Raw genomic sequence first — 57,671 nt, 5'->3', positions numbered from 1 at the left:
ACTTTCAGGGTTATAACGCTCCCCACTGTCAACAACGGGGATAACGCGAAACGCCTTACCTTCTTTATTAAAGTAGTTAACAAAATTATTGGACATCAAGACACTGAGTTGCTCATTAACTGACGCCAAATTCAGCCCTAAATCGGCCACTAATTCACGGTCTATTTTTAGTTCGGCTTGTGGAAGGTCGAGCTTCAAATCTGTGTTAACAAAGAGAAAGCTGCCACTGGCGTTCGCTTTTGCGATGATCTCATCGGCATACTTTTTCATCGTAATGGCATCGTCATTGGCACGCACCACCATTTCAACATCAAATTGGCCTGCAGTTGGCAACGATGCAGGTAAAATTGGGAATAAACTCAGGCCTGTCACGCTGCCTAGGCGGCCATATAAATCGAATAATAAATCATGAACAGAGTGTTCTCTCTCCTCAAAAGGAGCAAGTTCTACGCCACCAAATCCAGCTGCCGCAGTGATTATTTGCCAAGTGAACTTTCCACCTTCGGTGTTATTCATAACTTCAGCTGTGTCATTCATTTTGCTCGCAGTGTAGGCTTGAGATGATTCAGGCGGCGCCTCAACGACCACTTGAATCGAACTTTGATCTTCAATTGGCGCAAGTTCTTTTTGAGACAATAGATAAAAAGGCACAGCTAATAACGAGAGTATCACGGCAATAAAAATAAGTTGTGGACGCATACTGAGCAATGTGTCAAAAAGCTTGAAGTACGCATTTTGTAAGCGGTCAAAATAGCTATTTACTAATTGTGTTAATCGACCTTCCTTACCTCCTTCAGGGCTGACATAGGCACTCATTATTGGAGATAAAGTGACAGCAACAACACCAGAAATTAACACGGCAATTGCCAAAGTAAATGCAAACTCCCTGAATAAGAAACCAGTTAACCCTGTCAGGAAGCCAATAGGTGCATAGACGGCGGCAAGTGTTAAAGTCATTGCGATCACAGGAACTAGCAATTGGCGTGAGCTAATTAAAGCAGCTTGCAACCGAGGTTTACCTTCACGCATGTGACGAGCAACATTTTCAACCACCACAATAGCATCATCAACCACAAGGCCAACAGACAATACGATTGCTAATATAGTGAGAAGATTCAAAGAAAAACCAATCAACGAGATAACAGCAACAGCGCCAAAAATAGAGATAGGAATAGTGATTAGTGGCACGAGCGCAGTTCTAAATGATCCCATCATAGCCACTACGACAATCCCAACCAGCAGCACAGTTTCAGCTAATGTGGTGAATATTTCTTTAATCGAATCACGCATGTATAATGTGCCATCATACCCAATGGTAATTTGCATGCCATGCGGCAATTGCTGATTCAGTTCATCTAGCTTGGTGTAAAGCACATCACCAATGTCAATTTCATTGGCTCCAGGTAGCGGCCAAATAGCGAGGAATACGGTGTCATCATAGTCAAGTCGAGCCGTTACCATCCCTTGTGCTTCACCGATCTCTACATTTGCAACTGTACCTAGTCGTAATTGGCTGCCATTTACTTCTTTAATTATAAGGTTATTAAAGTCAGCGACACTTTTTAAGCTGGTATTGGCCAGCAAATCGATACGTTGACGCTTGTTTTCGCTATAGCCTAAGGTTGCGATGGTGTTGTTAGCTTGTAATGCGGCAAAAATATCATTGGCACTTAGGTCATAAATAGCGAGTTTGTCATTGTCTAACCAAATACGCATCGCAGGATTACGTCCCCCTTCGAGCGTGACTTTTTGGACGCCTTTGATATCGGTCAGTCCCGGTACCACATTTCTGGTTAAGTAGTCACTTACTTCGCCACGAGGTAAAGATTGAGACTCTACATTGAGATAAAAAACAGCATAAGGGCTGTCAGCTCGAACAATCTCAATCGCAGGGTCTTCGGCGCCAGTAGGCAGCTCAAACTTAATTTGTCCAAGGCGAGTACTCATTTCAGCCAAGGCATCGGTGGTATTATGGTTGAGTTGAAGCCATGCTGTGACTTTACTTAAGCCCGATGTAGTTACTGAGTCGACGTAATCAACGCCTGGTACCGAGGAGACAACCCGCTCAATAGGTTCAGTGACATAACCTTTGACGACATCAGCCGAAGCACCGGTATAAACGGTATTAATGACCAGAGAGGCACTTTCTATTTTTGGATATTGTTGTATTGATATTTTGTTGGCGGCATTGAGCCCAGCCATAATGATGAGTAACGATAGAACTATCGAAAGAACGGGACGGTTAACAAAAATATCCATAAATGAGGGTTTGTTTTCATGTAGTGCACTCATTACTCCCCCTTAAGCGATGTGTCAGCTGGAACTTGGGTATAAACAAGCAACTGGTCTTTGAGTTTAAATGCCCCTTCGGTTGCTATAAATTCGTGACCTGCTAAGCCGTTGGTGATGATTTGTAAATCCCCTTGGCGTTCACCGAGTTCAACTTGAATCGATTTAGCGCGCCAATTTTTGGTGTCATCTTGGCTTAATGTAAAGACGAAAGCACCGAGGTGGTTCCGTGCGATAGCATTGGATGGCACAGCAAGAACTTGGTTACTTGGTGTAGAAACGACCACTGATACCATTTGATTATGATGCAGTTTTTGTTGACTATTTTTAAGTTCAGCTCGATAAGCAAGTTGCCTTGCTGATACATCAATCGTGGCGCTCTTAGCGATAACTTTTGCCGTGAGTAATTCAGACTCACTAATGTTTGTCGATACGATACGGATATTAACCTCATCCCCTACGATTAATTGAGGGAGTGTTTGTGGTAATTTAAAGTCGACCCATATCGTGTTATCAAGTGCTACGAGCGATGTGAGCAGTGTATTTACATCTAGAAGTTGCCCAGGTTGATATTGCGTCAATCCGATTTGTCCATTAAACGGTGCTCGGATGGTTTTCTTATCGATAACCGCGGTTAAATTCGCTATTTCAGCTTTGGCTATCGTGACATCAGCGTCAGCTTGGTCAACTTGGTCTGGGCTAACGCGTTTTTGTGCTAATAGTTTAGCAAGGCGTGTTTGCGTCGATTTTGCTAATGTTAATCTCGCATTGGCGGCTGCAAGATTCGCGCGCTCAATACTGGTATCTAGCTCAAACAAGATTTGATCCTGCGTCACAAAATCACCCGGTTGATAGTTTATTTTTACAATTAAGCCGGCATACTCATTGCGAATATCTAAGGTGCGTTTTGCTTGTAGTTGGCCAATGACTTTACTTTTTTTACTGTATTCGATGCGTTCCACGTAACTTGATTTTACCGATGCTGACGGCTCAGGGAATGACTCGCCAAAGGCTATCGCAGCTTGTATCTGAGTAAATTTCATAAAGCCTAATGAGGCGATAATAACACCCAAAATGAGTACCGATATTAGCCAACGTTTAATGTTCATAATGCCCCCTTAGGGTCGCGTAAGTGAATGTTTTCCAAACTGGTTTGTATGGTTTTTATGGATTCTTGGGTCAGTGGCTGTTGCCAAGGGTAACTGTTGAGAAATCGCATGGAACTGCGAATATTAGGGTCATTCTCAGACAGCGGTTCAAGTAGGGAATCTGTGCCTTCACCGATTTGCCTAAATTGCTTAACGCGTTGAACTTGTTGATAGCCAACAGACAGAGACCATGAGCCTATCATTATTTCTTCAATGGTCTGCGACAAATTAAGCTCAGTGGTGAGCTCTCCGGAGTTAATACCATCTGTTAAAGCTAACTTAAATAATTGCTCACAGGCGGTATTGGCCATGATCATTTTTTCTGTCCATGTTGTGGAAGCGCGGCTGATCACGGCTTCATTGGTCGCATAAGAAAGCAGATCGTTATCGAACCCAAAGCGCTGCATTTTTTTGGGATCAATAAACTCGATTGCAAGGATTTTCTCTGGTGTGGAAATGGGTAAAGACAAGACTTGATTGAAAATACCGCTGACATGTAAGAATGCTCGGTGAGCGAGCGCAAGCACAATGTCTTCCTTACTTTGCACATGCTTATAAACAGACCCCATAGATAAACCAGCTGTGCTAGCGATTTTAGCCATAGTGAAATCGGTCACGGATGATTCGTTAATGCATTCTTCCGCGGCATTTAAAATCATTTCAAGTTGCTTTTCATGACTGTACTTGGGAGCTGGTGCCATATATACCTCGAAGTTAAATTGCTAAGTAACATCATTCGAATAATGTTCGAATGATGTTGTTGTAAATTTTACATCCTTAAAGTCAAGCTTTCTTAAATGCACAATTCGAACTAATGTAAGACTGTGTAATATTATTTCAGTTATAAATTTTGAATACTAAAAGAAATGAACACTGACTATTTAGCCTATAAGGAATTGAAGCCATGCAGAGTGAACAAGATAGAATACAAAAGCTTGTCGATACATTGAGTAACCATTTAGCGCGTTCTGGTACATCAGAAAATCCGGATCCTCAACAGCAACGAAACGCGATTCAAGGTGTATTTGCTACGACGGTAAATAATTTTAACTTGTTTTATCAGTCAGCCATTGAAGGTGGGTTTTCAGCAAAGCGTCTTTTAACTCAAAAGCTAAATGGGCTGAGTGATGTTGCGGGTTTAAACAATTATCAAACAGAAGCTATGGTGTTTAATACGCGTTTCCAAGCTCATCCATTTGCCATTGCATTGTGTGAGACCACACTTGAAGTGCAATTTATTTATAAACTCGCTATTGAATATAACTTACCGATTAGAGTGCGCTCAGGAGGTCATGATCATGAAGGGGAGTGTAGCGGCAGCAATACTATCTTGATCGATGTTAGTCGAGTTAAACAGTTTAGCTATGATCAGAAAACTGAAGTGGCGACGATTGGCGCAGGCTATCGCTTCTATCAATTAACGCCTTTGCTCGCTGCTGAAGGAAGAATGATAGCTCATGGTACATGTGCAACGGTTGGTTTAACCGGCTTTATCCAAGGAGGTGGTTGGGGCCCTTGGACTCGTAAATATGGTATGTGTTGTGAATATCTGGTTGGTGCCACTGTGGTCTTGGGCAATGGTGAAGTGGTTGAAGTCTCAGAGGCTTGTCATAGCGATATTTTGTGGGCATTACGTGGCGGCGGCGGTATGAGCTGGGGGATTATTACCGAGCTAAAAGTAAAAACATTTGTGTTGCCAGATGAAATCCATCGATTTGAAATTGTTTGGAATCAGTTCATGAAACCAGATCCGGCGATTGAAGTGTGTGTGCCGTTAGAAGATTGTCCAACGATTGATATACTCAAAGCGTGGGAAGCAACGATCCAGTCACAAAAAACGGCAAACTTGTTAGGTACTAATTTAAAAGTTAATGCGATTGCAAAACGACCCTATTCAGACATTGATGAGTTATATCATCCATGTACCATGTTTGGATATTGGGAGGGAACAAAAGAGGCATTGGATAGGTATATCAATGATACCTTTGTTAAACCAATGCAAGGTAGACCCCGTGTTAGTACATCCAAAGTGGGCGGCAAGCGATTGATTCTTAGTCAAAACAATAAGCAACAATACGATTATGATCATGCATTACTCAGCCATTGGGCACGCGAAAGTATTGCCGATTATAATACATTATTACATTCAATTTTAGGGCGGCATCAGCACGCGTTTACCCCTGATTATGATGCGCCTGCACCACATAAAATTACTTCAAAGTTGGTTAAACCCGAAGGTTTAACACAGCGTGGTTATGAACAATTGCTAAGCACGTTGACCTCAGAATTAGTGAAGAGTGAAAATAGTGGGTTAGGGTTGTTTAGCTATGTCACATTAGGGGCGATTGTTGGAGATTTTTATCAGCAATTAGATCAAAAGAAGTCACAACTTGGAGTGTCATTTCCGTATCAACATTGTTTATATACGATTCAATATCAAACATGGTGGAACGAAGAGTTAAAGAATAAAGTTGAGCAGCAAAATAATGCTGTTTATGTTGATACAAATAGAGCTATGGACTGGATCTCCGCCAGTAGAAGTGCAGATATTGAGGGAGCATATGGTGCGTTTATTAGTTTCAAAGATGCCTCAATACCGACATCTGAATATTTTCAGCAGAATTATGGAACACTTGTAGAAATTAAAAAATGTTATATTAATGATCAATACAATCACTTGCGCACTCGAAAAACCATTATTTAATTGTTAACAATGCTCACGCCAAGCACGGTTTTGGCGTGAGCACATTCGGTGCATGACCCCATCCTACGTGCGGTTTAATTTACTGCTCTCACCTCTTATGAATACGTATGTAATCCATTGCTTTGTTGTTTTGTTATTCGTTACTGTTGTCGCCTGTCTAAATATTAACCAGGAAGTTAAAATAATGACGTTTAATCTTATCAAAGCCCAGTCTCGGTTCTACATTCAGTGTCTACTGTTGTGTTGTAGTATTGTGACTTCTTACTCGGTGTCAGCTGCAATCAACCAACATCAGTTGGGGGTTACCCATCAAGAAAGCAATAACACGTTAACCTTTCGAATATACTCTTCCAGAGCCACTCGAATGGCCGTTTATCTTTATGCTAATGCAACTGGCAGCCATGAGATAGACCACTATGCCTTGACAAAAAACAGTGATGATATTTGGTCTGTCACGTTAGATAAAGCGCGTTTAGATGGTCGTTTACAGGGAACAGTTTATTATGGCTACAGAGCATGGGGACCTAATTGGCCGTATCACCCATCGTGGCAAAAAGGGAGTAATATCGGCTTTATTAAAGATGTCGATAGGTATGGCAATCGCTTTAATCCAAATAAATTACTGATTGACCCATATGCAAAGGAGTTGAGCCATGATCATTTAACGCCACAGTGGGATAGTGGCAATATCTATGCTTCGGGCAATCGTTTTCGAAATCTGGATAGTGCGTTAAAAGCGCCTAAAGGTATTGTCGTTGCATATTCACATCAGTCTACCGGAGTGAAACCGACTGGTGCGTTAAAAGATGACGTCATTTATGAGGTTCATGTTCGCGGGTTGACTAAAAATGATGAGAGTATTCCTGCTAATTTTCGAGGAACTTACCAAGGGGCGGCGTTAAAAGCTGGATATTTAGCTGATTTAGGCATTACCGCGGTTGAGTTTTTGCCTGTACAAGAAACACAAAATGATACCAATGACGTTGTAGCATCCACTGAAGGTGACAATTACTGGGGTTATATGACGTTGAATTATTTTGCACCAGATAGACGTTATGCGGCTGATAAGTCTCCTGGAGGTCCGACAAAAGAGTTCAAAAGTATGGTTAAAGCTTTCCATGACAAAGGGATCAAAGTATTCATTGATGTTGTTTACAACCATACTGGAGAGGGAGGTGCATGGAAGCAAGGTGACGCATCAACGTATAACCTATACTCTTGGCGCGGATTAGATAATCCAACGTATTATTCATTAACAGCAGACAGACAACATAATTGGGATAACACGGGTGTTGGAGGGAATTACAACACCTTAAATCCGATTGCTCAGAATTTGATAATAGACTCTTTAGATTATTGGCAATCAGAAATGGGCGTTGATGGTTTTCGCTTTGATTTAGCGTCTGTGTTGGGTAACAGTTGTGAGCATGGCTGTTTTCACTTTGATAAAACACTGAAAAATAATGCACTTAATCGCATCACTGATGAGTTTACGGAACGACCGGCATTGGGAGGGCAAGGCACTGATTTTATTGCTGAGTCATGGGCTATAGGTGGTAATTCATATCAAGTAGGCGGGTTCCCTAAAGGGTGGTCGGAATGGAATGGAAAATATAGAGACACCATTCGCAAAGACCAAAACCAAATGGGGCAAGAGTCAGTCAGTTTAGGACAGTTGGCGAACTTCTTTACAGGCTCTGCGAATTTGTACCAAGATGATGGTAGAGCCCCCTGGAATTCCGTTAATTTTATTGTGGCCCATGATGGTTTCACGCTAAAAGATTTATATTCTTGCAATGAAAAAAACAATCAGCACCTTTGGCCTTTAGGACCATCTGATGGCGGTGAAAATAGCAATCATAGCTGGGCACAAGGGTGGCATAATCAAGCGCAAGAACAGCGTAAAGCGGCGCGAAATGGTTTTGCACTATTAATGCTCAGTGCTGGTACACCGATGATGACGGGGGGAGATGAGTATTTAAGATCGTTAAAGTGTAATAATAACCCATATAACTTAGATTCATCTGCAAACTGGTTGAGTTATCGTTGGAATACGCAACAGCATCACTTTAATGCCTTTGCAAAAGGGATGATTGCATTTCGAAAAGGGCACTCTGCTTTACGTCCAGCTCACTTTTATTCAGATAAAGATAACAATGCGAATGTAATGGAGCAATTACGATGGTTTAAAAGTGATGGTTCAGTTGCAGATATTGGCTACTTTAATGATGCAAATAATCATGCAATAGCTTATCGAATTGATAGCAGCGAGTTTTCTGAGTCAACAGCGGCAATCTACATTGCATACAATGGGTGGTCAGATCAGGTTGAATTTACACTTCCTTGGCCTGGACAAGGCAAGAGTTGGTACCGAGTCACGGATACCGCGAACTGGAATGAAGGGGCTAATTCGGTTAACTCCCCAGGTAATGAAGAGTATATTGGCGGCGAGTATACTCAGTATGGGTTAGCAGGTCGTGCAGTATTAGTGTTGATAGCAAAGTAGTGAGGTGTAGGGCGGGCTTTTTATTTAGCCCGCTTAACAAAATGTTAATTAAACAAAGGCACTGCGCCTTTTTTGTGCTCAAAAATCACGGCGTTTTTAAGCAAACCAAACTCTTGTAAGTATTGAGCAATGCTCGTAAAGCTAGCTGTCTGTATTATTTTGTCGTGATCTTTAGTGGTAACTCCGTCGGCAAACCAATTTCCTAATGCTAATTTGATACGACTGACCTTCACTGGGGTTGCTTGAAAGTATGCTTTTGCATTCGCTTTTAAGCGCGCCATATTATCTGTTTGATATAGCGCTGCATTAATGACATTTAGCGTATGTTCAGTACAGTTTTGATATGCGTTATTAAATGGATTAGCAATCAAAGAGTAATGAGGGTTATGAAGCGACTTATTTACCCCAGATTGAATGGCTGCTATTAGTCGGGTTTGCAATTCAATGGTTGGGATAGCAATACCGGCTGTTAATGAATCAGCTCCCCAAAAAAAATCAACTGGGTAATCCGTAACTAATAAACTTTTGTTTGCATATGTTTGTTCTTGATAGAGGTTGTGTATTGCATAACCTTTAACGCTTTCTCCGCTGTCTAACTGTATTTGTGAATAAACTGCAATTGCGGTATGAGTAAATTGAAAGCCTGCTGGTAACTTATTTTTTGGCTGTCCACGCCGAGCTATAATGAATGAGCGAGCACCATTTTTTGCCGCGTATTTTTCAACATCTTTTGCAAACAAAGCGATGGTGCTGGCATCAAAGCGAGTGTGCTTGGTTTGCGTGCTGCCTGCATATGTTGAACCGTGATAGAGAAGTATTAAGAACGTTATAGCAAGTCGTGTAGTCATATTACCGCCTTTTATTTTAGTCGCTCGATTTAGTTTTGATTTTTAATCGCTTCATTCGGTGCTCTATCAACCGTAATGGTAATTTCAGTTATTTCTAAAGGTGTATCTTGAGGCGCGTGAGAATGGCGATGAGTGCCACTTGCAGCGTCAATGAGTTTAGTACCGACTGCATGTGACGCTGAAGCTGTGCTGCCAGCAATGAGCAATGGCACAGCAACGATGCCACTGGCAACCTGTCCTGCTGATACAGTGCTATGACCCAATGCTAATGCAGCATGTTTGCTTGCTGTACTGGCATGTTCAGAGGCAGACTCCGCAGCGCAAACAAATGAGGATAGGATACATAATGTGCTGAATAAAAGAGTTGATGTTTTCATAGTAGTTTCCCTGTGATTAAGTTGCACCTAACTTAAATGATAGTATTCATTAGGTAAACCATATTGCTTGATGTATTAGAATAAACGACTTAAAGTATTGTAATAATATTCTTTTATGATTTAGGGTGACTGATGAGTCAAATTTCGTTGGTGAGCGACACATTAAAAATGCTGTTGAAACAGCGTAAGATGACCTACAAAGATATTGCAGGTGAGTTAGATATGAGTGAAGCGAATATCAAACGCATTTTTGCAAACCAGAGCTTTACGTTGCAACGCTTAGAACAGATTTGTAATCTATTGCAGATCAACTTATCCGATTTATTTTCTATTACTCAGAAGCAACAAAGTCAGTTAACTGAGCTGACATTTGAACAAGAACAAGAATTAATCGATAACCCAAAATTGTTATTGGTTGCGGTATGTGTAAGAGATGCGTGGGATTTTCAAGAGATCATAGCGCATTATGAAATTGATAAATTTGAATTGATCCAACTTTTTGCGCGTTTAGATAAAATAAAGTTAATACAGCTACTCCCTAACAATCACTATAAGCTATTGATAGCCCAAGATTTCAGGTGGTTAAAAAACGGGCCGTTAGAGCGGTTCATGGAACAAGAAGTATTACATCGTTTTATGGCGAGTAAGTTTGATGAGCCGAATAGTTTTAGGTTTTATTTGCGTGGTCGATATTCACAATCCTCGATTGAAGTTATTCAACGCAAACTTAATCAATTAACTAAAGAGTCAGCTATTTTGAACCAAGAAGACGCCAGTTTACCATTATCAACAAGGGAACATATGGGATTATTATTTGCTATGCGTCCTTGGGAACCTTCATTGTTTGAACAATTCAGAAGAAAGAAGGATATATAATATGAAGAATACGCTATTTTTTGGGTTCGCTTTACTGTTGTTGAGTTCAGGCGAGTCGCACGCTCAAGCCCATATTGTGGATTGCGTGTCACTTAATACCAATATGAAGCATATTGAGTCTCTGGCTGATTCTGGGCAGTATCGGCAAACATTAGAGCCTGAAAAAATGCCGTTTTTTGATTTTTCTAAGCAAGGGCCGTTTTCAGATTATTTAGAGTATGAACGCAATAGAATTCTTGCTGAAAACCCTAAAGGTCGCTTGCCTTGCCCGATAGCAACATCGGTTAGCACGCATTTGTATGGCGACAAGTCGCTACAGGTGGTGGACTTAATTTCGCCTTTTCAGCTCAATGCACCGAAAAATAAGTCAGAGCCAACGCATAGGGGTGTCTTGTTGATACATGGTTTAACCGATTCACCTTATTTGTTTCATGATTTAGCTGAACAGTTTTTTCAGCAAGGGATCACTGTACGTACATTGTTACTGCCAGGACACGGTACCGCACCTTCAGCATTGGTGGATGTGTCACATCAGCAATGGCGTATTGCAACACGCTATGCCGTTGCAGCGATGTTAGAAGATTTTGACACTGTGTATTTGGGGGGATTCTCTACCGGCGGTGCATTACTCATCGATTATCTTAACCAGCACGACTTGACTGTGGCCGAAGAAGCGAAAATTAAGGGGGTGATGTTGTGGTCGCCTGCCAGTCGCGCAAAATCGAGTATGGCGTGGGCGGCGCAATATATGGCATGGTTTAAAGACTATATGGAAAGCAGCGGCGACATTGACTTTGCAAAGTATGAGTCTTTTCCATTTAACGCAGCTGCGCAAGTGCATAATTTAATGCAGCGCATTCAGCCCGAAAAGCTTACTTATGTGCCAGATATACCGCTATTTTTGGTTGCTGCGCAGGCTGATCAGACTATAGATACGCAAAGCACATTGTCATTGTTGACGCATTGGCACCTCAGTGGTGCACGTAAAAGCAAAGAGCAAGATACGATGATATACTATGGTGAAAACGCTCGACTTAAATCATTATCCAGAAGTATAACAGTGTATAACCCCACAGAATGTCGAGGTGACGATTATTGTGGTTCTATAAAAGGTATATCCCACACCGCAACGACTAACGCACCAACCAATCCACATTATGGCTGGGGTGGAGCATATCGTAACTGTGAGCATTTAATGGGGACTGATAACTACAGAGTCTGTAAACAAACAGACACCCCAATATTGGGTGAAACTACGGTGGAAACACTGCATGACACTCCCCAGTTACAGCGACTGACCTTTAACCCTTACTTTGAACAAATGACTGACGCGCTAACACAGTTTATTAAAATCACGCAATGAAGGTATTAAATTAATATACTTAAAGTCGAAAAATATTGACCTTTCTTTAAATAGGTTTACTTATATGCTGATGTTATCAATACTGACTCTATCGTTTTACAGGGCGTACAATTTAATAACGGAGTAAGTGATGACTATAAGTAAACCAACCAAAGCATTTAGATTGGCATCAATTTTTGCATTATTAGCGGGTGTATTCGGATTCTTAATTGGCCTGATGAATGCTCAAATGCAATTGAACGAAAAAGGCTATTATTTTGCAATTTTATTATTTGGGCTATTTTCATTTGTGTCCTTACAAAAAACGGTGCGAGATAAACTTGAGGGGCAGACTATTTCAAAGCCCTACCTTTTAATGTGTTGGGTAGCTGTGGGCGCAGCAATTGCTATGCTGGGCATCGGGCTATATCACGCAGAACTATTATTGAGTGAAAAAGGGTTCTATACCATGGCGTTTCTATTGAGTGGTTTTTCAGCAATTACTGTACAAAAAAATGTTCGAGATACGATGGTACTGGAAGAGTCCCAAGCACCTAGCGTGCTGGTGGAAGAGGTTAAGTAAGGTCATGATAGAACGATACTTACCCGCTAAGTATCGTTCTGAGTAAGTTGAAGCGTTGTTGTGTCAAACGTTTAATCGTGCGTTTGATTTTTATTAGTACGGCGCCATGCAGAAGGGGTTTGCTGATACTGCTTTTTGAACTGTCTTATAAAGTGTGTCACATCTCGCCAGCCAGCTTGATAGCCAATAAGTTCTACCATCTCATCGGTATTTAGCAACAACTCCACTGCCATTTTTAACCGATATTTTAAGATCCACTGACCTACCGAGTACCCCGTAGCTTGCTTCATTTTACTCGCAAGATGGGCCGAGTTGATATGCAGAGCATGCGCAACGTCTTTTAATGAGATCCCTTCACAGCTATGTGCTTGTATGTAGCGCATCGCTTTATCAATTTTTGTGTGGCCATTGATTTCAATTGCGGTTAATTCTGATGCTTTGTTGGCTTCATTGAGCACGAGATAAATTAAGCTCTCTAATACTTTATGCGATTTGCCTGTGGCGAGCTCAGTTTGGATTTCCAAAAATAGTGAAGTGACATAACTTACCCGCTCTTCAGCAAGTTTGCAAATAGGCAACGCGCCATTCCTTATAGCTGTAAATGATCGCATAAACTCATTTTTTTCATCTAATTGGAAAAAGCGGCCAGAGAAACTTAGCCAATGCACTTGCATGTTTTTTCCTTCGAGTAGCGCGTGCGGCATACCCGCAGGCACGAGCGTCAGCATACCAGGGGTAATGTTGACGCACTGCTTGCCCTTGAGTTTGACATAACCTGCGACCATGAGAGTGACGATATAATCTTCATGGGCATGATGTTCATCATGACTTAACTCTGATATATCAGAGAAGCCAGAATCTATGTGTATGTATGAGGTCAAAATCAAAAACCAAAAATAAGCCGATTTAAACCAAAGTTTAGCACTATATAGAAAAGGAGAACTAAGCGAAACTTCAGTTACACAAAATGAATTGAGGTTTATCAGATGAGTCACTGGAATAATGAACACGCGTTATCTTATGATGAAAAATGGGGAGAGCTTGCATTTCATACTGAAATACCGACCTTAGCTGGGGTGGCTGACAACTTTCACATTGCTGAAATTGGGTGTGGTGGTGAGTATCTAAGTATGTGTTTAGCACAAAGTGCAGAGGGGGTTCAGGTGCTGGCACTTGATCCAACCGATACGATGATTGAACGGGCAAAAAACAGACAAAAAAAATCTGATTTACGTTTTCCACAACTTCAATTTATCAAAGCAGGTGCTGAAGAGTTGCAGGTAAACACAGGCTCTTTAGATTTGGTTATTGCGGCATTTTCGATACATCATTGGCAAAATGCTGAGTTGGCGTTGTCATTAATTTTTCAAGGACTAAAACGAGGCGGTCGAATTTGGTTATGTGAGGATGTTAATGCGCCTAGTTCGGGGGATTTGATGGTTGACGTAAATTTGAAGACTTTTTCTGGGGTTAAAGAACGGCTGCAAAGTGTCGGCTTTGAGAGTATTGTGAAAAATGTCCATGTATCAAGTGAAGGGGAGTTTTTGATCATTGAAGCACTCAAACGTACAGACAAATAGGTGGCGCAATGTAAAGTCATAATAATGCTTTATCGAACCAAAATTTTGGGGAGACACCAATTTAGTGTTTTTTGTTAGGTTAATTCAGTATTTTGACAATATAGATAAGCTACTAAGGAAGTTATCTAATGAACAGCATGATGTAACCCTTGCTGCAGTTATGCGCTTTAGAGCTGCATTAAACCAGTCTACTGATCTGGAAACATTTCGCTTGATAGACTATTCGATTAATCAAGGTACTTGTCACTTCATGAGAGATAAAGCGACCCAGATATTAATGGGGTATGTTATTTGGGCGAATGTAGTAGAAGAAACTTGGCAACGATATGTGGAACAGGATATCACACCAATTTATCGACATGAGTGGCAAGAAGGTGAAATTGGTATGATATTGGGCGCTGCTATTAACCCTGTTTACAAATTGAACTTGCTTGAAAATTTGCCTGAACTTTTCTATGAAAAATGATTTATTTATAAAAAAAGACGAAGAACATATCAACTTGCCAAGGTCTTGAAAAAGTACGTAGACTATAAAGGCGTTCAGCGTGTGTGAAGCTGTTACTACAGTTCAGTGTGTTATTTCATTAACACATCGAGGGACTTTATAAAGAGTGTGTAGGCGATTAGATAAGGGTCTACAGTTTCTTACAAAATAAGCGGAATTAAAACATAAAGTTTACAAATTTAACGTGTTACTGTTAGCTATAAACTCAATTAATGTAAGGAATACTCAATGTTTAAACGACCTTTAATAGCACTGTGTGGGTTACTGATGTTATCGGGTTGCCAGTCAACAAGTTACAAAAGTGTCAATGATGGGAGTGGGGAGCCGACACGACTGATTGTTAATATTAGTAATGTACAAAATACGGATGGCCAATTAATAGTGATGATCCATGATAATAGTGGAGATTATCATGCAGACCTAAACATTAATGATCCTGAAGCTAAGTTTTACTTAAAAAAGATAGTTACCCCAACTATGCCAAATACCCTGATTACATTTGAGAATGTGCCTGCCGGACAGTACGCAATCAATGTGATCCATGATGAAGATGCTGATGGAGGACTAGATCGCATGCTTTTCCCATTTACAGGAATGCCAAGCGAACCGTATGCGTTATCGAATGATGTTTATGATAATTTTAGTAAAGGGGATTTTGAAGATGCATTGGTTGAGATTGGTGCTCCGACATCTCAAATTGACTTACGTTTAGCCACACATTTGAAAAAAGTAGTCGGCATGTAGTTAACCTCAGCTCTGGATAAGCGAATTTGCCCAATAAAGCTATTTTTCTCACTCTTGGCGTTGTTTTCATTTGTAATAGCCCGCTATTACTGCATAAAAGCGCCTTGATATTGAACAAAATATCATCATTGGATTGTACGTAAGTTTGTTTACAAAATATTTCCTATTCCAAAACCCTTATCCAAACCTGAGGTTAGTTATGTATTTGCAATAGACGCCTTACAGCAGAGCTTTTGTCATGATGGGTGTGAGTTGGTGGAGGTTTATTTGGCTAGATTATTAAGTGGATTTTCTTAGTGAGTTATTTAATTTGTATTTGCAGTTAATTATTTTAAATTACTTGGTTTTTTAATAGGCATGGGTATTTAATACCCATGCCTATTTTGTTACCTCCTTGGGGTATGCATATATTCGATTGAGATGGTGTTGTCACCGTCTTTCATAGAAACAAACCCACGCCTAACATTCAGTTCATACAATACATGCTCACCGACGTTGTAACCATTAAGTGGCTTTATTTGTACAAACGTTTCCGGTTCAATGTTAACGATATGCTGAATAGCTTGTGGAATGCTTTGTGACATATCGACCCCAAAAAATTCAAAAACATCAGTCACGATTCTACCGAACTCAGTTTGGAGTTTATTAAAAATTTCAGGAGTTAGGTCATCTAAGATTTTCAAAAAGAAAGGCAATTTCACTTTAGTGTAAACTTCGGGTTGGTAGCTTGAAATGCTTGGGGTCGCAATGAGCTGACCAGTATGCACGTTATACTTTCCCTTTACGACCAAGTTGTTGTATTTAATGTTAATATAAATATGGATTCTAAACCCGAGCTGATATTTTCTTAGCTTACCGACGCCGTGTATACCAAAGTTACTAAAAGTAACAGGGACATAACCTTGTGAGTCAACGACACCATCAATGCGCATTTTCATCAGGCCTGTCAGATTGGCTGATATATTTTTTACATTAGCATCTGCTTGCGCAGCAGCGTTATAGATAAATTGTGTGATAAGTTCTTTATAGTTACTTTCGACTCGTCTAAATTGCGGGAGCACTTGGTCCATAATCGCGTTGTATGTGCTCTGTATGGGACCGTTTCGTTCAACAACACACTCATCATCTGAATAGGCTAACATCATAGGGTCATTGCCTGGGCCGCCTTTATCCATTAATTTCCAGATGCCTTTACATGTGTATATATGGGGGGGAGAAGCGGTATTTTGATAGCTCTGCAGTACGAGAGGTGTTGGTTGGCTAATGTGTGTCTCAAGGCTCGATGCATGACTATGGATGGCTATAAACAGTAGTATCGATGAAAAAAGGGTTTTCATTTTATATTCCTTTAAAGTTATGGGTTATATGGTGGCTTGTTTTTTTTATTATTATTTTAAATAGGAGGGGTCATTTGATGAACCCTCCGTATTTATTAATGCCCTAAGCGGAAAAGTACGACTTGCATGACCGTCGTGTTATGTCCATCTGAGAGTGATGCATATCCACGATTTATATTGATCTCATAAAAAGCATGGTCGCCTACCTTATACTGATTTAACGGCTTAATTTCGACCACTGTGTCAGGGATTATATTGGCAACATGCTGAACCGCTTGAGGTATATCTTGTGACATATCGACACCTAAAAACTCAAAAATATCAGTGACGACACGACCAAACTCTGTTTGAAGTTTGTAGAATATTTCAGGTGTGATAGCGTCAAGAATTCTTAGGAAAAAAGGCAATCTTACTTTGGTGTACACTTCAGGTTGGTAGCTGGATATATCTGGATTCGCAATTAATTGACCTGTGTGTACATTGTATTTTCCTTTCATAGTCAAATTGTTATATTTTATGTTTATATAAATATCTATTTTCATACCAAGCTGATATTTGCGCAGCTTTCCTACACCGTGGATGCCAAAGTTACTGAACGTGACAGGCACATAGCCCTGAGGGTCCACTATGCCATCTATGCGCATTTTCATGATTCCAGTGAGGTCAGCTGAAATGTTTTTTACATTGGCATCAGCTTGAGCTGCGGCATTGTTGACAAATTGGGTTATCATTTCTTTGAAGTTATGCTCAACTAAATCAATTTGCGGGTTTATTTCCGCCATAACGGATGTATACATATCAATGATGGGGCTGCCACTACCGTGGAGACCTATGGCACACTCGTTATTTGAGTTGACTAAAATGACCGGAAAATAAGGCATGTCATCACCACCAATATTGGACGTGAGATCTCGACAAGATGCTGAATCCCACGAAACCCCGCTAGTGGTGGCGCGTGTAAGCGCTGCGACATCATCAAAATTTTTAGCGCTAATATTTAGCGATTCTAAGTGATTATCTGGGTGACTAATTGATTGGTAGTCTAGCGTTGCCAAGTCATTGGCTTGGCTACCAAATGCAGCAAACAAGAGCATAGCGGGTAGGGTGAATTTCATTGAATATTCCTTTCGTGTTTTAATATATAGTGGACTTTAAAGTTGCTATCTTCCTTGATTGGATAGCTGTGCTTGAAAGTGTGCGCTTTGATAACAAAGCGCACACTGTTATATGGAAGTACTTGGTAACGTTAGATTAGAAAAAAACAGGGACTAACTGCATCGTGGTGGTGTTTTGACCATCACTGAGTGCTGCAAACGTTCTATCAACGCTAATCGTATAGGAGACGCGTTCGCCGACTCTGCTGTCTTCTAACGCTTTAATTGGAATAATGGTACTCGGGATGATATCAGCAACATGTTGTACTGCTTTTGGTATATCTTGAGACATATCAACACCAAAAAATTCAAAAATATCAGTTACGACACGGTTAAACTCAATATTTAACTTTTCAAAAATAGCAGGTGTAATTGCATCAATAATTGCAAACAACCAAGGTAAATCAACATCGCTATATACCTCAGGTTGGAAGCTTGAGATATTGTGTTCAGGAATTAACTCATTAGTGAACACATTGTACTTTCCTTTAACGACCATGTTTTTGTATTTGATGTGAATGTATATATGGATCCGCAGGCCTAACTGATACTTACGTAACTTTCCAACACCATGAATATTAAAGTTACTAAAAGTGACAGGCACAAACCCATCAGCGTCGACCACGCCATTAATGCTCATTTTCATTGGGCCATCAAGCTCAGCTGAAATGTTTTTTACATTGGCATCAGCTTGTGCTGCGGCGTTATTGACAAATTGAGTGATCATCTCTTTGAAGTTATGCTCTAATTTATCAATTTGCGGATTTATTTGATTAGCAAACTGCTCGTATGCTTCTCTTGGTGCACCATTGGGAGAAATCAAACATTCACCATTGGAGTTCATTAACACCATAGGAATGATGTGATTGCTACCAGTGCCGATATTGGCGGTTGCACGCCGACAAGAAGGAGAATCCCATGTAATACTTGATGTACTCACAGACTGGGTTGATGTGGGTTTTACATCACCAGTTGAATACTTTAGGTTGCTTGCATGGAGTGTTTGAGCGAAAAGAGACCCAAAAAGTGCCAATGCGGGTATAACTAACTTCATCGTAATTTCCTGTTTTTTTGATTGTAAATGTTTTATGTTGAATGCTTAGAAACGGATACTGATCAATCCCAGTTTGATCCAATTGCGTTCATCGCGAATTTCAAAATTTTCATGATCCATGATCATGGTGTACTTCACTCGCTCACCAACACGACGGTTGTTTAGAGACTTTATAGGTACAATTGACTGCGGGATTGTTTGGGCCACATGTTGAATTGCTTGCGGTACTTTACGGCTCATATCGACCCCTAAAAACTCGAATGTATCGATGACGATTCGATTAAACTCACGGTTAATTTTTTCAATGATAGGTGGCGTTAACTTATCAAGAATACGTAAGAAAAAAGGTAATTTAACATCGGTATAAACACGGGGGCTAAAGTGCGATAAGTTGTTTTGAATGGTGATTGTATGGGTATTTACATTGTAGTGACCTTTTAATGAGACATTCTCATACTTAACGTGCAAATAGATTGAAATACCCATACCCAGCTGGTACTTTTTCATTTTTCCAATACCGTGGATATCGAAATTATTCAGTGTCACAGGTACGGTACCATTGCTGCTTATCACCCCATCAATCTTCATATGGATACTCCCTTCAACACGCGCGGTAATACTTTTGACACTTGCATCGGCTTGCGCTGAGGCATTGTAAACGTATTGGGTGATGGTCTCTTTGAAGTTATGCTCAATCAGGTTGATTTGTGGTTTAACCACATCACGCACGCTGTTATACAGCTCTGCAACTTCTGGTCCTGCAGTAAAGCCAGGCACGTAGCAGTTATTGTTTTGCATTACGATAACGACTTTTCTACCAGGACCGAGAATGGATCCTAATTGATCGCAGGTACTGGAGGCGCTGGCGTAGTCATTACTGCGCGCTTCTAGTACATCATCTGCGGTAACGGCTAAGGTGGTGCAGGATGTGCACGCGAGTAACGTCAGTATTTTTGATAACAATTTCATGTTAGTCCTTTATGTTGAGTTTAATGATTAATTATTCTGCTAGCGATTTTAAAAATGCGAGCTTCTGTTTTTCATGGGCGGATGGTTGATAATCCTGTCGGTCCAATCCGTCTATGTAAAAATCGTTTATGTCATACTGTTTAACTTTTGAATCTCCAAATTGTGCTTTTTCGCCGGGTAATGAACTCATTTTTTCAATTACAAACTGAGTCAAAATGAACTGTGTAGCAGTACTTGCAGAGCTTTGCTGAAAGAACACCGATTGATGGGCCGCCAATTTGATTGTTTGTAAGCCATCTTTTAAACGCGCTTTTGAGACTAAGTGAGAAATAGGGTTATTATCTTGGTCTAGTAAGTTTGCTCTTACTCGGTATATGCCTTTCTGGTGAACATCGAGTGTTAGGTCAAACACCATATCAGCTTGTTTGGTATAGGGAGGGTGGACCTTAACTAATGTTGCTGAGGGTGCTTGATATTGAAAGTTGGCAACTAAGTTAACTTGGTTTTCCGGCGTTTGTGCCTTTACGGTAAAAGACAAGGATGCTGGCCAGCTTGATTTACCTGCAATTTTACCACTGTAAACCCCGTTTACAGGTGTTACTTGAACCTGACTTAGAACAGTGCTGCTCGTTTGATCTGAAATGATAATTTGTGCCGTGGTAATATCACCAGTTAGTAAGTATTCAATCGTTTCAGGCGGGTGATATCTATATTTACTCAGCGCCAAAGAGATTTCACTGCCGGTATCGTTGGTGGGCATCTTTATCGGATAAAAGTGATTCGGGTTTAGTAACGTAAAGTCATTGTGTGACAATGGTTGTGAGTATGGCGGAAACGTTAATGTATGCGCATACATAGGCACGATATTTTGGGCTGCTTGTGCAAGAGGGAGTGCTTGCTTATTTATTATTTCAGCTGTTTTTAATGCAGGTTGTGCCACTTTAGGTGGCAACGTTATGTCTGAATTTGGCATGCCAACAGTTGATACGTTAGGTGTAGTGACACCGGTATTTTGGTCCAACCACACATAGCCAACAAGTGCCATTATGAATAGCAGAGAAAAAACTAATACGTATTTCTTCATAGTTTGGATACTTCGTAAAAAGTGGCAATCATTATGATTGCCACACGGTCCAAATAGATTAAAGCGAGTTCAAAATAAGTGTTGAATAGCTTTGTTGTTTAGATTCACTCACCAAACGGTAAGTTTTTTCCCAAAACCAGCTTCCCGTTGTTTTTTCATATGTGTTGTATGAAATGTTTTTGTAACCCGGTAAGTTGATCTGGACTGTTGCTGGTGCAACGGTGCCTTGATATGCTGAGTCGGTAATGTTGCCGTGACTATATTCATCACTCATTAGCAGTGGGTAGTGATATGGCATGAACCCAGATACTGCGTCACTTTGTGATTTAAGGTGGCCGTCTAAATCAATATTACTTGAGCAGCTACCAAAGCTATCGGCACGGCTTGCACCACATGATGAGTGTGTTGCAACCACCCCATCATCATTACCAGCGATGAAAGGAGAGGTGAGATTTAGGAAATCGCTGTCATCAGCGACGAAGCGTAAACGAGGTGCATTATCGCTTGGTAGTTGTGCTGTTTGACGTGCATTATTAACTTTCAAATCATGTAATACGCCTAAACCACTTTGTGGGATTTCCCCTAACCACAACTCAATGGCCTGTCTCACTAAACTGCCAACAGCGGACGGATCAGTTGCTGCGTTGACTGCGATATCGGCAAGTTCACTGCCACCGCCTGCGCCTGCTAAGTCAAATGTAGCCACGATATTAAGTGGCTGCATAGATGCATTTTCTAGCCAGTTTGCTTGATTATCTAAAATATAGCGTGCGACAAGGTCACCGGTTGAATGGGTAACAAAGACACACCCTGGGTTACAGACATTATCACGTGATAATTGCTGTAGTTTTGGCCAAATATAATCAGTGGCTATTTTGCCTTCAAGACGTTCATATGATGGCCAATCAATACGCTCATCAGCGTGATTTAACCAAAATGATGACCAGTATTGCTCTCCGTCTAACGCAACGTCAGTATTGCTTGCATTTGCTAATTGGTCTGCTTGAAAACCATGAATGAGAATGGTTTTGTATTGACCGGCATAAGCCGTTTGAGTAGCGCAGCTTAGCAAGGCGATTGAGCCAAATATCAGCGTTAAAGGTTTTTTCAGTAAACTCATTTTTAAATCTCCGTATAGTATTTTTAGTTTATTTTTCAATATCCTTTTGCTTTTAGAGCACAGCGAGTCGCCAATAGTGGTCACACTATCGGTATTCTCAGCAACTAAATGCAGTCGGGGGGAACTCACTAATTACATGTGTTATATATTTTCTGTAATTAGTTGTGTTAAATAGCAAGCGAGCAGAGCTTGCTATTTAAGTCTTACACCGCCGTTATGCTGAACTCGTTTCAGTTTTCCCTGAGGTTAATTCAACAAATAAATCAATGGTGCGCTCGCTACGACTTACGAATGGGTTACTCTTGTCCCATACATAACCTGCTAACACAGAAGTGATTTGGCGTTTGATTTTTTCTGGCTTATCGACGCTAAAAAATAACGATTTAAGCCTGCCGTCGTACCAACTGTCGATATAAGTACGCATTACATCGATGCCTGACAGCATGTGTTGCTGGTAGTCTTGCTCCCAGTCAACTTGCTCGCCATTAAGCTCTTTTGTGACTAAATCTGCTGCGACCGCACCAGATTCGATGGCAAACATAACACCTGCAGAAAACACGGGATCGATAAACTCACTGGCATTACCGGTTAACACGTAGTTTTTACCGTATAGCTGTTTGATGCCTTTTGAGTAGCCATGGATGGCTTTTGGCGCCATACATAGAGTAAGCCCTTCGATCATTTGTGAGGCATTTTCATTTTGCGACAGTAGTGTGAGGAAATGCGTTTCATCATCACCGTCTGGACTTTTTAATACCTCAGGGTTTCCAACAAAGCCGACTGATACACGGCCATCAGAGAATGGAATAAACCAAATCCACACATCTTCTGCATGCACTAAAATGGTCACTTTGCCATTTTCTTCACCTTCAACAACCCCATTTTCAGGCTTGAACTGGGCAAAGATAGTCCCTCTGACAGGCGATGATGACGGTTCATTGAGGTCTAAGTGATTCGCTAAGACTCGACCATAGCCACTCGAATCTACAACAAACTTACTTTGCACTTCTTTATGAGTACCAGCTTCATCAACCACTTGAACGATAGGGTGTTCTGGTTCGAAGTTAACATTGGTCACAGTGGTACCAAATTCGATATTAACTCCCATTTTTTGAACTTCTAGTGCGAGTACGTTATCAAAGTCATCACGTGGTACTTGCCAAGTCCATGTCCATCCCTCGGTATAGTTATTCGAAAAATCAAAAAACTCTTGAAATGGGCCCTGCTTAAAGTTGGCGCCTATCTTTTTTTGATAACCGCGTTCAAGTAACGCAGGCATAAAGCCGGCATCTTCAACGTGTGCCATACTTTGTGGTAATAAGCTTTCACCGATCACATAGCGGGGAAAGTGACTGCGTTCAACTATTTTGACTGTTAAGCCTGATTTGGCTAATTTAGCCGCTGTCATAGTTCCTGCTGGTCCAGCACCAATAATGAGTACGTCTACGAATTCCTTGATCATTAAGTATTCCTTAATCGCTTGAATATTATTAAAAATAAATACAACAAATTAAATACTGTGGTGTGGAATAGCTAACCTTCTTAAAACTTGAAATGTTAGCCATCCTGTTTGTTGTATTAATGTTCTGTTGCCCTGTTAAGAGGCGAGTGTGTTTAATAGTGTTGTAACTTGTATGATGTCCTCTGGATTTTTTATCCAATCATTATGATTGGATTTCAAAGTCAAAATACTCGGCTGTGAAGTGTCGACGACTTCATTCAAAAAGCTATCAGGGACTGTTAAGTAGTAATTAAGTAAATGCTCCACTAATAACTGCTTATCCCGATCTTCAGCGTCTTCGTTTGGTATCACTTTGCTGGTCGCCTTAAGCACAACCGTATGAGCGTTGGTTATTAACTTGTTAGCGGGGGTATATTCGTAGTTAATCTTGTCTGGTATCACATCGGCTAAATGAGGGTGAGTGTTGAATATCTCATTATTTACCATGTGGTAATTGAAACACGGGTCTGCAAACACCAAATGACTGACCTTATCACCTGCATATTCTAATTGTTTCGCGATTTCCACAGCGAGCGTTGCACCAAAGCTCCAACCAAATAATCGATATGGACCTTGTGGCTGGAGTTGCTTGATGTGCTGTACATATTGGCTTGCTAGCCTTGAAAAGTCATAAAATTGAACGGCAAACCCGCTATCTTGCTGAGTCTGAGCGGCGTAAATATTGTTAAAACAATGGCAAGGGCCTTGTAGTTTTGGTACAAGCGAGTTGATATAGCTTTCTGCACCACCCCCTCCAGGAGGCAGCAAGAACCAGGGAGTAGAGGGTTGATCTAGGTTATAGCTTAGCACTGAGTCAATATCTGATAAGGTGGTTAAGCCGCCTTGAGCAGCTGCGTCACATGCTTCCTTGATAACTTGCTCTAACGCGGTTTTAAACTGGTTTTTAAATGTGTCACTTTGCGCATCACTGAGTCGACTGGCAATACTAACTTGCAATTGACCAACTCGAACTTCTGCATTGATAATTAAGGCCATTAAATCGACATTACGCGGATCACTGGCCAAACCGGCGGACTCGGACAGCAGGGATAGCCCCTCACTTTTTGATGATTTCTTCGTATCTAATTGGCCTAAATAGTTAAAACTAATGTTTGGTAGCGCACTGGTATTTAAAAGCTGTTTAGAATTTAACACACCAAACCCAATGCCCTTATCTGGAATATTTCTCAGCATCTCTTTGGTATTAATAATGGTATCGGCGATTGTATGTTGTGACGAGAGCCGCACAGGGTACATGCTGGTAAACCAGCCAACGGTGCGAGAGATATCGATATTTTCTGCTAATTGCTCTCTACCGTGACCCTCCAAGGTAATATGACTTGATGTTTGGTCAAACGTTTTATTGAGTGCCAAAGATAAGGCTGCTAACAATAAGTCATTAATTTCGGTGCTAAAGCCTTTAGGGGCTTCTCTAAGGAGCTTATGCGTCAGGTGAGTATCAAAGCTAAAATGTGTGCGTACCACTTCTTGTGCAATTGGTGCTGTAGATATGTTTGTACACACGTCGTTCCAATAAGGCTGTTGTTGCTCAAACGGGTATTGCTCTAACGTCGTTGCCCATTGTCTATAGCTGCTGGTTTTTTCCGAGATAGGCGCATTTAACAGAAACTTACTGAGATCTTCAATTAAGATCCGCCACGAAATACCATCAATAATTAAATGGTGAAAAGCCAGATACAGTTTAGATGTGTTATCGACATGGTTATTGAGCACAGCACAACGCCACAATGGCCCCTTTTGCAAGTCAAATTGGCTTTGCATCGTGGTTAACTTGGTTTGAACATCGTTGTCAGCAAGGTGAGTCACATCCACAATTTCTAAGATTGGAGACGGGCAACATTCTAGATTTTGGTAGTTTTGGATGACCCCTTCGTTGTCAAACGTATACTGTGCGCGCAACATATCATGGTGAGAATGTAACCATGATATGGCGTCATTAACGCGCGTTATGTCTGTCTGTTCGGGTAGCTTTATCAAACAAGATTGATTGAAATGCGCTGGCTGCGCGAATTGTTGTTCAAAGAACCACTTTTGAACTGGCAGTAAGCCTGCTTCTCCTTCTAACACCCCTTCTTCACGCTCTATTTCAATACACGGGTCTTTCGAATTGACCTGCTGCGTTAATTGGCGAATAGTTGGCTGCTCAAATATATCTCTTGTAGTGAGCTGGTAGCCACTTTGTTTGATTGCTGACATCAATTGAATACTGATAATTGAGTCGCCGCCGATTTGGAAAAAATTATCATCAATACTGACTTTATCCAGGCCCAGCAAATGGCACCAAATTTTAGCAAGCGTCTGTTCTACTTCATTGCGTGGTGCAACGAATAATGCTTCAGTTGAGAAGTTGGGCTCAGGGAGTGCACGTTTATCAATTTTTCCATTCACAGTCATTGGTAATGAGGGAATCGCTTGAATGGCCGAGGGCATCATATAATTCGGAATTTTTTGTGTTAATTGTTGTGAGATGACGGCAGCATCAAATGGTGCATTGTCGTCTATCACGACATAAGCGACAATACGTTTAAACTCCTCATTAGAGAAGACTTGCACCGTTGCTGTGACGATGTTGTCACATTGTTGTAGTGCGTTTTCGATTTCGCCTAATTCAATACGATAGCCGCGAATTTTTACTTGAAAATCATTTCGGCCAATATATTCTAGCTGCCCATCTTGACTCCATTTAACTAAATCACCACTTTTATACATGCGGTTCATACCGCGCTGCAGATGTTCCGGTGTTGCAAATGGATTGATTAAGAAAACAGTGTCAGTCAAATCAGGTCTGTTTACATAACCACGTGCCATGCCAACGCCGCCTATATACAACTCGCCAACAACACCAGGCGGTAGTAGGTTGCCAGCAGGCGATAACACCAAGGCTTGTTTATTATTAAGCGCACGACCAATAGGCGCTGATGACGTATTACTGCTGAGCTTGCAGATGGTGGCATAAACAGATGTTTCTGTTGGGCCGTAAGCATGGTACATCGTGAGTTTAGGTGCAATTTCTTGAATTAACTTCACTTTATCTAAGTCTACTTGTTCACCACCAAAATTGATTTGCTTTAATGGGGTATCGACAAAAAAGGTGGTACTGGCAAAGCGGTTTAACAAGGCGGTTGTCATGAACAAGGTGTCAATGTCGTTTTCAATACATCTGATTTTTAACAAGTCAGGGTCAACAACGTTACCATGGTCAATCAGATGCATTGTGCCCTGATTACAGAGGGTTACAAAGCAGTCAAAGATGAAAGCGTCAAAGGTTATGCTCGACAAGCTCGCAACATTTTGTAGTAGGTTACGGTCTATAATGCTTGAATCGGTGGCAAAGGAAACGAGGTTTTGATGACTTATTTCGACGCCTTTTGGATTGCCTGTAGTCCCTGATGTATAGATGATATAAGCAAGGTCGTGTGGGGCCCTAGGTATACTCAAAGGGGTTAATTGTGTGTATTCCGATTCATGGTGAGTATCAGATAATATGCTTATTACTGTCTGACTTTCACCCGCCAAGCAGCTTTGTAAAGACGCTTGTGTGTCGTGTTGGGTTATCGCAACTTTTGCCTGACAATCATTCGCGATGTACTGCACACGCTGTGCGGGAAAATCTGGTGAGATAGGCACATAGCAGCCACCGGCTTTTAATATCGCTAATATGGCGACAATCGAGTCTATTCGCTTATTATGAAACAGTATAACTGGGAAGTCGTCATTATCAGAAATCGCTTGAGCGCGCTTAACCTCAATTAAGCGGTGTGCTAAATGGGTAGAGCGTATTTCTAAATCTTCATAGCTTATTCGATCGTTATTGCAAACCACTGCGTCACGCATTTGTGACTGTCTACTAAGGTGCGTTATTAATTCATGCGCGGTGGTGCCATGTGGGAACTCTGCGAAGGTATTATTCCAATCAGCTAAAATCTGAGAGTGTTGCTCAGCTGTGCATATGTCAATGTGTGCATGCTCTAGGTTAGGCTTTTGCCCTATCTGAGCAAGAATAAGTAACAATTGATCTATTAATACTGTCGCCTGTGATTGTGCAAGCCACTGTTGGTTATACTGCAAAGTAATATCAAGACTTTCGGTCTCTTTTACCACAAGCGTTAACGGAAATTCTACACGTTCTGCGCTGGCTGAAAACTGCCACTTTTTCGCTTGTTGCTGCGCTTGTGGATCATCCATGCTGGGATAGTTTTCAAATACAAGCAGACTATGAAATAAACGTTCGCCGTTATTTTGTAATTCAGCGAGACCAATATTACTGTGGCTATTTAATTCTAAAATCGCATTTTGGATAGTGGTGAGCTGTTCAGAAATACTGAGCTTGTTATCCCAATTAATCGCCAATGGTAGGGTATTAATATAGGCACCAACACTTTGCTCAACATTAGGCACAGGCATTTCTCTGCCGGCAACGACAGTGCCTACAATTGTTTGTTCGTCCCGTGTGTAAATTTGCACGAGTTTGTGCCACGCCAATTGAATTGCACTATTAAGCGTCACCGCTTGTTTACTACAAATATTCTGTAATGCACCGTAGTGATGATTGGGTAAACGAGTGCTAATCTCGTTTGCCGTAGTATTTACCCGTAATTTCTCCAAGTCGACCGTGATGGAAAACATACTGTTTAAATCATTTGCTGCAACGAACTCTTTCGTCTTCTTTTGCCAGAATTTACGCGTTTGGGTTTGCGTATCTCGCAGGTGAGCTTGCGCTAAATGGTAGGCTTCATCAGGTATCACCGAAGGTACAACATCACGCAGTAATACGCTGTAATACTGATGCACACATTGCATGAGTATTGGGCCACTCCAGCCATCACAAATGCTATGATGCTCGGTTTTTAAAAGTCTGTAGTGTTGCTCGGTATGTTTGACTAATTTGAGTTTTAATAGCCCTGGTTGAGAGAAATCAAATGGGGTATGTAACATCTCATACTCTAACTTCTCTATTTCTTGGTCATGTAGCTCTGGCGAGAGATGAGTTAAATCAACGACGTCATAATTGTGTGTATTAACACCCGCCTTTTTACTGATGATTTGCACAAGTGCTTGCTGATAATCATAAGCGGTGCGCAATGCGGGATACCGCATAGAAGTCAAAACCCAAGCTTGACGATATTTTTCTAGATTAATTTCGTCAAAATATTGCATTTGAGATTGAACTCGATACGCCACATCTTCGGGATAGCTCAGTTGATGCAGCACAAAGCCCTGCTGTAAATTATTGGCAGGATAGAGGGCTTCAATAGCATAGCGGTGCTGTAAAGATTGCAAGTGTGACATTGATATGTTGGTTAACTTATAGTCACTTGGAGTGTTTGTACTACCTAACTTGGCTTGCTCACAACAGAGTTCAATCGTTGTCAGTAACTGCTGTTCGAACTCAGCAAGGAACTGTTGCGTTTGGTTATTATTAAGCTGACTATTGACGTTAATGGTCAAACTATCGGCTACCACTGCGGCATTGATATCCAGGGCGAATTCAGAGGTGTTTGTTGGTGAAATTGCACTGCCAGAGTGCTTATCTACTAAGTATGCACCGTCAGGTTTTTTCTGTTTGCTGTTACTCCCTACTTGACCAAGATAGTTAAAGCAAATGGTGGGTAATGAGCCAGTAAGTTGTTCTGAGAAATAACATGGACCAAAACCAACGCCGTTGTCAGGAATTGCACTTAGCGCCTCTTTTATGTCAATAATCGTTTGTGTTTGACTGTCACGGGTTGTTAACAGTACGGGGTAAATCGATGTAAACCATCCAACGGTACGAGAGACATCTAGCGCGTCATCAATGGCTTCACGTCCATGTCCTTCCAGCATCACTAAGTTGTCTTTATTGCCTGTTAATTTGGTCAATGTGCTAGAAAGTGCACTTAGGATCAGATCTCTAGGTTGCGTGTTAAAGCCATGGTTAGCTTGCGTAACAAATAGGTTAGATGTGGTTTGGCTTAAAGTTAATTGCACTTGCTGTTGCGATGCAATTGGCTGCAATGGTGCGCTATTATGATCTAATATTTTTTGCCAATACACGCGCTGCTTAGAATGCTCCGTAAGGTAGTTATTGAGACCTGTTTGCCATTGGCGGTAACTACTGGTTTTGTTATTAGCTAGGTTTTTACCCGTTAACAACGTGTTGAGGTCCTCAATAATGATCCGCCAAGATACAAAGTCGATAATGAGATGATGAAAAGCACACAATAGATAATCAGTATTGTTTGCGGTGTCAGACAGTTTGGCCACCTGCCATAATGGTCCCGTTTTTAAATTGAATTCACTCTGCAGCTGTGTGGCTAATGCGTGATATTGATCGTCGTTTAACTCTGATATATCTCGTTCGATAATATCCGGTACAGAGAAATGCGCTTGATATTGTTGTACCACGCCCTCATCAGAGTCTTGAAATTGGCACCGAAGAATATCATGTTGCTCTGCGAGTTTAATGAATGCGTTATGCAGCGTTTCACAGCTGACTAAAGGCGGCAGCGCTAACACAAAAGTTTGGTTCCAGTGATTCTCATTGGCTAACTTTTTATTGAAAAACCAGTGTTGAATGGGGAGCAATTCAAATGTGCCAGTGAGCATACCTTGTTCAGCATCAATATGACGCTGGGTCGTATTACTTGTTTTTAGCAAGTACGCAAGACGTGCTGGTGTAGGTGCATTGAAAATATCTTTTACTTGCAGTTGTATATCTAGCTCTCTTAACTGAGACACAAGTTGGATACTGACAATGGAATCTCCCCCAATTTGGAAGAAGTTATCTTCAATGCCGACTTGTTCAATTCCCAAAACCTCCTGCCAGATGTCACACAGTTGTTGTTCTAGCTCATTACGAGGTGCAACGTAGTTGTTCTCATCAGTGAAGGTGGGAGTAGGGAGCGCAGCTCTATTGAGTTTCCCGTTGCCAGTTAATGGCAGGTCTTCAATTATAGTGAAGCTACTAGGCACCATATATTCAGGCAGCTGCTGCGATAAACTGACGCGTAATTGTGCAATGTCTACTTCGTCAGCATTGTGCGGCACGAGATAGGCAGCTAAAGCTTGGCCTGCATTGTGTGCTACATCAATCACCACCGCATTTTTAAGTTCAGGAAGTGCACTTAATACGGCACTTATCTCACCGAGTTCAACACGATAGCCCCTGATTTTAACCTGCTCATCGTTACGACCTAAGTATTGAATATCGCCGTTATTCAACCAACGCGCTAAGTCACCGGTTTTATACAGTCGTGTATGGTTAGGTTGATGAGAGAACGGATTATCAATAAAGCGTTCTTGATTGAGCTCGTCACGATTTAAATATCCTTTAGCGACACCACAACCCGAAATATAGAGTTCACCCGGCGCACCAATAGGCACAGGTAATAAGGCATCAGATAATACATGCAACTGCACATTACTGTAGGGTTTACCAATGCCCTGATGTTGGCGCGGATAGGCTTGCGCGAGCATCGCGCCAACGGTGGCTTCGGTTGGGCCGTATTCATCAAAGATGGCATCGCAATAGGGGGCGAGTGTTTGTACATTTTGCTCAGTGAGGGCTTCGCCCCCAAGCATGAGCGTTGCAACTTGAGTGTCACTGTCAGGGAAAATAGACAATGCCAAACTCGGGGTGGTTTTAACGAACTGTACATTAAGTGTACGGATATGGTCGCGGTAAGCGTCGACATCGAGAATATCACCGGTATATAAGCAGATCTGTTGTCCGTGTAACAGCGGGCATAAAGTGGTGGTAACAGATAAGTCAAAACAGTAGTTAGATGAGAAGTCGATACGTTGGTATTGTTTGCCAAGAGCGTGTGTTAACGCATCAAGGTAATACAGTGCATTACGCTGACTCAGCATGACACCTTTTGGTGTGCCAGTGGTCCCAGAGGTGTAAATGATATAGGCCAAACGCTCGAGGTTATTAGGTCGAGTCAGGGTAATATCGACCAATGGGTCGGTACACAGGTCCACATTAATACACTGAGCTTGGTCAAGCATCGGTGCCAAAGTATCACAGAGTGTTGTATCAGTGAGTACTAAAGCTGTTTGTGTATCTTCTAAAATAAACTCAACACGAGAGTGTGGGTATTGAGGAGATACAGGCACATAAGCGCCACCGGCTTTAAGAGTGGCCAATATGGCAACGAGCATGTTGACGCTGCGTTCAAAATACAATGCGATGGGACAATCAGCAGGTAAGCAGGTGTCGGCATCAGGGTGTGATTCAACAATATAGGCTGCGAGGGTATCTGCACGGTGATTGAGAGCTTGATAGCTCAAGGTCTCGCCGTCAGCGGTTGCAATGGCAATGGCATTCGGTGTTGCTTGGGCATGCTGCTCAAATAATGTTGCTAGGTCGAAGGTGGCATCAAACGCTCGCTCAGTGTTATTCCAGCTTTGTAGTAATGATTGCTCATGATTTAATAGCCCTGCTACGGTAGAAATAGGCTGAGTTTCATCGTCTAATAGTTTATCGAGCATGCACACAAACCGCTCACTAAGGGCCTCGATAAACGGCTTTGAATATACCGCAGTACTATAATTTAAATCACCGAAAACACCTGAATCGGCATTTTGTAACAGTAAGCTGATATCAAACTTTGCCACTTTATGAAGCGCTTTTATTTGTTCTTGTGGAACGGGCGCAAACAACTGTTGACTATCTTCGCTATTATTGGCGAACTGTTCTAGGCTAAACATCACTTGAAATAAAGGGTGTTGTGCGGGATCTCTGGTTAATTTGAGTGCATCGATCAGCTTATCAAACGGTAAGTCTTGATGGCTTTTAGCCTCAATGAGTGTTTGGTGTGTTTGCTTAATAAGTTCTACCCAATTTAACGCTGGGTTTGCAGATATCTTGAGTGGTAAACTATTTACAAGAAAGCCGACTAAGTTTTGAGTTTTAGAGTAATGGCGATTATCAGATGGAGTCCCAACAATGATTTCAGATTGATTACTTACTTTATTTAAAGTGAGTGCCCATGCGCTGATTAATACGACATATAAACTTGTTTCATGGCGCTGCGCGAGATCTTTTAGTTTATCTGAACGAGTTTTACCAAGCTGTATTGGGTGATCAGCACCTTGGTAACAAAACTCTTTAGGTCGATTTAAGTCGCTGTGCAATGTCAGTTGTTCAACACCATCAAATTGTGATACCCAGTAATCGAGCAGTTGCTCAAGCGTTTCACCTTCTAGGTGATTTCTTTGCCAATTGGCATAATCGCGGTAAGTTAACTCAACTGCAGGGAGTTGCACTTCTTTACCGGCTTCACGCATATAATATGCTTGATGTAGATCCCGCATAAATATTTCTGTAGACCAGCCATCAAAAGCAATGTGATGCCAAATGAATAGCAAGTATTGTTTCGTGTCTGTATGCCAAGCTAATACTCTAATACTTGCTTCATTATTTAAGTCGAAAGGCGTATGAATCGCTTCTTGTACTACAGCGTTTAAAGCATCATGTTCGTTATCTATTAAGCGACTTTGCAATTCTAGGGTGTAATCAATTAGGGTTTGATAGTCGCCGTTTTGATCGCTTTTAAAAACGGTTCTGAGTGCATCATGACGTGTTACCACATGCGTGATAGCTTGCTGCAATATATCGATAGAGGTATGGTCATCTAGCGCGACTAAATATGGAATATGATAGGCGCTGGTCCCTTGTTCGAGTTGTTCAATAAACAATAAGCGTTCTTGCGCAAAAGAAAGTGGTGCACGATTGAGCTCTGTTAGCTGGTTAAACAGCTGCTTAGAAAACACCTTCCGATGCTCTAAAAACTGCATTAGCTGAGGCTTGTGTGCTTTTAATTTACCAATCAATGCAGCATCAGGCGTGGTGTTTCCAAAAGATAACTCAAGACCACCATCTTGTAACCAGATTGATAGATTATTCTGCTTTAGCTCATTCAATAGCGACAACATAGTTATATCCTTATGCTATTTGTTTGTTCTTCAATATCTGAATTATTGGGTACGTCAATGTCAGGCCCTTGTGCTTGGGTATGACAATTATCAGCAATCGCAGCAACAGTTTTGTGTTCAAATAAAACGGTAATTGGAATTGATAATGACAGTGTTTTGTTACACTGGTTCATTAAACGGATTGCTATAATTGAGTCGCCACCAAGGCGGAAGAAGTTATCTTCAATGCCGACTTGTTCAATTCCCAAAACCTCCTGCCAGATGTCACATAGTTGTTGCTCTAGCTCATTACGAGGTGCAACGTAGTTGTTCTCATCAGTGAAGGTGGGAGTAGGGAGCGCAGCTCTATTGAGTTTCCCGTTGCCAGTTAATGGCAGGTCTTCAATTATAGTGAAGCTACTAGGCACCATATATTCAGGCAGCTGCTGCGATAAACTGACGCGTAATTGTGCAATGTCTACTTCGTCAGCATTGTGCGGCACGAGATAGGCAGCTAAAGCTTGGCCTGCATTGTGTGCTACATCAATCACCACCGCATTTTTAAGTTCAGGAAGTGCACTTAATACGGCACTTATCTCACCGAGTTCAACACGATAGCCCCTGATTTTAACCTGCTCATCGTTACGACCTAAGTATTGAATATCGCCGTTATTCAACCAACGCGCTAAGTCACCGGTTTTATACAGTCGTGTATGGTTAGGTTGATGAGAGAACGGATTATCAATAAAGCGTTCTTGATTGAGCTCGTCACGATTTAAATATCCTTTAGCGACACCACAACCCGAAATATAGAGTTCACCCGGCGCACCAATAGGCACAGGTAATAAGGCATCAGATAATACATGCAACTGCACATTACTGTAGGGTTTACCAATGCCCTGATGTTGGCGCGGATAGGCTTGCGCGAGCATCGCGCCAACGGTGGCTTCGGTTGGGCCGTATTCATCAAAGATGGCATCGCAATAGGGGGCGAGTGTTTGTACATTTTGCTCAGTGAGGGCTTCGCCCCCAAGCATGAGCGTTGCAACTTGAGTGTCACTGTCAGGGAAAATAGACAATGCCAAACTCGGGGTGGTTTTAACGAACTGTACATTAAGTGTACGGATATGGTCGCGGTAAGCGTCGACATCGAGAATATCACCGGTATATAAGCAGATCTGTTGTCCGTGTAACAGCGGGCATAAAGTGGTGGTAACAGATAAGTCAAAACAGTAGTTAGATGAGAAGTCGATACGTTGGTATTGTTTGCCAAGAGCGTGTGTTAACGCATCAAGGTAATACAGTGCATTACGCTGACTCAGCATGACACCTTTTGGTGTGCCAGTGGTCCCAGAGGTGTAAATGATATAGGCCAAACGCTCGAGGTTATTAGGTCGAGTCAGGGTAATATCGACCAATGGGTCGGTACACAGGTCCACATTAATACACTGAGCTTGGTCAAGCATCGGTGCCAAAGTATCACAGAGTGTTGTATCAGTGAGTACTAAAGCTGTTTGTGTATCTTCTAAAATAAACTCAACACGAGAGTGTGGGTATTGAGGAGATACAGGCACATAAGCGCCACCGGCTTTAAGAGTGGCCAATATGGCAACGAGCATGTTGACGCTGCGTTCAAAATACAATGCGATGGGACAATCAGCAGGTAAGCAGGTGTCGGCATCAGGGTGTGATTCAACAATATAGGCTGCGAGGGTATCTGCACGGTGATTGAGAGCTTGATAGCTCAAGGTCTCGCCGTCAGCGGTTGCAATGGCAATGGCATTCGGTGTTGCTTGGGCATGCTGCTCAAATAATGTTGCTAGGTCGAAGGTGGCATCAAACGCTCGCTCAGTGTTATTCCAGCTTTGTAGTAATGATTGCTGTTTGAGTGTTTGCGTAGCAAGCTGAGAATGAGGCTGTTCAGGGTTTGCACATAGCTTTGATAAGATCAGACTTAATTCATTCAGTAAGTCATTGGCCCTAACTGTGGTTAACCAGTTGGGATTGAAGTGCATTTTGAATGACAGTGAATCGCCTTCTTGTTGTGCAACAACGGATAAGGGGTAATCCCCTTTTTCGATTGACTCTCTAAAGTGCCAAGCGCCAGTTGTCTCAGGTGCCGGGTAGTTTTCAAATACGAATAGAGAATGAAATAAGCGTTCTCCATTATTTTGTAAGCGAGATAAAGATACGTCGCTGTGGCTATTAAGTGACGCAACACGCTTTTGTATTTGTTTGAGTATGTCTCTACAGCTGGCATCGGCAGGCCAATCAATTGCCAAAGGTAAGGTGTTGATGAACAACCCCACAGCTTGCTCTATCCCTTGTACTGGAATTTCTCGACCTGAGACGGTTGTACCAACAATCGTTTGCTCATCTGCACTATAAATTGCAATGAGTTTGTGCCATGCAAATTGTAAGGCCGCATTTAATGTTACCCCTTGTTGTTGACACACACTTTGTAATTGCTGCAGCGGTTCACCTTGCAGTTGCAGTTCAACGCACTCAACCTGTTCTAGAGTCCGATTAATATTAAAATCGATGGTATTATCGAGTAATGCGTTAATGGCATTGGCATTGCCAAATCGCTGTTTTTCTTGCTGCCAGAATGACTGTGATCTATCTGCATGTTTTAGGTAGTATGCCTGTGCATTCAAATAGGTTAATTGTTCTGTTACGTTAGGGGTATTGCCATCTAGCAGTTGTCGGTAATGTTGCGACACCGCTTGTAACAACATCGGCCCACTCCAACCATCGTTGATACTGTGATGTTCTGTTTTGATTAATGTGAAATGATTGGCTTGTTGCTTAATGAGCTTAAAGCGTATTAATCCTGGCTGTTGTAAATTGAACCCAATTTGGCGATCCTGCTGTTGTAGCTGGGTTATTTCTCGTTCGATACAGTTACGGTCTAAATGACTTAAATCAATGACTTCAAAGTTATTGTGGTCAATACTTGGCTGCTTAGTGACAATTTGCAGTAACGTCTCTTGCCAATCGAAAGCAGTTCTTAAAATAGGGAACTGCTGTGAGGTGTAATGCCAAGCTTTAATAAACAATTCGACATTCAGTGTTTGTTTTATGTCCATAACCAACTGAACACGGTAAGCATCATCGTTAGGGTAGTTGACACTATGATAAATAAAGCCTTGTTGTAGACTATTCGCTGGGTAAATTGTTTGAATATCGTATTTAGCTTGTAGGCTTTGCAAGTGCTGCCAAGAGAGATCTTTTACCCCATAATCAGCCGGTGTATTCAAGGTACAGATCTGTGCTTGTTTACATGCAGTATCAATAACTTGATGTAACGCAGACTTAAAATGTTCTAAAAACGCTAAGGTATGATTCTGATCGAGCTTTGACACGACCGAGAAGTCCAATTGACCATTCCTTACGGCGCCATTGATGTTTAATAGCAATGGGCTGTTAGCCTGCGCATTTTCTTGTGTCATGACGTAACCGACGTTTTGATCACTTAAATGCCACTCACCTTCTGTGCTGTTATTGTTTAATTGACCAAGATAGTTAAAGCATACCTGTGGTGTGATTGCTTGCATCTGTTGTGTGAGGCAAAAGCTACCAAAACCAATGCCTTTATCAGGTATTTGGCGTAAGTTTTCTTTGGTATGCACAATCGTATCAATGGTGTTTTCAGCAACATCTAACCGCACCGGGTATGTGGTTGTAAACCAGCCAACAGTTCTACTGACATCAAGTTGAGGGTCGATAAGCTCTCGTCCATGCCCTTCAAGTTGAATGTGGTTTGTACTTTCGCCAAATGTGGCTTTGAGTGCAATTGCTAATGATGACAATAACAAATCGTTTATTTCAGTATTTAAGCCAGTATTTGCTTCACGTAGTAACTTATCGGTATCACTTTTCGCTAATTGGATGGTGTATTGTTGCGCGTCGGACGAACTTTCGAGAGGCGAGAAGTCACTTTGTACTTGCTGCCAATATTTTAGTTGCGCTTGATTGTGAGTCGCATAATCTTGGACTGCGTTTACCCACTGACGATAACTTGTGCCCTTATCAGCTAAGGTTTCATTTTTAAGTAATGTTTGTAAGTCTTCACTAATTACACGCCATGAGACAACGTCGATGATGCTGTGATGAAAGGCTAAGAATAAGCGGTTATGCTTGCTGGATTCATGGGTGATCAATGCGGCACACCAAAGAGGTCCTTGGTGTAAATCAAACTGGCTTTGTAATTCGGTTAATGTCGCATGGATACCCTCATCGCCAGTGCTGAGATCGCTGGCATTGATATGTATGAGTGTGGGTGCCATGTGATCTGCTTGATAGCGTTGCACAGTGTTGTTTGAGTTTGTCTCGAAAGTACACCGCAGCATGTCGTGCTGCTGGTTGAGTTGCGCGAGTGCTTGCTGGATGTGTTGATGCGTATACGTCGTGGACACATTGAGCGTGAATGCTTGGTTCCAGTGGTTTGGGTTAGGGGGCAAATTGTCAAAAAACCAATTTTGAATCGGGAGTAATTCAAACTCACCTTCAAGTAGCCCTTGCTCTGTCATGATAGTAACTTCATGGCTTTGCTGGGTTTGTAATAAATAAGCTTGCTCAGCAATGGTGGGCGCTTCGATGATGTCTTTTACTTGAAGCACATGCCCAGCTTGGCGTAGTGCACTGACTAATTGAATTGAAACTATTGAATCTCCGCCGATGCGGAAAAAATCATCTCGAACGCCGATTTTTTCGATCCCCAGTACTTGTTGCCATATCTGACAAAGCTGTTGTTCAAGTTCACTTGTTGCCTCGACGTAATTATCGCTCGCGGTAATACTCGGCTGTGGCAAAGATTTGAAATCAATTTTACCGTTGTTATTCATGGGTAAGTGTTCTACTTCCATGAAATAGGTCGGTATCATATAGTCAGGCAGCGCTAATGCGAGTTTTTCACGTAATTGGACTTCGCAAAAAGCTTCTTTTTCATTGCGAATAAAGTAAGCCAGTAGTTGCTTGTTACCCGCTTGTTCGAAAACAGTAACAACCCCTTGCTTTATTTCAGTTTGATCTGTGAGAACCGTTTCAATCTCAGGTAACTCAATGCGGAAACCGCGCAACTTAATTTGATGGTCGTTGCGGCCAATATACTCAAGTTCGCCTCTAAAGGTCCAACGAACGAGATCACCAGTTTTGTATAGCTTGTCATACCCATTTTCGATATCCGATGCACTTGCAAAAGGGTTATCTATGAAGCGCTCAGCAGTGAGCTCAGGCTTATTGAGATAGCCCTTGGCTAAGCCAGCTCCACTGATATAGAGTTCACCAGCAACGCCTGTTGGAACTGGCGTGAGGTTATCATCTAATAGATATACTTTTCGTTGGTTGATTGGCTGACCAATGGGTACTGAACCGGTAAAATCAGCGCAATTGTAGAACGTTGCAAAGGTGGTACTTTCGGTTGGCCCATACGCGTTAATTAATCGGGTTGGGCGGTTATCGCGGGCAATAATGTCTTTTACTATGTGTGGGGTTAAGGTTTCGCCGCCAGAAATTACACATTTCAACCCATCATAGATGTTATTTTTTTGTACATATAATGAATCGAATAATGTTCGGGTCAACCACAGTATGGAGATGGCATTTTTCTGTAAAAGTGTGGCTATTTGATCCGGTTCAGCACCACAGTGGGCAGGTGCTACAACAAGCTTTGCCCCTTGTACGAGAGGCGCCCATACTTCAAATGTGGCAGCGTCAAAATTTGGGTTCGACATATGCAAGTATACGTCATCACGAGTCGCATTAATCACGTCAGTCGATTCAACAAGTGAGACAATTGCTCTATGCGGTACGACCACGCCTTTTGGTTCTCCAGTGGTGCCTGAGGTATAAATAATATACGCATCATCAGCGCTGCTTGTTGTGGCAATTTGGCATCTTGATTGCTCAAACAACTGCACTTTGTCAATGGGAACGGTATTACAGCTAAAGGCTTTATTAAGGCGTTCAAAACGCAGTTGTAAATCAGATTGGGTCAATACCAATGTGCACTGTGTATCATCCAATATATAGCTGATCCGCTGATCTGGATACTCTGGGTTGAGTGGCGCATAGGCATAACCTGCTTTTAATATAGCAAGCATACTGACAACCATGTCAATAGAGCGTGTTGCAAAAATACCAATAAACCTACTCGGGTTGTCACTGCGTGCTTGTTCAGCTTGTATGTGTGAAGCGAGCGTGTCAGCACGTTGGTCGAGCTGTGCATAGGTTAACGTATTAGAGTCATCTTGCAGTGCAATATCGTCGGGATAGCGCTGCGCATTTTGCCACACCAAATGGTGAACCGTTGTTTTTAAATTTACTGATGGCGTGTTGTTATGGTCAATTAATAGGCGTTGTGACTCAGCTTCATCTAGAAATACAATATCGTTATGTGATTGATTTAAATCCTGTGTTGTCGCAACCAGTACTTTTTCCATTTGTTGTAAAATACGGTTAGCTTTAACTTGAGTGAGCCAGCTATGGCAAAAGCTCAGTTTTAGTAGTAACACATCTTGCTGCTCTACCACGCTGATTGTAAGTGGGTAGTCCACTTTTTCGATCATTTTATTAAATGACCAAGCTAAAACATCAGTGCCTGTTGGGGTAGGGTAATTCTCAAAGACAAATAAGCTGTGGAATAGCCGAGATCCAGGGTCTTGTAATTCAGACAAGGCTACTCCAGTATGGCTGTTCATTTGAGCAATAGCGTGCTTTAGTTCAGTCAGTAAGTCGCTAATAGACTTTGACTGAGACCAGTTCAGTGCTAGCGGTAATGTATTGATATACAATCCAACGCTTGAGTGGATCTCATCAATCGGTAATTCGCGCCCAGACACGGTTGTGCCCACAATTGTTTGTGTATCTTGACAATATAATTGAATAATTTTATGCCAAGCAAATTGCATAAGCACATTGAGAGTGAGACCTTGCTGTTGCGCAAGTTTTTTGAGTGCACTGTGTAAATCCGAAGGCAGTTTGAGCTCGCAGCTTCCAGCATTGGTCAAAGCCACTGACTTAGATAAATCGATATGGGTACTTAACATGCGATTCAAGTCATTTGCATGTTCAAATTGCTGTTTCTGAGTTTTCCAATATGTGTTATCTGTCAGTGTTTGCTGTGCATAATGGCGCTGAGTTGCTTCATATGCTGTTTCCTCAATGACAACTGCAGGTTTTTGTTGAGACAGTAATTGGTAATTCTTGTGCACAGTTTGCAGTAGTACAGGAAAACTCCAACCATCACTAATACTATGGTGCTCTGTTTTTAATAATGTAAAGTGTTGCGCGCCGCGCTTTATTATCTTAAAACGCATTAAGCCAGATTGACTGAGGTCAAAAGGGGTATGCCTATCTGATTTTATAATGTCTTCAAGCTGTTGTTGTTGCTGTTGAACCGTTTGATTGGACCAATCAAGGAATGAAAAATGGCCGTCAGTGAAGCCTGCTCCCCCTTTAATTACTTGTAATATGTCATTTTCCCAGTCAAATGACACGCGCAATGCAGGGTAACGCATAGAGGCAAGGATCCATGCTTCTTTATATAAATCTAAATCGAGAGATTGGTTGTAATCTATGATTAATTGGACTCGATAAGCATCATCATCAGGTTGTACTAAGTGATGATATATAAACCCTTTTTGCATGCTATTAGCAGGGTAAATTCCTTTTATTTCGCTATCAGAAGCAAGTTCGTTGTCTAAAGCTTGTTCAAAATCTGATTCATTAAAGATACGTTTATCATTTAAAAACTGTAGTAACGTACTTTTGTTTTCTGTTAACCATTCAATCCACTGCGGGCTCACGCCAGCATCTGAGTGTGCTATTTGTACTTTGTCGCCATTGGCCCAAACTGCGACATTATCCTTTGCTAGTAATTGGCATAAGTTCAACATAATTTAGATCTCTAACTGCTGGTTTTTGGTTGTTTTAGGAGTTGTTGCTTTAGGTGCTGCTGATATCACTTTATTCTTTAATTGGGTAAGGTGATCGACACTCAAACCTTTGACATCAAAGTCACTGGGAGTGGTCACCGTGCCTTTTTTCGCTGTCTCTAAGGCGACTTGAACGACACGTTTGATTGCTTCTTGAAGCGCCTTTTTAAAATTAAACGCGGTCTCAGGCGGTAATTGAGCATTAATTTTGATCCGCAGTTTCTTATCTTGAATAAGGGCATTAATGTCTAGCAATAAATGACTGGTGTTACGGTGATCCACCGTACTTGTTTGCAGTGATCCATCAATTTGCCATTCAGATTGCGTAGTGTTTGATAGCTGACCAAGATAATTAAAGCTCAAAGGGGGAAGCTGCCATTGAGGGTTATGAGCATGATGGGCCCCAAAGCCCACACCTTTGTTAGGCACTTTTCTTAATGCCTCTTTAACTTGAATAATGGTCTGGTTGATAGTCGTGGCAGTATTGAGCTTTAAAGGATACAAGCTTGTAAACCATCCAACGGTGTTATTGATATCTAAGTCATCACACCATAACTCTCGGCCGTGGCTTTCTAGTGTAATAATTGGGCTAGATTGTTGTAATGATGTGCCAAGACTTATGGCCAGAGCACTGAGTAACAATTCTTCGATATTGGTGTTGAATCCTTTGTTCGCTGATGTCAAAAGTTGGTCAGTGAATTGGTTATCAAATTCAAGCCATTGAGTTTGCTTTTCATGGGCTTTGTCTGGTAATTGTGGGGCATGGCTTAACGTATCCAACCAAAACTGCTGTTCATCAGCATGTAATTGAGCATAGTTAGACATCGCATTTACCCATTGACGATAGCTGCTTCTTTTCTCAATGAGTGGTTGTTCTTGTAACAGACTTTGTAAGTCTTGCGCAATGATGCGCCATGAGACAGCGTCAATAAGTAAATGATGTACAGCAAAGAAAACACGATTGAAGGTCTGTGAGTCATCAGTTAATAATATGGCTTGCCACAAGGGACCGTCGGTTAAGTTAAAGTTGGCTTGGTAGTCATTTAATTGTGCAATGAGCGTATCTTCACTGAGCGCAGTCGTATCAATGCTAAGCAGTTCGGCCATACCAGTTTCTAGCACATATTGCTGTTGGTGATTTTCAGTATCAAAGCGACAGCGCAGCATATCATGCTGCGTACTTAGCTGCTCAAGGGCATGTGATAGTGCATCATAACTCACTGACTTAGGGACGAGTACACTAAAGCATTGGTTCCAGTAATTTGGATTCTCTAACGCTAAATTAAAGAACCACGACTGGATCGGAAGGAGTGAAAAGGATCCTGTTAGCGCACCTGTTTCTGTTACTATATGTCGTTGGTTTTCTTTTAAATCGATTATTCTCAGTGCTAATGTTTGTGCGCAAGTACATTCAAAAATATCTTTCACTTGTAACTCAATTGACTGCTTTCTGAGTTGCGCGACAAGTTGAATGGTGAGAATTGAATCACCACCGATATTGAAAAAGTCGTCTTTGACGCCGACTTTCTCTCGACCCAATAACGATGCGAACGCATTACATAAGATTTGCTCAAGCTCTGATGTAGGCTCACAGTATTGACTATCACTTTCGAAGGTTGGCAAAGGCAGTGCTTTACGGTCAATTTTACCGTTACTGGTTAAGGGAATTTCATCTAACTCTGTAATGGTTTTTGGGCACATATAATCAGGTAAGTTTGCGACTAAATATGTGCGCAGCTCTGAGGTTGATATCTCTTTGTTTGCGGATTTCTTAACATACGCGGCTAAGTACTTAGAGGCTTGCTCTTGTCTATCAATAACGACAGCCTGGTCAACACTTGCATGTTGGCTTAAAATACTTTCTATTTCTCCCAATTCTATTCGATACCCGCGTATCTTTACTTGGCCATCATTTCGGCCGATGTATTCAAGTTCACCCCGTGGCAGTTGCCTAACAACATCACCTGTTTTATAGAGACGGTTGTAGCCAATACTTTGTTCATCAGCAGTTGCAAATGGATTTGAGATAAAGCGCTCAGTTGAGAGGTCATCGCGATTTAAATACCCACGTGCTAACCCAGCTCCCCCAACATAGAGTTCACCTAGAGCACCGACCTCGGTTTGCTGCATGTGTGAGTTGAGTACATAAGCAGTCATATCACTAATAGGACGGCCAATAAAGGATGCTTTGGTGTTGCTGTGTACTGTGAGCTCTTTGTAAGTTACGTGCACGGTCGTTTCTGTAATACCATACATGTTGATGAGCAAAGGGTGATTGTCGCCATAGTGTTGCCACCAAGTAAGGAGCATTTCAGAGTTGAGTTTGTCACCGCCAAAAATAACGAACCGCAATGCACTAAAGTCTAACGATTGCTCAATAGCTTGATTGCTAAATTCATAAAAAGCACTCGGTGTTTGGTTTAATACCGATATTTTTTGTTGTGAGCATGTTTTAGCAAATGCGGCAAAATCTCTGATCTGTGACTTTTTCGGAATGAATAAGGCCCCCCCATGGAGCAGTGCGCCCCACATCTCCCAGACGCTAAAGTCGAATGTATAAGCGTGGTAAAGTACCCACCGATCTGAATGAGTAAATTGAAAGTTCTGTGCTGTAGAGGTGAACAACCTAAGGACGTTATGATGTGTTTGCATGACGCCTTTTGGTTTTCCTGTGGTTCCCGAGGTGTATATGATGTAGGCAATATCTTGGCTTTGTGGCCCAGATTCAGCGAAACACTGACTGCATTCCATAGCTGCATCAACTTCAATTAATTGCGTTGTTATATTAAGCAGTTCAATTTTTTGCTGAACTTCTTGGTGCAACTCACTATCGATGATGAGCAGGGCAGGTGCAGTATCTTGTAGAATGAAATCAGTACGAGTACTGGCATGATCCGGAGACAATGGGATGTATACAGCGCCCACTTTAACAATCGCTAAAATGGCAACTAGCATATCAACGCTCGGCTCCATATAAAGCGCAATGTGTGCCTGAGCGGGCGTCTGCCCGAGATGCTCAAAGCGGGCATTAATAAGGTTGGCTACTTGGTTTGAGCGCTGTTCAAGCTCTCGGTAGCTAAGTTGTGTATGCTCAGTGAAAATTGCGATATTGTCAGGATGAGTATTCACTTGTTGCTGGAATGTGTGGCTAAGAGAAGTCATCTCGGTGTAGTTTTCGGCGGCATTATTACCATGACTCAGTAACGCATTCTTCTCTGCTTGAGTCAGAATTGGTAAGCTTGCGATACAGCCTTGTTGTTGGCTTTGCAGCGCTTGTAAAAACCGAAATTGCACATCCCCAAATCGCGACAAGGTTTGAGGTGTAAACATTGCTTTATTAGCGACAATTTTTCGACCTAAGCCACCAGAAGTTTCAAAGTGTGTGAATTCAATATCAAATTGCGCAATACTTGGTTCGACCGGAATACCTTTGACGATAACGTGTTGTTGACCAAGCTGAGTTTGATAGCCTTTACGACCAATCATAAGTGGCGTAATGTCTGCGCGTATACCTTTTGTTTTGAGTTTGGCAAGATAATTACAGGTTACATTTATGTATTTTGCCGCGTTGCTGTTGGGCTCATGACTCAGTAATAACTGTGTGAGCCCACTAGATACTTTCAATACAAGTTCAGACAAACTGAGTGTATCTATGTCAGAAATAGAAAGTGGCTCGACATCAGAGTAATGACCTAGTAGCAAGCGTGTTTTTCTGGTACGTCTTGCCATAGGAATACCAATGGTTAAATCGGTTTGACCTGTCATGTGATATAAGGTGGCAAATGTACTTGCGAGCACGACACTAAAAGCGGTTACACCATAGTGCTTCGCTGATTCTTTTACCCAGTCGAGCCCTTCGCAGCTTTCCACTCGCGTTGATACCCCATCGAAGTGATGTTCAGTTGGTATTGTATCGGGTGTAAAAAATTCAACCGGAAATAGGTCTAAATCAACATCAGAGGTCTTATCTTGGTATGAATATTTGTATTGAACGTCCAATAAATCGTGCGCACAGTTGTCTAATACCGATTCTAGGCATGCTAATAAGTCACTGACGAGTACTTGCAAAGACCATTGATCGCAATTGATATGGTGGCCTTTGATCACAAGTATATGCTGGCTATCGTTATTCAATAAATAAAATTGAAAGGTTTCTTTTTCAATGTCAATTGTCTGTTCAATTAACTGCTTGGCGATATGAGTAGGAGGTTGCTCACGTAAGCTTTTGGGCACATCTAAGAACGAGAATAAACCATTTTTAATTGCAAGTTGTGGATGATCATCCCCTTGCGAAATTGAGCTATGAATGACAGGGTGGCGATCAATCAGTAACCTTAACGCTTGGTTAAACTGTTCACGCTCAATTTGGCCACTAAAAGACAGCGCACACGCGACATTGTAGACAGGGTTTAAAGCATCAAGTTGCTGCGCTTGCCACACATGTAGCTGCCGATGGCTTAGCGTTTGTAGTTCAACTTGTGATATATGCTGAGTCATTTATCAATCCTTTCTTAAAATGGTTAGCAAAGCGGCATTGGCCACTTATCGTTGTAATTATTATTTGGTGGAGTTGAGTTTATTTGTTGATTTTCAAACGAATGAAGTAGGTCAATTACGGTATGTCTTTGATTCTCAATATACATATGGTCACCGTTGAACTGGTGAAAACAATGTTTAACACAAAATTGAGGCCATGAAGCAATACTCCTATGTGGAACTACAGTGTCTTTATTGGCATGTAAGATATGCACGGGCATTGTTAATAACGCATCTTTTGTCGCAGTAGGCGGGAATTCTGCTAACTTAAAGTCGCTTCTGAATACGTCTGTAATGAGTTTTGCGACATCATCAGTTAACTTCCTATTAGGCAGTAAACCATGCTCAATTAAAGCGTGATAAAGTGCTGTGTCACAGAGCTGACTATAGTGCGTATACGGCTTTTTTTGTGGGGCGCGACATGCAGAAAGAAACAAAGCTGACGGCAGTACTTTCTGCTTTTTAATTTGATCGCAGGTCAAGTAATACGCGATCATGGCACCAAGGCTGTGACCAAAGAACACTGACTTATTATTTTCATTTAGAACGACTTCGTGATTGAGATACTCCAAAAGAGCAGGCCACTGATCCAATGGTACAGTACCTGCTTTTATTCCGCGTCCCGGTAAGTCCACTGCGTGAAGTGTCCAGTTATTAGGCAGCAATGTTTGCCATTGCCGATATAACACAGACGAACCACCAGCATGATGAAAACAATATAAGTCAACCTTGTTCACAGCTTCATCTCCAAGCAAGGTGTGAAGGCGATACATTGACCATTTAGCAGCGAATTAGTCGTTACAAAATCAGTGATATAGCGTGTTATTTCTTGGTAACTGCTGACTAATGGGCGTGCACCTAGCACCCCGCCTTTTAATTCACGTTTGCGCTTTTTGGCCTGCTTAGTATCTGCGGCCATCATAGGTAGAACGAAACTGTTTGCAGTAAACCCCGTACCCTGATACTCGCGTGCTAACGTCATCATGAAGGCGTTTTGAGCATGATTGCAGACACTTGATGTTGCACTGTGTTGGTAATTCAAAGTGTCTGACTGCATGAGGAATACTAAGTTTCCACCGTAGACACGAAAGCCGTCAGCCAAGGCTTTCATAGCTTGAAAGCCTTGATTTAAGTGCCGAGTAATAGCAAAACCAGCTGCTGTATCTGTTGTGACTGCGCGCTCATCAATATTATTTACGGCATGAATAACATGCAAAGGAGATTGCTCTGCACGTTGGTCAATAAAGTCACTTAATGCATTACTTAACTCAACTTGAACGGTGTCGTTAAACTTAAATTGTGGTAACTGGGTGAACTGGGCAGATAAATTATCAGCTGGGTTGATCAGTACCACGAGGTGTTGCTGCGCAATAAGTGTTTCAATTGCGTGCGCATCAAATTCATTGTTCGCATGAAAATACAAATATGTGTGAGAGGTCATACTGCAAGGCCTCCATCTAAACGCACAACGGCACCAGTTTGATAGTTTGAAGCAGAAGATGCTAGGTATAGTGTGGCATCGGATATTTCCTGTACACTTCCTACTCTGCCAAGTGCAGTATGCGATAGCACGGGTTCAATAATAGATTGAGGTATATGGTCAATCATATCGGTGTTAATAAAAGTGGGCGAGAGGGCATTACAGTAAATGCTATCTTTACCATATTGGCGGGCAACAGTCCGTGTTAACCCGATAATAGCGCCTTTGGAGCACGCATAATTGGCTTGACCTTCTCTGCCACTCACGCCACTTTGAGATACCATATTAATAATTTTGCCTTTTTGAGCTTTTTGCATATGCGGCAAAACCGCTTGTGTTAAATGCAATGTGCCCAAAAAATTAGTAGAGAGGACGTGGTCAAATTGTGCAAACGACATTGTTTGAAATAGGGCATCTTGTGCTACCCCTGCGTTATTGATTAAGACATCGATTTTTTGATGACGGGCAATAATTTCGGTAATAGCAGAGGTAATAAAAGCTTGATCTGTTACTGAACCTGAAAGTTGCGTGAAACGGTCACTTTCCAGGCCATCAATCGGGTCTGTAGAGCGACATATTCCGTAAACTTGAGCGCCTTCTTGTAAAAAAGAATGCGCAAGACCTTTACCTATACCGCGTGATACACCGGTTATTAAAACAATTTGCTGACTAAACACGTCTGTTTCCTTACTAATTTACGTAACTAATAACTAAATCGGCTTTTGCGACAAGCTCATCATCGACATAAGCCTGTGCTTTGAATTTGGCCATACTGCCAAATTCCGTCGTAAGATTTGACACTACTTTAATGATGTCTCCTGGGTGTACTGGCCGAGAGAATTTTGCTTTTTCAATACAAGAAAGCATGCCACCAGATTTACCCGTACCGCAGCACAACCCGCTGATCTGAGCCATTGTTTCAATGATCAGAACGCCAGGGAAAATAGGCTGATCAGGGAAGTGTCCTTCTAGGCCCGGCTCGTTGTGAGAGACAAACTTCAGTCCAACAATTTGTACTGAAGGCGTCAATTCAACAATTTTGTCGGCGAATTTGAATGGTGCCTTATGTGGTAAGTTATCTGTGATCATGCTTTTTCATCTCCCCAATCAAAGCAAAGGTAAACAATTATGAAGAACACGATGCTCGTGGCGGCTAAAATATATAGCTGCTTCGCAACACTTGCTAAGTCTGCTCCTTCATTTGCCACCAATCGCAGCGCATCTAAAAACGCTGTAGTTGGTAAATAAGACACAATTTCGCGAAGGAGGTCTGGGAAGTTAGCAGTATCAAAATAGATACCCGATAGAAACATTAAAGGGAAGTAGAGTAAGTTTGATATTCCAGAAGACACCTCAACTCGCTGACTTCTGGCACCAACCAGTACGCCCAACATACAAATACAGAATGAGCCAAGTGTCATTACAGCCACAATATTTATGATGCTGCCTTGTAACGAGTAATTGAATAATAAATTAAAGGCTACAAATAAGATTATCATCTGAAAAACAAGAAGAAATAGTCGAGCTAATACAATACCAATGATATAGTCCCGGCGCTTAAATGGAGACAGACGCATACGCTTGAAAAAACCATTCTGTCTATCCGATACCAAGCTATTTGCAACAGATACTAAAGCGAGACCAAGAATTTGTAATACGATGATCCCAGGGATCAACCAATCCGTGTATCTGTAGCCTTTAATGCTGATCACCGAACTGTGAACTTCTTGATCCTGTGCAGCTGCCTTTAAGTGCATAAGGTAATTGCGGGCTTTTAAGGTTTCGTCAGAATTGTGTGTCGAAAACATGGAATTTGGCGTGAGATAGACTTGAGGACGCAACTGGCTTTGCAGTGTGCGTAGCAAGTCACTTGGATGCTCAATAGGCTGCTCTGCATTTGCATCAATAAATGTTTGTTCTAGTGCCTCTGATTCAGGTTGGTTGAGCGAAGTCACAGACACCAGCGGATCTTGGCGCATAGCTTTTAACCAAGCAGCATCAACTTTTGCTTCATGCATGACCACAACGTTAACTGGTGTCATATGCGAGCCACCAGAAAATGCCTGGATCAGTAAAAGTGCAATTAAAATTGGCAAACCAAAGGTCCAAAGCAGCACGGCTCTGTCTCTAAAGAACGGCCTTATATTGATTAGCATTAACTGCCAAAACGGATAGAGTTTAGCTGGAGTTGCGTTATGCATAACTTTCCCTTGAAATTGAAGATCCTGTTAACTTTAAAAATACGTCGTTGAGTGTGGCTTTTCGTGGTTCTTTAATAATGGGCGCTTCGAATGTACGATTGATAATGTCGTTAGGGCGACCAGCCTCGATAATTTTCCCTGAATTAATAATGGCTAAGTTGTCACATAGGAATTCCGCTTCATCCATATAGTGCGTTGTCATCAAAATGCAGGTACCAGATTCTTTTAAATCTTTGATGATATGCCAGAAGTCTTGTCGGCTAGTCGGATCAAGCCCAGTGGTCGGCTCATCGAGAAAAACCAATCGAGGTTGTCCAACAACCGCCATGGCTAAAAAGACGCGTTGTTTCTGACCACCACTTAACTCACTTAACCATGCATCTTTTTTCTCGAGCAAATTGAAACGCTCGAGTAATTCCAGTATCGGCGTATAGTTTTGATAGAAGCTTGCAAACAGTTCAACACACTCCTTAACTTTGAGTTTGTCGTACAGGTTGTTGTGTTGCATGACACCTCCCATCAGGCCACGCAATTGTGTTTCATGTTTTTGCCATGTGTAGCCAAATAAAGTGATTTCTCCAGAGGTCGGCTTACGCAAACCTTGAAGAATTTCTAAAGTGGTTGTTTTTCCGGCACCATTTGGGCCTAGTAAACCAAAACATTCGCCTTCTTGAACCGAAAATGAGACATCATCGACTGCTACTTTATTGGTCCGTGAATACACCTTTCGCAAAGATTTAACTTCTATGACGCTTGTCATGTGATTTCCTTATTTTTTAGACTTTTTAAAATACAGGCGCTCAGTGCCCCAGTAAGATTGACGCTGACTACTAAGGCATATTGCGATTTATTCATTTGCAACGCTTGGTGAATTGAAGGGCCGATTGCACAGGTCACAGAAGCGGGTTTATTTTGTGTAATTCTCGCTTGTGGGAAGGCTTTATCTAAATAAGTAAGCAGTGGAGGTATATGGCTATCGTCCAGTACGGTTAAGTAAATATCTTCAATCGTAACCCCTTGTGTTTGCAGTGTATTTAATTGAGTGAGGCAATGAACATCATTTTGGCTATCGGTAATATTCAAGCACTTTATGACTTCTGCAATAGGGTTATCGTTCGGTGTTAATTGTGTTTCGTTGGCAAGTACTAGGCTACAACTGTAGGCCCCTTGATTTAATGGCTCAATTGGTGCTGTTTCAAATGCTGTTTTGCTGATGGTATTAATATCTTCAGCGCTACAAACAACCCCGTATGCTTGCCTTCCTTCTCGCAAATGAGCGTAGGCAAGGTTGAGGGCTTGTAGGTGGTCATTACCTAGATCACTAATACAGGTCGCACTGCCTTTAAAGCCAAATGTAATAGCAAGTTGACCAAGAGTAGCGTTAACGACAGTATTAGGGAAAACGGTGCTTTTTAGTTCACCAATGCCCTGTGTGAATAATGTATTTATATTTTTATCAAGCACATCCGCAGAACCTAAAGAACAAGCGAAATAAGCCCCAAAACTATCAAACTCAGACTCGGTAAATGTTCGATTACAGTCTTGTAGCGCATAGGTTGTTGCACCCAATGCAAACTGTGAAACAGTGGTCATGCGTCTTTGAAAAAGTTTAGGGAAGTGATCTTTCAGTACAAAAGGGTTTGGCAAGGTAATTTCGGAGCTTTGACTCTGCAAGACAGTGGTGTCTGATAAATATGCACTCCCAAGAATAAACACACGATGTGTAGGCACAGGCAGTGACTGCACATTATTTTTACTGACAATGAGCGTTGTATTGTGACCACCAAATGCAGAGTTGGTGACAGCAAAGTGTGCGGTATTTTGCTGCTTCACATCATTTATAATAAGGTTGTAGCCTTGACAATCTGGCCTGATATTCTCCCCATTTAAGGTGGCTGGTAGGAAACCATTGTCTATAGCGACGGCTGAAGAAATAAACTCAATCGCGCCTGCAGCGCCTAAAGTATGCCCGAAATAAGACTTTGAACTTGAGATAGGAACACGTTGAGCGAGTTCTTGGCCAATTGCATTGGTAATACCGTTTAGCTCAGAGCCATCATTTGCTGGTGTGCCAGTACCGTGACTATTGATGTACTCAAGTTGCTCTGCCGTTATAGCTGAGTATTTTAATGCCTGCTTGAAAGAACGGGTAACGCCAGCACCTTCTGGGTTCGGAGCAGTTGCATGAAACCCATCTAGGCTTGAGCCTGTCGCCAAAATACGATATTTAATATCAACATGTCGGTTATGTGCGTGTGTCGCAGATTCTAATACTATAAATCCGGCACCCTCTCCCAAACTCAGACCCGTTTTATCATCATAAGGAGAGCACACATCATTACTTAGCGATTGTACAGAATGAAATCCTCCATATACTAGCTCTGCGAGTGCGTCTGTTCCCCCTGCAATGACAATGTCCACTTCGTCAGATTCAATTAACCGTTTGCCATGCGCGATAGCGCTGCTACTGGCGGTACATGCAGACGTAAATGTGATGGTTGGGCCCAGTATATTGAAGTGAGATCTCACTGATTCGGTAATATGGTGCGGCGGAAAAAACTGACAACGTTCAGGTTGGTGATTTCTAATACCATTTAAGAATGAATATTGGCCACAATTTGCATTACCAAGACACAATGCGACGCGGACATTCATTAACTGCTCACACGTCAAGTGTGCTTGCTCTAGAGCTTCTTCAATTGCCTGTATGGCAAAGTGCGTAGCTAAGTCTTGGTGCTCAAAATGATTGCCACTGATATTTTCTACCTGTTTAACGAGTGCCCCTTTGCGGTTTACCAATCCATCGGTTGAAAATCGTTCTATATCACCAACTCCGGACAGTCCTGCGACCATAGCTTGATGTAAAGATGAAGTACTTTCACCAATTGAACACAGTACACCGTACCCGGTAACTACTGCCGATTTATCTTGCTCAATCATGTATCATTTCCTTAAGCGCTGAAAGAGTGGTTTTGCCCATGTCATTAATGGGAAAGCTTTTTATAAAATTAATTTTAGGTATTGGGAGATCTACAAAGTGATGTTGAAAATCAGCAAAATCGGTTAATGACAGTTTGGGGCTTTCTACGAATGCAACGAGTTCACCACCTTTGATGTTGCGAGTATCTTCGATAAAGTAAACTTTGTTATTCAAATCGCTAAACACATGACTTAGAACATCTTCTACCGCCTTGATTGAGACGCGTTTACCAGCGTATTTAAATATTTTGTCTAACCGACCAAGGTGCTCGAAGGTATTCTCATCAATGAAGTTGAGTTTATCTTGTAATGAAAACGTCGTTAGTCCAGACGCGAGAAAGGGAGACGTTATTTGATACTGTCCATTATCTGCTAGTTTGAAGTTGACGACGTTAAAACGCGTAAAATAGCGTGAGGTCGTTTTAAGCGTTCGGTATCCAAGCGCACCTGTCTCGGTGCTTCCAAGTACTTCAATTGCAGGACATATAAGTTGTTTTTCTTTTTGTATTTCTTCAAGTTTTACCGTTCTTTGTGCACCAAATGCGGCACCTGAACTGACGAGTAACTTGGTTTTTGAGCATAGTTGTTCAGCAGCAAAGTCCCATAATGTAGGCGTGACAATACAGGCATTATTTTGCTGCTTAACAGGGCACAATTGTGGTGTATTACTGTGCTGATAATGAACGGGTATGTTAAGTTTTAATGGGAGCGCAAAGCCCCATACAAAGCCATACATATGGCGAAGGTCGACACAAGCCGTTATGTAGTCAACATCAGAAAAATCAAAGCTCTGAGTAAAAGTATCCGCTTCATTCAAGAGTGCTCTTATGGATTTAAACCATTGCTGTGGTGTTCCTGTACTGCCAGATGTTTCGAAACCAACGTTATTGTCGATTAACTCCATTTGCAGAAATGGCAATAATTGATGCCTGTTGTGGTTTATATTAGAGGGGGTTTTGGGTAACTGTTGCCATGAAAAGGCGTTATTTGGCGCATGTTTTGCGGCGCTCAATATAGGTGTATAACCAAGAGACAGCAGTACACAGACTGTTTTTATAATATCCAGAGGTGATGAGTCTTTAACGTACACGTGTCCAGACTCATTATTTGGTTTAATATCTATATTGGAATATGCAGTCAAGGCGATTAAATCTAATACACTCCCTTCAGACAGAGGTGTATTTTGGTTATCGTAAAAGTAACCTGTTTGCACTGGTAACGCTTGATGTTTTGCTGAGTCAATAATGGCAGTCGCAAGCTGTTCAAGAGAAGGAAAACTTGGTTCAGATATTACTGATAGCGCAAAGGTTTTTTTGCACTGTGCATAAAGTTGCATTAGGTCTACAGAGTCTAGAAATACCGGGGTTTCTAATAAACTCTGAGAAATACTCAAATTTGCTGCTTGTTCTGGCAATACTTCTAAATCAGAAACAAGCATCACTTTGAGCTGCGTGATAATAGTATCGACTGACTGCATGGGATCCTTCCAGCTAGATAATAGGGTAAGGGCAATTATTGCCCTTGTGTTTGCTCGTAGATAAATTGACTTAATGAATTGATATTTTTCATCTTGTCTTGGATAACCGTTTCAGGAAAATCCTTAAACTTAAAATTGTATTTTTTCTCTACTGAGACCACTAAATCTAAAACTTCGATGCTATCAAGGTCTAATCCGTCACCTACCAATTGCGCATTGCTATCGATTTCTTCAACACTGTCGACAACCTCAAGGCTGTCGACAATAATATCTTGTTTCAGGAAGGTGCTGATTGATTCTAAAGTACTCATTTTTATCATCCTTTTCTGTTTAGAGTGGTTATTTACCAAATAATGCGTCGACCATTTTCACAATTTCACGGTCCATTGGGCGGTCTTCAATGACTGGCTCAAAGTTACTGCTTAGTAGGTCAAAGAATTCTTTTGATAAAGGGTTGAGATCCTGCGCTTTTTTATCTGCACCATGAACATAATAGGCTTGTCTAACGGCCATTGCCTGAATTGCAATAACAGGTTTGATAAGTTCAACAATGCGTTTTAAATCACGTGCTGCGATAGTTCCCATACTGACAATATCTTGATTGAGCGCTTCGGTTGTACGAGAAAATACAGAGGCAGGATTTGCTTGCTTTAATGCTTCGGCAACCAGTGCAGATGCAGAAATTTGCATCGCTTTGAAACCATGGTGGATCCACGCTTTATCGCCAAGATCTTCCGTCGCGACTAAGTTATTAGCGATGCCGCCATTGAGTCGATCATCGACTAAAATACCCAGCTCTCTTTCAAGCAGCGCGCCCATATTTGCAACTAAAGGCTTTAAGGCATCACAAACTGACGCAACATGTCCACCGTAGAAGTGACCTGCATTTAAAATAAGGTCTTGTTCATTATCAAATAATGGGTTGTCGTTCACCGAGTTTATTTCGGTTGTCATGATTTTTTCAGCCCAAATTGTTGCGTCAACAAGTGGACCTAGCACTTGTGGAGAGCAGCGAATAGAGTAACTATCTTGTAGTCTGAAAGATTCTTTCTTACCATGCTCAATATTGTCATCTGTGCGGTTACGACGACCAAGGCGTTGTTCAGGATCTTTTAACCTTTCTAAAATTTTAGCGGCGACACGTTGTTGCCCTTCATGTGGTTTTAATTCATGAACGCGCTTGTGAAACGGCGATGTGCGACCTTCAATCAGCTCAACAAATAAGGCGATAAGCTTGCAGCTAAAATCAACCGCTTGATTGATTTCTTTAATTGCATTAACAGCAACACCAGACATGACCGATGTACCGTTCATTATTGCTAAACCTTCTTTAGGCTTTAATTTATATGGGGCAATGTTAAGTTCAGCTAATACCTCAGCAGTTGGTCGAATTTGGCCTTTATAATACACATTTCTTTTACCGCCAAGTGCTGCGCCAATATATGAAAGTGGTGTTAAGTCGCCACTTGCTCCAACTGAGCCCATTGAAGGTATTGCTGGAATAATGCGGTGGTTTAAAAACGTTTCCATTTGTTCAAGTAGTTGCCAACTTACACCAGAATAGCCTTTTGCATTACAATTCATGCGAATAAGTAATGTTGCGGCACAGTCTTCTTCAGACAAATACTCACCGACACCACAGCCGTGATATGCAATTAAGTTTTGTTGCAAGTCTTCTGATAAACTGGGGGAAATTCGATTACTCGCAGAGTTACCAAATCCTGTTGTAACACCATAAATGTCTTCTTTGTTTTCTAGCTTGTTATCTAAATATTGTCTATTACTCAGTATTTTATCTTTCAGCTCAGCGCTATCTAATTTAATAATTGATAGTGGCTTTGATGCGTATTGTTGAACTGCTTCTAGTGATAAAGTTTGTTGTGAAATAAACACTATATTGCCTAACTGCTCTTCAACTTTGATTTCATCATTAATGATGTGACTCTGATCCATGATTGTCCTTGTAAGTGTCAAGTGTGTGCAATGAGAAATAGCAAAACACGTCCATTTAATATAATGAATGGCATCGTGTTTTTTATAGCTAGATCAAACCTGCTTTGTATTATTTATTAATGAATATATTAATACTTTTTATTTAATTGGTTTCCAATAATGAAACATTAAGTAAGGGGTTAGATAATCTATACTACGTTTTATAAACCCCAAGTTTCGAAAGCGGAACAAGGTTAAGTCCATGTTTAAATTATGTCAATGGCAAAAAAACACTAAATTTACAGTCGTTGTAAAATGAGGGATTAGAGTATGTAGGATATATGAATGTTTTAATTTCAATGACTATAATTTGTTGATTTTTAACTATTTTATTTTCATGTTTAAACGTTGCATGTCATACTTGGAATGAATAATTTAATAAATTGAAACAATTAAATTAATGATAATTTTTGTGAATGCCCGTTTGTTGTATAATGAATTAGTTTTTTGTTTTTTATATTTGTGATTTACTGTGCTTGTGGATGTATATGATTAGAATTAATATTCTAACCATATATTTTTAGAGTTTTTATACTATGGTTATTCTTCTAATATTATTTCTTCAATATCGTTGTTGTTCATTACTAATGTATAAGATTGGTCTAAAGAAATAGCACAAAGGTCTAATGGTTTCTCATTTATTATTATGTCTGAATTACAGTCATCGACATAATACCAACTTGTTACTTCACCTTTATTGGTATTTATTGCCTGATCATTGATGGTGATAGTCAGCGTTTCATTAGACAGTATGCGAATGGCAAAGAAATCGGCTTTATTTTGTTTTTGCTTTTCGAGTAACTTGATTTGAATTTTTTCGGCGTCATCTTGCCAAGCAATAACATGATAGTTTTGTTTATTGTTAACTTTAAGCTTTTCTTGCCTAAGCATGCCTAATTTATTTACAGACTTGGCGTAGAAGCTTATACGGCGGTTTGTGTTGTGTTCATGACGTATTCTTGCCGGTGTTGAATCTCGTGCGAGTGTCGCAACATGATACTTGTCGTTACTCACATCTCGCTCATCTCCATCTAGCTCTGTATTGGCCATGTGAAACGCGACTTCATATTGCGTGGCATTAACGTAGTTATAATCATTCTTGTAGGTATCAGAGCCGAAATTAGCCGTTTCAATATCTTCTGACGAACAAGCAACGAGTAGACTAGATAAGATGGGTATGTATAGCTTTAGTGCTTTCATAGTATTTATATCCTTTAAATTTTGAGAGTGAGTATTTATACCGTTAACGGGTACTTGTTGAAGTGTTAAGTTATTGTAATGGGTTAGGGTCGTATTATAAAAAATGAAGTTGTATTAAATTGTATTTTTTTATAACGAGTTTTTACATTTACCAAACAACTTGTATTACTAGATACTTAGCACTTTGATTTCGTTATAAGTATTGGATTTGTGAGGGGGAATGGCGTTGC

The 57,671-nt window shown here is 41.3% G+C and carries 35 protein-coding genes (1 of these 35 running past the window's edge); 8 read left to right on the top strand and 27 right to left on the bottom strand.

Translation table 11 applies throughout. The features are described from left to right. The 3 genes in view from J8L97_RS04020 to J8L97_RS04010 are tightly spaced (each overlapping or abutting the next) and all read right to left on the bottom strand, a layout consistent with a single transcriptional unit that may run on beyond the window. Positions 1-2,292, bottom strand: partial view of an efflux RND transporter permease subunit gene (locus J8L97_RS04020; protein WP_211047966.1) — the 5' portion only. It extends 807 nt beyond the left edge of the window; only the first 2,292 of its 3,099 coding nucleotides appear in the window; the start codon lies at positions 2,290-2,292; its stop codon lies off the left edge, out of view. Next, on the bottom strand, positions 2,292-3,398 hold the full coding sequence (locus J8L97_RS04015; protein WP_211047965.1) for an efflux RND transporter periplasmic adaptor subunit: 1,107 nt from the start codon (positions 3,396-3,398) through the stop codon (positions 2,292-2,294). Before J8L97_RS04015 ends, J8L97_RS04020 begins: the two co-directional genes overlap by 1 nt. Beyond that, positions 3,395-4,138 carry a TetR/AcrR family transcriptional regulator gene (locus J8L97_RS04010; RefSeq protein WP_211047964.1) on the bottom strand — a complete coding sequence of 248 codons (744 nt, stop codon included), beginning with the start codon at positions 4,136-4,138 and terminating at the stop codon, positions 3,395-3,397. Before J8L97_RS04010 ends, J8L97_RS04015 begins: the two co-directional genes overlap by 4 nt. A gap of 203 nt (positions 4,139-4,341) precedes the next feature. Between J8L97_RS04010 and J8L97_RS04005 the strand changes: the two genes are divergently transcribed. Next, positions 4,342-6,141, top strand: coding sequence for an FAD-binding oxidoreductase (locus J8L97_RS04005; RefSeq protein WP_211047963.1), 1,800 nt, complete (start codon positions 4,342-4,344; stop codon positions 6,139-6,141). A gap of 184 nt (positions 6,142-6,325) precedes the next feature. Continuing rightward, entirely contained in the window at positions 6,326-8,647 is a 2,322-nt protein-coding gene (locus J8L97_RS04000; protein ID WP_211047962.1) for an isoamylase, read from the top strand. Between the two features lie 44 nt (positions 8,648-8,691). Here J8L97_RS04000 and J8L97_RS03995 read toward each other — a convergent pair whose 3' ends face one another. Beyond that, positions 8,692-9,495, bottom strand: a complete 804-nt coding sequence (locus tag J8L97_RS03995) for a DUF2145 domain-containing protein (RefSeq protein ID WP_211047961.1) — start codon at positions 9,493-9,495, stop codon at positions 8,692-8,694. Positions 9,496-9,524: 29 nt separating this feature from the next. Then, positions 9,525-9,872 carry a hypothetical protein gene (locus J8L97_RS03990; protein WP_192509549.1) on the bottom strand — a complete coding sequence of 116 codons (348 nt, stop codon included), beginning with the start codon at positions 9,870-9,872 and terminating at the stop codon, positions 9,525-9,527. Between the two features lie 132 nt (positions 9,873-10,004). Here J8L97_RS03990 and J8L97_RS03985 point away from each other — a divergent pair, with 132 nt between their 5' ends. The 3 genes from J8L97_RS03985 to yiaA all read left to right on the top strand — a co-directional run bounded on the left by J8L97_RS03985 (position 10,005) and on the right by yiaA (position 12,673). Beyond that, the gene (locus tag J8L97_RS03985; protein WP_211047960.1) at positions 10,005-10,748 is read left to right on the top strand and encodes a helix-turn-helix transcriptional regulator; all 744 of its coding nucleotides are present in this window, start codon (positions 10,005-10,007) and stop codon (positions 10,746-10,748) included. 1 nt (position 10,749) lies between these two features. Beyond that, positions 10,750-12,111: a carboxylesterase gene (locus tag J8L97_RS03980; protein WP_211047959.1), complete on the top strand. Its 1,362-nt coding sequence runs from the start codon at positions 10,750-10,752 to the stop codon at positions 12,109-12,111. A 130-nt stretch (positions 12,112-12,241) separates the two neighbouring features. Continuing rightward, on the top strand, positions 12,242-12,673 hold the full coding sequence (yiaA, locus tag J8L97_RS03975) for an inner membrane protein YiaA (protein WP_211047958.1): 432 nt from the start codon (positions 12,242-12,244) through the stop codon (positions 12,671-12,673). A gap of 71 nt (positions 12,674-12,744) precedes the next feature. Here the strand turns inward: yiaA and J8L97_RS03970 are convergent, their stop codons facing one another. Beyond that, the gene (locus J8L97_RS03970; RefSeq protein WP_211047957.1) at positions 12,745-13,554 is read right to left on the bottom strand and encodes an AraC family transcriptional regulator; all 810 of its coding nucleotides are present in this window, start codon (positions 13,552-13,554) and stop codon (positions 12,745-12,747) included. Positions 13,555-13,659: 105 nt separating this feature from the next. Here J8L97_RS03970 and J8L97_RS03965 point away from each other — a divergent pair, with 105 nt between their 5' ends. From J8L97_RS03965 to J8L97_RS03955, 3 genes are all read left to right on the top strand, one after another. After that, complete coding sequence (locus tag J8L97_RS03965) at positions 13,660-14,253, top strand: class I SAM-dependent methyltransferase (protein WP_211047956.1); 594 nt, start codon at positions 13,660-13,662, stop codon at positions 14,251-14,253. Positions 14,254-14,317: 64 nt separating this feature from the next. After that, complete coding sequence (locus J8L97_RS03960) at positions 14,318-14,719, top strand: hypothetical protein (RefSeq protein ID WP_211047955.1); 402 nt, start codon at positions 14,318-14,320, stop codon at positions 14,717-14,719. Between the two features lie 267 nt (positions 14,720-14,986). Next, positions 14,987-15,502 (top strand): DUF2141 domain-containing protein, encoded by a 516-nt coding sequence (locus J8L97_RS03955; RefSeq protein WP_211047954.1) that lies wholly within the window; start codon positions 14,987-14,989, stop codon positions 15,500-15,502. A 386-nt stretch (positions 15,503-15,888) separates the two neighbouring features. On the opposite strand, the gene J8L97_RS03950 is transcribed toward J8L97_RS03955, so the two are convergent. The 21 genes from J8L97_RS03950 to J8L97_RS03850 all read right to left on the bottom strand — a co-directional run bounded on the left by J8L97_RS03950 (position 15,889) and on the right by J8L97_RS03850 (position 57,441). After that, complete coding sequence (locus tag J8L97_RS03950; protein ID WP_211047953.1) at positions 15,889-16,839, bottom strand: hypothetical protein; 951 nt, start codon at positions 16,837-16,839, stop codon at positions 15,889-15,891. 95 nt (positions 16,840-16,934) lie between these two features. Beyond that, positions 16,935-17,954 (bottom strand): hypothetical protein, encoded by a 1,020-nt coding sequence (locus J8L97_RS03945; RefSeq protein WP_211047952.1) that lies wholly within the window; start codon positions 17,952-17,954, stop codon positions 16,935-16,937. A 136-nt stretch (positions 17,955-18,090) separates the two neighbouring features. Continuing rightward, the gene (locus J8L97_RS03940) at positions 18,091-19,047 is read right to left on the bottom strand and encodes a hypothetical protein (protein WP_211047951.1); all 957 of its coding nucleotides are present in this window, start codon (positions 19,045-19,047) and stop codon (positions 18,091-18,093) included. A gap of 45 nt (positions 19,048-19,092) precedes the next feature. Then, on the bottom strand, positions 19,093-20,016 hold the full coding sequence (locus tag J8L97_RS03935; RefSeq protein ID WP_211047950.1) for a hypothetical protein: 924 nt from the start codon (positions 20,014-20,016) through the stop codon (positions 19,093-19,095). 31 nt (positions 20,017-20,047) lie between these two features. Then, a complete protein-coding gene (locus tag J8L97_RS03930) occupies positions 20,048-21,100 on the bottom strand; it encodes a hypothetical protein (protein ID WP_211047949.1) in 1,053 nt (350 codons plus the stop codon). 58 nt (positions 21,101-21,158) lie between these two features. Further along, a complete protein-coding gene (locus J8L97_RS03925) occupies positions 21,159-22,220 on the bottom strand; it encodes a hypothetical protein (RefSeq protein WP_211047948.1) in 1,062 nt (353 codons plus the stop codon). Positions 22,221-22,434: 214 nt separating this feature from the next. Next, positions 22,435-23,682 carry an NAD(P)/FAD-dependent oxidoreductase gene (locus J8L97_RS03920; protein ID WP_211047947.1) on the bottom strand — a complete coding sequence of 416 codons (1,248 nt, stop codon included), beginning with the start codon at positions 23,680-23,682 and terminating at the stop codon, positions 22,435-22,437. A 135-nt stretch (positions 23,683-23,817) separates the two neighbouring features. After that, a complete protein-coding gene (locus J8L97_RS03915) occupies positions 23,818-33,660 on the bottom strand; it encodes a non-ribosomal peptide synthetase (RefSeq protein WP_211047946.1) in 9,843 nt (3,280 codons plus the stop codon). A 2-nt stretch (positions 33,661-33,662) separates the two neighbouring features. Then, positions 33,663-41,537, bottom strand: a complete 7,875-nt coding sequence (locus J8L97_RS03910; protein ID WP_211047945.1) for a non-ribosomal peptide synthetase — start codon at positions 41,535-41,537, stop codon at positions 33,663-33,665. 3 nt (positions 41,538-41,540) lie between these two features. Continuing rightward, entirely contained in the window at positions 41,541-46,073 is a 4,533-nt protein-coding gene (locus J8L97_RS03905) for a non-ribosomal peptide synthetase (protein WP_211047944.1), read from the bottom strand. 23 nt (positions 46,074-46,096) lie between these two features. Continuing rightward, the gene (locus J8L97_RS03900) at positions 46,097-46,849 is read right to left on the bottom strand and encodes a thioesterase II family protein (RefSeq protein ID WP_211047943.1); all 753 of its coding nucleotides are present in this window, start codon (positions 46,847-46,849) and stop codon (positions 46,097-46,099) included. Continuing rightward, the gene (locus J8L97_RS03895; RefSeq protein ID WP_210997802.1) at positions 46,846-47,553 is read right to left on the bottom strand and encodes a hypothetical protein; all 708 of its coding nucleotides are present in this window, start codon (positions 47,551-47,553) and stop codon (positions 46,846-46,848) included. Before J8L97_RS03895 ends, J8L97_RS03900 begins: the two co-directional genes overlap by 4 nt. Further along, complete coding sequence (locus tag J8L97_RS03890) at positions 47,550-48,269, bottom strand: SDR family oxidoreductase (protein ID WP_211047942.1); 720 nt, start codon at positions 48,267-48,269, stop codon at positions 47,550-47,552. Before J8L97_RS03890 ends, J8L97_RS03895 begins: the two co-directional genes overlap by 4 nt. A gap of 13 nt (positions 48,270-48,282) precedes the next feature. Then, positions 48,283-48,681, bottom strand: a complete 399-nt coding sequence (gene fabZ / locus J8L97_RS03885; RefSeq protein ID WP_192509581.1) for a 3-hydroxyacyl-ACP dehydratase FabZ — start codon at positions 48,679-48,681, stop codon at positions 48,283-48,285. Further along, a complete protein-coding gene (locus tag J8L97_RS03880) occupies positions 48,678-49,793 on the bottom strand; it encodes an ABC transporter permease (RefSeq protein WP_211047941.1) in 1,116 nt (371 codons plus the stop codon). Before J8L97_RS03880 ends, fabZ begins: the two co-directional genes overlap by 4 nt. Then, on the bottom strand, positions 49,786-50,553 hold the full coding sequence (locus tag J8L97_RS03875) for an ABC transporter ATP-binding protein (protein ID WP_192509583.1): 768 nt from the start codon (positions 50,551-50,553) through the stop codon (positions 49,786-49,788). Before J8L97_RS03875 ends, J8L97_RS03880 begins: the two co-directional genes overlap by 8 nt. Next, positions 50,550-52,733 (bottom strand): beta-ketoacyl-[acyl-carrier-protein] synthase family protein, encoded by a 2,184-nt coding sequence (locus J8L97_RS03870; protein WP_211047940.1) that lies wholly within the window; start codon positions 52,731-52,733, stop codon positions 50,550-50,552. Before J8L97_RS03870 ends, J8L97_RS03875 begins: the two co-directional genes overlap by 4 nt. After that, positions 52,726-54,249: an AMP-binding protein gene (locus J8L97_RS03865; protein ID WP_211047939.1), complete on the bottom strand. Its 1,524-nt coding sequence runs from the start codon at positions 54,247-54,249 to the stop codon at positions 52,726-52,728. Before J8L97_RS03865 ends, J8L97_RS03870 begins: the two co-directional genes overlap by 8 nt. Positions 54,250-54,284: 35 nt before the next feature. Further along, positions 54,285-54,560: a phosphopantetheine-binding protein gene (locus J8L97_RS03860; protein ID WP_192509586.1), complete on the bottom strand. Its 276-nt coding sequence runs from the start codon at positions 54,558-54,560 to the stop codon at positions 54,285-54,287. 28 nt (positions 54,561-54,588) lie between these two features. After that, complete coding sequence (gene hutH / locus J8L97_RS03855; protein ID WP_192509587.1) at positions 54,589-56,202, bottom strand: histidine ammonia-lyase; 1,614 nt, start codon at positions 56,200-56,202, stop codon at positions 54,589-54,591. Between the two features lie 579 nt (positions 56,203-56,781). Continuing rightward, complete coding sequence (locus tag J8L97_RS03850) at positions 56,782-57,441, bottom strand: hypothetical protein (RefSeq protein WP_211047938.1); 660 nt, start codon at positions 57,439-57,441, stop codon at positions 56,782-56,784. Between the last annotated feature and the right edge of the window lie 230 nt (positions 57,442-57,671).

Origin of the sequence: Pseudoalteromonas sp. MMG012 (assembly GCF_018100875.1) — a bacterium.
Classification (GTDB): Bacteria; Pseudomonadota; Gammaproteobacteria; order Enterobacterales; family Alteromonadaceae; genus Pseudoalteromonas; species Pseudoalteromonas aurantia.
The sequence above is the reverse complement of the archived record's forward strand: the minus strand, read 5'-3'. Positions and strand labels throughout refer to the sequence as shown.

Bases quoted from the DNA above. Each gene is read 5' to 3' on its own strand.
- J8L97_RS04015 (WP_211047965.1), bottom strand. From the start codon at position 3,398: ATGAACATTAAACGTTGGCTAATATCGGTACTCATTTTGGGTGTTATT.
- J8L97_RS04010 (WP_211047964.1), bottom strand. From the start codon at position 4,138: ATGGCACCAGCTCCCAAGTACAGTCATGAAAAGCAACTTGAAATGATT.
- J8L97_RS04005 (WP_211047963.1), top strand. From the start codon at position 4,342: ATGCAGAGTGAACAAGATAGAATACAAAAGCTTGTCGATACATTGAGT.
- J8L97_RS04000 (WP_211047962.1), top strand. From the start codon at position 6,326: ATGACGTTTAATCTTATCAAAGCCCAGTCTCGGTTCTACATTCAGTGT.
- J8L97_RS03995 (WP_211047961.1), bottom strand. From the start codon at position 9,495: ATGACTACACGACTTGCTATAACGTTCTTAATACTTCTCTATCACGGT.
- J8L97_RS03990 (WP_192509549.1), bottom strand. From the start codon at position 9,872: ATGAAAACATCAACTCTTTTATTCAGCACATTATGTATCCTATCCTCA.
- J8L97_RS03985 (WP_211047960.1), top strand. From the start codon at position 10,005: ATGAGTCAAATTTCGTTGGTGAGCGACACATTAAAAATGCTGTTGAAA.
- J8L97_RS03980 (WP_211047959.1), top strand. From the start codon at position 10,750: ATGAAGAATACGCTATTTTTTGGGTTCGCTTTACTGTTGTTGAGTTCA.
- yiaA (WP_211047958.1), top strand. From the start codon at position 12,242: ATGACTATAAGTAAACCAACCAAAGCATTTAGATTGGCATCAATTTTT.
- J8L97_RS03965 (WP_211047956.1), top strand. From the start codon at position 13,660: ATGAGTCACTGGAATAATGAACACGCGTTATCTTATGATGAAAAATGG.
- J8L97_RS03955 (WP_211047954.1), top strand. From the start codon at position 14,987: ATGTTTAAACGACCTTTAATAGCACTGTGTGGGTTACTGATGTTATCG.
- J8L97_RS03950 (WP_211047953.1), bottom strand. From the start codon at position 16,839: ATGAAAACCCTTTTTTCATCGATACTACTGTTTATAGCCATCCATAGT.
- J8L97_RS03945 (WP_211047952.1), bottom strand. From the start codon at position 17,954: ATGAAATTCACCCTACCCGCTATGCTCTTGTTTGCTGCATTTGGTAGC.
- J8L97_RS03940 (WP_211047951.1), bottom strand. From the start codon at position 19,047: ATGAAGTTAGTTATACCCGCATTGGCACTTTTTGGGTCTCTTTTCGCT.
- J8L97_RS03935 (WP_211047950.1), bottom strand. From the start codon at position 20,016: ATGAAATTGTTATCAAAAATACTGACGTTACTCGCGTGCACATCCTGC.
- J8L97_RS03930 (WP_211047949.1), bottom strand. From the start codon at position 21,100: ATGAAGAAATACGTATTAGTTTTTTCTCTGCTATTCATAATGGCACTT.
- J8L97_RS03925 (WP_211047948.1), bottom strand. From the start codon at position 22,220: ATGAGTTTACTGAAAAAACCTTTAACGCTGATATTTGGCTCAATCGCC.
- J8L97_RS03920 (WP_211047947.1), bottom strand. From the start codon at position 23,682: ATGATCAAGGAATTCGTAGACGTACTCATTATTGGTGCTGGACCAGCA.
- J8L97_RS03915 (WP_211047946.1), bottom strand. From the start codon at position 33,660: ATGTTGTCGCTATTGAATGAGCTAAAGCAGAATAATCTATCAATCTGG.
- J8L97_RS03910 (WP_211047945.1), bottom strand. From the start codon at position 41,537: ATGTTGAACTTATGCCAATTACTAGCAAAGGATAATGTCGCAGTTTGG.
- J8L97_RS03905 (WP_211047944.1), bottom strand. From the start codon at position 46,073: ATGACTCAGCATATATCACAAGTTGAACTACAAACGCTAAGCCATCGG.
- J8L97_RS03895 (WP_210997802.1), bottom strand. From the start codon at position 47,553: ATGACCTCTCACACATATTTGTATTTTCATGCGAACAATGAATTTGAT.
- fabZ (WP_192509581.1), bottom strand. From the start codon at position 48,681: ATGATCACAGATAACTTACCACATAAGGCACCATTCAAATTCGCCGAC.
- J8L97_RS03880 (WP_211047941.1), bottom strand. From the start codon at position 49,793: ATGCATAACGCAACTCCAGCTAAACTCTATCCGTTTTGGCAGTTAATG.
- J8L97_RS03875 (WP_192509583.1), bottom strand. From the start codon at position 50,553: ATGACAAGCGTCATAGAAGTTAAATCTTTGCGAAAGGTGTATTCACGG.
- J8L97_RS03870 (WP_211047940.1), bottom strand. From the start codon at position 52,733: ATGATTGAGCAAGATAAATCGGCAGTAGTTACCGGGTACGGTGTACTG.
- J8L97_RS03865 (WP_211047939.1), bottom strand. From the start codon at position 54,249: ATGCAGTCAGTCGATACTATTATCACGCAGCTCAAAGTGATGCTTGTT.
- J8L97_RS03860 (WP_192509586.1), bottom strand. From the start codon at position 54,560: ATGAGTACTTTAGAATCAATCAGCACCTTCCTGAAACAAGATATTATT.
- hutH (WP_192509587.1), bottom strand. From the start codon at position 56,202: ATGGATCAGAGTCACATCATTAATGATGAAATCAAAGTTGAAGAGCAG.
- J8L97_RS03850 (WP_211047938.1), bottom strand. From the start codon at position 57,441: ATGAAAGCACTAAAGCTATACATACCCATCTTATCTAGTCTACTCGTT.